General features: G+C 67.6%; 55 protein-coding genes and 3 pseudogenes (1 of these 58 running past the window's edge). 41 read left to right on the top strand and 17 right to left on the bottom strand.

Features of this window, described 5'->3' with window-relative positions; all coding sequences use genetic code 11:
* The 6 genes from ACFE7F_RS02210 to ACFE7F_RS02185 form a co-directional block, all read left to right on the top strand.
* On the top strand, positions 1-86 hold the 3' portion of the coding sequence (locus ACFE7F_RS02210) for a flagellar basal body P-ring protein FlgI (protein WP_375402204.1). 1,009 nt of this gene lie to the left of the window's left edge; only the last 86 of its 1,095 coding nucleotides appear in the window; its start codon lies beyond the left edge, outside the window; it ends in the stop codon at positions 84-86.
* On the top strand, positions 83-403 hold the full coding sequence (locus ACFE7F_RS02205; protein ID WP_375402203.1) for a rod-binding protein: 321 nt from the start codon (positions 83-85) through the stop codon (positions 401-403). Before ACFE7F_RS02210 ends, ACFE7F_RS02205 begins: the two co-directional genes overlap by 4 nt.
* Entirely contained in the window at positions 400-1,740 is a 1,341-nt protein-coding gene (gene flgK / locus ACFE7F_RS02200; protein ID WP_375402202.1) for a flagellar hook-associated protein FlgK, read from the top strand. The genes ACFE7F_RS02205 and flgK overlap by 4 nt, the downstream gene beginning before the upstream one ends.
* Before the next feature lie 7 nt (positions 1,741-1,747).
* Complete coding sequence (locus ACFE7F_RS02195) at positions 1,748-2,647, top strand: flagellin (protein WP_375402201.1); 900 nt, start codon at positions 1,748-1,750, stop codon at positions 2,645-2,647.
* Between the two features lie 230 nt (positions 2,648-2,877).
* Complete coding sequence (motA, locus tag ACFE7F_RS02190; RefSeq protein WP_375402200.1) at positions 2,878-3,741, top strand: flagellar motor stator protein MotA; 864 nt, start codon at positions 2,878-2,880, stop codon at positions 3,739-3,741.
* 282 nt (positions 3,742-4,023) lie between these two features.
* Complete coding sequence (locus tag ACFE7F_RS02185) at positions 4,024-4,929, top strand: flagellar motor protein MotB (protein ID WP_375402199.1); 906 nt, start codon at positions 4,024-4,026, stop codon at positions 4,927-4,929.
* A 33-nt stretch (positions 4,930-4,962) separates the two neighbouring features.
* Here ACFE7F_RS02185 and ACFE7F_RS02180 read toward each other — a convergent pair whose 3' ends face one another.
* Entirely contained in the window at positions 4,963-5,478 is a 516-nt protein-coding gene (locus tag ACFE7F_RS02180; RefSeq protein ID WP_375402198.1) for a MucR family transcriptional regulator, read from the bottom strand.
* A gap of 182 nt (positions 5,479-5,660) precedes the next feature.
* Between ACFE7F_RS02180 and cyoA the strand changes: the two genes are divergently transcribed.
* The 4 genes from cyoA to cyoD are packed head-to-tail and all read left to right on the top strand — an operon-like array spanning position 5,661 to position 9,653.
* Positions 5,661-6,551 carry a ubiquinol oxidase subunit II gene (cyoA, locus tag ACFE7F_RS02175; protein WP_375402197.1) on the top strand — a complete coding sequence of 297 codons (891 nt, stop codon included), beginning with the start codon at positions 5,661-5,663 and terminating at the stop codon, positions 6,549-6,551.
* Positions 6,548-8,587 carry a cytochrome o ubiquinol oxidase subunit I gene (cyoB, locus tag ACFE7F_RS02170; RefSeq protein WP_375402196.1) on the top strand — a complete coding sequence of 680 codons (2,040 nt, stop codon included), beginning with the start codon at positions 6,548-6,550 and terminating at the stop codon, positions 8,585-8,587. Before cyoA ends, cyoB begins: the two co-directional genes overlap by 4 nt.
* A complete protein-coding gene (gene cyoC, locus ACFE7F_RS02165) occupies positions 8,584-9,255 on the top strand; it encodes a cytochrome o ubiquinol oxidase subunit III (RefSeq protein ID WP_375402195.1) in 672 nt (223 codons plus the stop codon). Before cyoB ends, cyoC begins: the two co-directional genes overlap by 4 nt.
* A complete protein-coding gene (gene cyoD, locus ACFE7F_RS02160; protein WP_375402194.1) occupies positions 9,252-9,653 on the top strand; it encodes a cytochrome o ubiquinol oxidase subunit IV in 402 nt (133 codons plus the stop codon). Before cyoC ends, cyoD begins: the two co-directional genes overlap by 4 nt.
* Positions 9,654-9,811: 158 nt before the next feature.
* Here the strand turns inward: cyoD and ACFE7F_RS02155 are convergent, their stop codons facing one another.
* Entirely contained in the window at positions 9,812-10,636 is an 825-nt protein-coding gene (locus ACFE7F_RS02155) for a lysostaphin resistance A-like protein (RefSeq protein WP_375402193.1), read from the bottom strand.
* A 256-nt stretch (positions 10,637-10,892) separates the two neighbouring features.
* Between ACFE7F_RS02155 and ACFE7F_RS02150 the strand changes: the two genes are divergently transcribed.
* From ACFE7F_RS02150 to ACFE7F_RS02080, 15 genes and pseudogenes are all read left to right on the top strand, one after another.
* Positions 10,893-11,435, top strand: a complete 543-nt coding sequence (locus ACFE7F_RS02150; protein ID WP_375402192.1) for a TetR/AcrR family transcriptional regulator — start codon at positions 10,893-10,895, stop codon at positions 11,433-11,435.
* 246 nt (positions 11,436-11,681) lie between these two features.
* The gene (gene rpiA, locus ACFE7F_RS02145; RefSeq protein WP_375402191.1) at positions 11,682-12,371 is read left to right on the top strand and encodes a ribose-5-phosphate isomerase RpiA; all 690 of its coding nucleotides are present in this window, start codon (positions 11,682-11,684) and stop codon (positions 12,369-12,371) included.
* A 51-nt stretch (positions 12,372-12,422) separates the two neighbouring features.
* Entirely contained in the window at positions 12,423-14,513 is a 2,091-nt protein-coding gene (gene tkt, locus ACFE7F_RS02140; RefSeq protein ID WP_375402190.1) for a transketolase, read from the top strand.
* Positions 14,510-15,634 carry a transaldolase gene (tal, locus tag ACFE7F_RS02135; protein ID WP_375402189.1) on the top strand — a complete coding sequence of 375 codons (1,125 nt, stop codon included), beginning with the start codon at positions 14,510-14,512 and terminating at the stop codon, positions 15,632-15,634. The genes tkt and tal overlap by 4 nt, the downstream gene beginning before the upstream one ends.
* A 110-nt stretch (positions 15,635-15,744) precedes the next feature.
* Positions 15,745-16,731, top strand: coding sequence for a phosphogluconate dehydrogenase (NAD(+)-dependent, decarboxylating) (gene gnd / locus ACFE7F_RS02130; RefSeq protein WP_375402188.1), 987 nt, complete (start codon positions 15,745-15,747; stop codon positions 16,729-16,731).
* Positions 16,728-17,543, top strand: a complete 816-nt coding sequence (locus ACFE7F_RS02125; RefSeq protein ID WP_375402187.1) for a Cof-type HAD-IIB family hydrolase — start codon at positions 16,728-16,730, stop codon at positions 17,541-17,543. The genes gnd and ACFE7F_RS02125 overlap by 4 nt, the downstream gene beginning before the upstream one ends.
* A 96-nt stretch (positions 17,544-17,639) precedes the next feature.
* Positions 17,640-18,275 (top strand): L,D-transpeptidase family protein, encoded by a 636-nt coding sequence (locus ACFE7F_RS02120; protein WP_375402186.1) that lies wholly within the window; start codon positions 17,640-17,642, stop codon positions 18,273-18,275.
* A 478-nt stretch (positions 18,276-18,753) separates the two neighbouring features.
* Entirely contained in the window at positions 18,754-19,140 is a 387-nt protein-coding gene (locus ACFE7F_RS02115) for a curli assembly protein CsgF (protein WP_375402185.1), read from the top strand.
* Positions 19,140-20,126: a CsgG/HfaB family protein gene (locus tag ACFE7F_RS02110; protein WP_375402184.1), complete on the top strand. Its 987-nt coding sequence runs from the start codon at positions 19,140-19,142 to the stop codon at positions 20,124-20,126. Before ACFE7F_RS02115 ends, ACFE7F_RS02110 begins: the two co-directional genes overlap by 1 nt.
* Before the next feature lie 193 nt (positions 20,127-20,319).
* Complete coding sequence (locus ACFE7F_RS02105; protein WP_375402183.1) at positions 20,320-21,831, top strand: hypothetical protein; 1,512 nt, start codon at positions 20,320-20,322, stop codon at positions 21,829-21,831.
* A 332-nt stretch (positions 21,832-22,163) separates the two neighbouring features.
* Positions 22,164-22,493: a hypothetical protein gene (locus ACFE7F_RS02100; RefSeq protein WP_375402182.1), complete on the top strand. Its 330-nt coding sequence runs from the start codon at positions 22,164-22,166 to the stop codon at positions 22,491-22,493.
* Positions 22,490-23,263 (top strand): hypothetical protein, encoded by a 774-nt coding sequence (locus ACFE7F_RS02095; RefSeq protein ID WP_375402181.1) that lies wholly within the window; start codon positions 22,490-22,492, stop codon positions 23,261-23,263. The genes ACFE7F_RS02100 and ACFE7F_RS02095 overlap by 4 nt, the downstream gene beginning before the upstream one ends.
* Before the next feature lie 27 nt (positions 23,264-23,290).
* Complete coding sequence (gene csgH / locus ACFE7F_RS02090; RefSeq protein WP_375402180.1) at positions 23,291-23,653, top strand: curli-like amyloid fiber formation chaperone CsgH; 363 nt, start codon at positions 23,291-23,293, stop codon at positions 23,651-23,653.
* A 738-nt stretch (positions 23,654-24,391) separates the two neighbouring features.
* A pseudogene (locus ACFE7F_RS02085) lies at positions 24,392-25,040 on the top strand (recombinase family protein).
* Positions 25,031-25,453: pseudogene (locus ACFE7F_RS02080) on the top strand (integrase core domain-containing protein); the annotation flags it as partial. The pseudogenes ACFE7F_RS02085 and ACFE7F_RS02080, both read left to right, overlap by 10 nt.
* A 118-nt stretch (positions 25,454-25,571) precedes the next feature.
* On the opposite strand, the gene ACFE7F_RS02075 reads toward ACFE7F_RS02080, so the two are convergent.
* A complete protein-coding gene (locus ACFE7F_RS02075) occupies positions 25,572-25,871 on the bottom strand; it encodes an EthD domain-containing protein (protein ID WP_375402250.1) in 300 nt (99 codons plus the stop codon).
* Between ACFE7F_RS02075 and ACFE7F_RS02070 the strand changes: the two genes are divergently transcribed.
* Both ACFE7F_RS02070 and ACFE7F_RS02065 read left to right on the top strand, forming a co-directional pair.
* Positions 25,830-26,015: a hypothetical protein gene (locus ACFE7F_RS02070; RefSeq protein WP_375402255.1), complete on the top strand. Its 186-nt coding sequence runs from the start codon at positions 25,830-25,832 to the stop codon at positions 26,013-26,015. The genes ACFE7F_RS02075 and ACFE7F_RS02070 overlap by 42 nt on opposite strands.
* A gap of 108 nt (positions 26,016-26,123) precedes the next feature.
* Positions 26,124-27,110: an AraC family transcriptional regulator gene (locus tag ACFE7F_RS02065; RefSeq protein WP_375402179.1), complete on the top strand. Its 987-nt coding sequence runs from the start codon at positions 26,124-26,126 to the stop codon at positions 27,108-27,110.
* A gap of 265 nt (positions 27,111-27,375) precedes the next feature.
* On the opposite strand, the gene ACFE7F_RS02060 is transcribed toward ACFE7F_RS02065, so the two are convergent.
* The 4 genes from ACFE7F_RS02060 to ACFE7F_RS02045 are packed head-to-tail and all read right to left on the bottom strand — an operon-like array spanning position 27,376 to position 32,863.
* Positions 27,376-28,722, bottom strand: coding sequence for an MFS transporter (locus ACFE7F_RS02060; RefSeq protein WP_375402178.1), 1,347 nt, complete (start codon positions 28,720-28,722; stop codon positions 27,376-27,378).
* A complete protein-coding gene (locus ACFE7F_RS02055; protein ID WP_375402177.1) occupies positions 28,719-29,657 on the bottom strand; it encodes a VOC family protein in 939 nt (312 codons plus the stop codon). The genes ACFE7F_RS02060 and ACFE7F_RS02055 overlap by 4 nt, the downstream gene beginning before the upstream one ends.
* 26 nt (positions 29,658-29,683) lie before the next feature.
* A complete protein-coding gene (locus ACFE7F_RS02050) occupies positions 29,684-30,535 on the bottom strand; it encodes a fumarylacetoacetate hydrolase family protein (protein ID WP_375402176.1) in 852 nt (283 codons plus the stop codon).
* A 12-nt stretch (positions 30,536-30,547) separates the two neighbouring features.
* On the bottom strand, positions 30,548-32,863 hold the full coding sequence (locus tag ACFE7F_RS02045; protein WP_375402175.1) for a TonB-dependent receptor: 2,316 nt from the start codon (positions 32,861-32,863) through the stop codon (positions 30,548-30,550).
* A gap of 138 nt (positions 32,864-33,001) precedes the next feature.
* Between ACFE7F_RS02045 and ACFE7F_RS02040 the strand changes: the two genes are divergently transcribed.
* The 4 genes and pseudogenes from ACFE7F_RS02040 to ACFE7F_RS02025 all read left to right on the top strand — a co-directional run.
* On the top strand, positions 33,002-33,904 hold the full coding sequence (locus ACFE7F_RS02040; RefSeq protein WP_375402174.1) for a LysR substrate-binding domain-containing protein: 903 nt from the start codon (positions 33,002-33,004) through the stop codon (positions 33,902-33,904).
* Between the two features lie 136 nt (positions 33,905-34,040).
* Positions 34,041-35,705, top strand: a complete 1,665-nt coding sequence (locus ACFE7F_RS02035) for an FAD-dependent monooxygenase (protein WP_375402173.1) — start codon at positions 34,041-34,043, stop codon at positions 35,703-35,705.
* 127 nt (positions 35,706-35,832) lie between these two features.
* The gene (locus ACFE7F_RS02030) at positions 35,833-37,323 is read left to right on the top strand and encodes an amidohydrolase family protein (RefSeq protein WP_375402172.1); all 1,491 of its coding nucleotides are present in this window, start codon (positions 35,833-35,835) and stop codon (positions 37,321-37,323) included.
* Positions 37,304-37,534, top strand: a pseudogene (locus tag ACFE7F_RS02025) (CoA-transferase); the annotation flags it as partial. The gene ACFE7F_RS02030 and the pseudogene ACFE7F_RS02025, both read left to right, overlap by 20 nt.
* 346 nt (positions 37,535-37,880) lie before the next feature.
* Here ACFE7F_RS02025 and ACFE7F_RS02020 read toward each other — a convergent pair.
* The 10 genes from ACFE7F_RS02020 to ACFE7F_RS01975 form a co-directional block, all read right to left on the bottom strand.
* The gene (locus tag ACFE7F_RS02020; RefSeq protein WP_375402171.1) at positions 37,881-38,840 is read right to left on the bottom strand and encodes a hypothetical protein; all 960 of its coding nucleotides are present in this window, start codon (positions 38,838-38,840) and stop codon (positions 37,881-37,883) included.
* Between the two features lie 28 nt (positions 38,841-38,868).
* Positions 38,869-39,792: a hypothetical protein gene (locus ACFE7F_RS02015; RefSeq protein WP_375402170.1), complete on the bottom strand. Its 924-nt coding sequence runs from the start codon at positions 39,790-39,792 to the stop codon at positions 38,869-38,871.
* Positions 39,793-39,899: 107 nt separating this feature from the next.
* Positions 39,900-41,567: a pentapeptide repeat-containing protein gene (locus ACFE7F_RS02010; RefSeq protein WP_375402169.1), complete on the bottom strand. Its 1,668-nt coding sequence runs from the start codon at positions 41,565-41,567 to the stop codon at positions 39,900-39,902.
* A gap of 88 nt (positions 41,568-41,655) precedes the next feature.
* Positions 41,656-42,048, bottom strand: coding sequence for a LuxR C-terminal-related transcriptional regulator (locus ACFE7F_RS02005; protein WP_375402168.1), 393 nt, complete (start codon positions 42,046-42,048; stop codon positions 41,656-41,658).
* Positions 42,045-42,869, bottom strand: coding sequence for a type III secretion system export apparatus subunit SctT (gene sctT, locus ACFE7F_RS02000; RefSeq protein WP_375402167.1), 825 nt, complete (start codon positions 42,867-42,869; stop codon positions 42,045-42,047). The genes ACFE7F_RS02005 and sctT overlap by 4 nt, the downstream gene beginning before the upstream one ends.
* Entirely contained in the window at positions 42,866-43,132 is a 267-nt protein-coding gene (gene sctS, locus ACFE7F_RS01995; RefSeq protein ID WP_375402166.1) for a type III secretion system export apparatus subunit SctS, read from the bottom strand. The genes sctT and sctS overlap by 4 nt, the downstream gene beginning before the upstream one ends.
* Before the next feature lie 24 nt (positions 43,133-43,156).
* Complete coding sequence (gene sctR, locus ACFE7F_RS01990; protein WP_375402165.1) at positions 43,157-43,843, bottom strand: type III secretion system export apparatus subunit SctR; 687 nt, start codon at positions 43,841-43,843, stop codon at positions 43,157-43,159.
* The gene (locus ACFE7F_RS01985; protein ID WP_375402164.1) at positions 43,843-44,820 is read right to left on the bottom strand and encodes a FliM/FliN family flagellar motor switch protein; all 978 of its coding nucleotides are present in this window, start codon (positions 44,818-44,820) and stop codon (positions 43,843-43,845) included. Before ACFE7F_RS01985 ends, sctR begins: the two co-directional genes overlap by 1 nt.
* Positions 44,814-45,179, bottom strand: a complete 366-nt coding sequence (gene fliO, locus ACFE7F_RS01980) for a flagellar biosynthetic protein FliO (protein WP_375402163.1) — start codon at positions 45,177-45,179, stop codon at positions 44,814-44,816. The genes ACFE7F_RS01985 and fliO overlap by 7 nt, the downstream gene beginning before the upstream one ends.
* 1 nt (position 45,180) lies before the next feature.
* Positions 45,181-46,347 (bottom strand): flagellar biosynthesis protein FlhB, encoded by a 1,167-nt coding sequence (locus tag ACFE7F_RS01975; protein ID WP_375402162.1) that lies wholly within the window; start codon positions 46,345-46,347, stop codon positions 45,181-45,183.
* A gap of 443 nt (positions 46,348-46,790) precedes the next feature.
* Between ACFE7F_RS01975 and ACFE7F_RS01970 the strand changes: the two genes are divergently transcribed.
* From ACFE7F_RS01970 to ACFE7F_RS01925, 10 genes are read left to right on the top strand one after another with little or no spacing between them, the layout of a single operon-like run.
* Positions 46,791-47,753 (top strand): lytic transglycosylase domain-containing protein, encoded by a 963-nt coding sequence (locus ACFE7F_RS01970; RefSeq protein ID WP_375402161.1) that lies wholly within the window; start codon positions 46,791-46,793, stop codon positions 47,751-47,753.
* A gap of 2 nt (positions 47,754-47,755) precedes the next feature.
* On the top strand, positions 47,756-49,705 hold the full coding sequence (locus ACFE7F_RS01965) for an FHIPEP family type III secretion protein (protein ID WP_375402160.1): 1,950 nt from the start codon (positions 47,756-47,758) through the stop codon (positions 49,703-49,705).
* Positions 49,702-51,501 (top strand): type III secretion system outer membrane ring subunit SctC, encoded by a 1,800-nt coding sequence (gene sctC, locus ACFE7F_RS01960; RefSeq protein ID WP_375402159.1) that lies wholly within the window; start codon positions 49,702-49,704, stop codon positions 51,499-51,501. Before ACFE7F_RS01965 ends, sctC begins: the two co-directional genes overlap by 4 nt.
* Complete coding sequence (locus ACFE7F_RS01955; RefSeq protein WP_375402158.1) at positions 51,498-52,670, top strand: hypothetical protein; 1,173 nt, start codon at positions 51,498-51,500, stop codon at positions 52,668-52,670. The genes sctC and ACFE7F_RS01955 overlap by 4 nt, the downstream gene beginning before the upstream one ends.
* A 45-nt stretch (positions 52,671-52,715) precedes the next feature.
* The gene (locus ACFE7F_RS01950; RefSeq protein ID WP_375402157.1) at positions 52,716-53,018 is read left to right on the top strand and encodes a hypothetical protein; all 303 of its coding nucleotides are present in this window, start codon (positions 52,716-52,718) and stop codon (positions 53,016-53,018) included.
* 2 nt (positions 53,019-53,020) lie between these two features.
* Positions 53,021-53,431 carry a hypothetical protein gene (locus ACFE7F_RS01945; protein ID WP_375402156.1) on the top strand — a complete coding sequence of 137 codons (411 nt, stop codon included), beginning with the start codon at positions 53,021-53,023 and terminating at the stop codon, positions 53,429-53,431.
* A 4-nt stretch (positions 53,432-53,435) separates the two neighbouring features.
* Complete coding sequence (gene sctJ, locus ACFE7F_RS01940; protein ID WP_375402155.1) at positions 53,436-54,188, top strand: type III secretion system inner membrane ring lipoprotein SctJ; 753 nt, start codon at positions 53,436-53,438, stop codon at positions 54,186-54,188.
* Positions 54,185-54,643 (top strand): hypothetical protein, encoded by a 459-nt coding sequence (locus ACFE7F_RS01935; protein ID WP_375402154.1) that lies wholly within the window; start codon positions 54,185-54,187, stop codon positions 54,641-54,643. Before sctJ ends, ACFE7F_RS01935 begins: the two co-directional genes overlap by 4 nt.
* Positions 54,640-55,230: a hypothetical protein gene (locus ACFE7F_RS01930; protein ID WP_375402153.1), complete on the top strand. Its 591-nt coding sequence runs from the start codon at positions 54,640-54,642 to the stop codon at positions 55,228-55,230. Before ACFE7F_RS01935 ends, ACFE7F_RS01930 begins: the two co-directional genes overlap by 4 nt.
* Positions 55,227-56,552 (top strand): FliI/YscN family ATPase, encoded by a 1,326-nt coding sequence (locus ACFE7F_RS01925; RefSeq protein WP_375402152.1) that lies wholly within the window; start codon positions 55,227-55,229, stop codon positions 56,550-56,552. Before ACFE7F_RS01930 ends, ACFE7F_RS01925 begins: the two co-directional genes overlap by 4 nt.
* The last annotated feature ends 96 nt before the right edge of the window (positions 56,553-56,648 follow it).

The following is a 56,648-nucleotide window of genomic DNA, read 5'->3' as shown; positions in this document are numbered from 1 at the left end:
TCGGCGCGAGCCCGGCCGATCTGGTCGCGATCCTCGAAGCGTTGAAGCAGGCGGGCGCGCTCAAGGCCGAGTTGATCGTGCTATGAGCGGGATCGCCAAGGCCGGCGTCGCGGGCGTCCCGGCGGACACGTCCCGCCTCGCCTCCGCCGACAACCTGAAAAACGCGGGAGACAAGTTCGAGTCGGTGTTCACCGGCATGATGCTGGGAGCGATGCGCAAGGCCTCGCTCGCGGACACGCTGTTCGAGTCGAAGGCGCTCGACACCTTCCGCGACATGCAGGACCAGCGGATCGCCGAAAGCATGGCGACGCACTCGCCGATCGGCATCGGCAAGGCGATGACGGAGTTCCTGGGCCGGTCGCAACCCGATCTTAACGAGTCGCCGCCCACACCGGCGGAATGAGCGATCTCCTTTCCATCGGCGCGTCGGGCGTCCGCGCCTATCAGAGCGCGCTGACCACCGTTTCGGAGAACATCGCGAACACCGGCGTGGACGGGTATTCACGCCGGCAGGTGCGCTTGAGCGAGGTGCAGGTCACGGGCGGGCTGGCATCGGGCGCGCGCGCGAACGGCATGGGCGTCGCCGCGGCGGGCATCATGCGCGCGGGCGACGTGTATGCCGACGAGGCGGTCAGGTCGTCCACGTCCGACGTGTCGCGCACCGCGGGCGGGGCCGGGTGGCTGGACCGGATCGAGAGCGCGCTGACCGGTGACAAGCTGCCCGAGCGGCTGTCGGGCTTTTTCGGATCCAGCCGCGCGCTCGGCGCGGAGCCGACCTCGGCCGCGCTCAGGACGGGGATGCTGGGCGCGGCCGGAGGCGCCGCGATCGCGTTCGGCGCGACGGGGCGCGCCTTGGACCAGGTAGCGGCCGATCTCGATGCGAACGCGTCGCAGTCCGCGGAGGACCTGACGCAGCTGGCGGGCACGCTCGCCAAGATCAATCTGGGGCTGGGGCGCACGCAGGGCGGGACCGCCGCATCCGCGCAGCTCGCCGATCAGCGCGACGGGGTCCTCGGGCAGATGAGCGCGCTGATCGACCTGAACGTCAGTCTCGACGCTACCGGCCGCGCCACGGTGAAGCTCGGCGGACGGAGCGGCCCGGTGCTGGTCGACGCGGCAAGGTCGGGGCAGGTCAGCTATGCGCGCGCGGGCGGCGCGGTGGCGCTGACGCTGTCCTTCGCGGGCGAGGCGAGCACCGTGATCCCGCAGGGCGGCGAGCTGGCGGGCGTCGCCGACGCGGCCGCGCGGCTGAACGACACGCGCGGCCAGCTGAACGCGGTCGCGACGCGCTTCGCCGCCGCCGTCAACAAGGTGCAGGGCGAGGGCGAGGATCTGAACGGCGTAGGCGGCAAGCCGTTGTTCGCGGCCGGCGCGTCGCCCACCGACCTGACCGTCGCGATCACCGACCCGGCGGGCATCGCCGCGTCGCGCCCGGGCGGGGGTCCGCGCGACGGCGGCAATCTGGACGGGTTCGAGGCGCTCAGGACCGCGTCGGGTGCCGAAGGATCCGCGATCGCGCTCGTCACCGACAACGCCGCCACCCTTCGCCAGCGTCAGGCGATCGCCGAGGCGCAAGGCGCGATCCGCGACGGCGCGGTGACCGCGCGCGCGCAGAAGGCGGGGGTGGATCTGGACAATGAAGCGGTCGACCTGCTCCGCTTCCAGCAAGCCTATCAGGCGTCGAGCCGCGTGATCCAGGTCGCGCGCGAGACGTTCCAGTCGATCCTCGAGATCAGGTAGAACGATCATGCAGGTCCCGACCTCGTTATTCTACGACGGCTCGTCCAAGCGGATGAGTGCCCTGAACGCGCGCGCGGGCGTGCTGCAGGTGCAGATCGCCACGGGCAAGAAGCTGATGGCTCCGTCCGACGATGCGGTCGCCTCCCAGCAACTGGCCGAGTTCCGTCGCCGCGACGCCGACGCCAAGGTGTATGGCGGCAACATGAAGATAGCGGGCGCGCTGCTGAGCCAGGCGGACTCGACGCTGGACGCGATCGAGACGCAGATACAAGGCGCGATCGAGCTGACGACGCGCGCGGGCAACGGCACGATGTCGGTCGACAATCGCCGCGTGATCGGGGCCGAGCTTTCCGCGATCGTCGGCCAGCTCGTCGACCTTGGGAACACGAAGGACCTGCGCGGGCAACCGTTGTTCGGCAGCGCCGGCGGCGTCAAGGCGGTGCAGCGCGCGGCGGACGGAAGTTTCTCGTTCGCCTCGACCACCGTCTCGCCGATCCCCATCGCCGACGGCCAGACCATCCAGGCGACCGAAACCGCCGAACGCGTATTCGCGCCGAACGGGGCGGGGAACGACATATTCACCGTCCTGTCGACTCTCGCCGCCGCGCTGGAGGCGGGAACGGCTGACGGCGACGACGCATCGGACGCGCTGGACGCGCTCTACGCCGCCGGCGATCAGGTCGACCTGGTGCGTGCGTCGATGGGCGCGCGCGGGGCGCGGATCGAGCTCGCCCAGGCGATGCTCACGGAGACGAACACCAACCGCGAGGAGCTGCGCTCGTCGTTGGAGGATGTGGACGTGACCGCCGCGATCACCGAGCTGCAGAAGACCATGACGGTGCTGCAGGCGACCCAGGCGAGCTTCGCCAAACTGTCGAGCCTGTCGCTGTTCAGCTATCTTAGGTGAACAATAACCCTCTCCCGCTTTCGCGGGAGAGGGACAGGCGCGTGAGCGCCAGGGTGAGGGACGGACCTCGCCCGGACAGGTCCGGCCCTCACCCTCGCCGCGGCTACGCCACGTCTTTCCCTCTCCCGCAAAAGCGGGAGAGGGTTCGCCCCTGAAAATCCGCGCCCGGTAAGAACTTGGCCATCAATCGACGTTAACGATGGTCGCCAGTCCACGGGGAATTTCGTACCATGTTTCCGGCAATCGGCCTCGTCGTCCTCATCGCCATGGTGTTCGGCGGCTTCGCCATCACGGGCGGCGCGCTCGGCCCGGTGCTGCACGCGTTGCCGCACGAGATGCTCATCATCGGCGGGGCGGCGGCGGGCGCGCTCATCATCGGCAACTCCGGAGCCGAGCTGAAGGCGATGGCGGGCGGGTTGGGCAAGGTGTTCAAGGGCCCGCGCTGGAAGAAGCAGGATTTCCTGGACGTCATCTTCCTCGTCTCCAAGCTCATGAAGATGCTGCGCACCGAGGGCCCGATCGCGCTCGAGCCGCATGTCGAGGATCCCAAGTCCTCCGCTGTGTTTGCGGAGTACCCGCGGCTGCAGGCGGACGGCACGCTGGTCAACCTGATCGCCGATACGCTCCGGCTTGTGGTGGTGTCGTCGGGCACGCTCGACGTGCACGCGGTCGAGGATGTGATGGATAACGCCATCAAGACGCATCACCACGAGGTCGAAAGCCCGCACACTACCCTGTCCAGCCTGGCCGACGCATTGCCCGCGCTCGGCATCGTCGCGGCCGTGCTGGGCGTCGTGAAGACGATGGGGTCGATCGACCAGCCGCCCGCCGTGCTGGGCGGCATGATCGGGTCGGCGCTGGTCGGCACGTTCCTGGGCGTGCTGCTCGCCTATGGGATCGTGTCGCCGCTGGCGTCGCGGCTGAAGCAGGTGATCGATGCGGACGCCGCGATCTACGGCGTGGTCAAGCAGATCATCATCGCCTCGCTCCACGGCCATCCGCAACCGCTGGTGATCGAGGCCGCGCGGTCGGGCATCAAGCACAAGAACCAGCCGGGCTTCGCCGAAGTGTTCGACGGCTTGCGGGGGCGGTGACCTTGTTCATGCACGAGCTCGGGGTCGGGGGGAAGGATCTATTCACGCGAAGGCGCAAAGGCGCGAAGAAGGCCGGTTCGCGCGGAGGCGCAGAGGCGCGGAGGCTTGCGCGCGTTACCGACGGTCTTCACCGCGCAAGCGGTCTTCATCGTTCGATAAAGCCTGGAACGAAGGCCGCGTCGCGGCGAGGTGCCGCCTCCGCGTCTCCGCGCCTCCGTGCGAACCCTCTTCCTCTTTGCGCCTTCGCGCCTTCGCGTGAACCTTTAAAGGAAGGTCGCTGAGATGGCCGCGCGCGCGCCGCACGGCTCGAACCAGCCGCCCAAGATCATCTACAAGAAGGTCTATATCGAGGGTCACGGCGGCCATCATGGCGGCGCGTGGAAAGTGGCATACGCCGATTTCGTGACGGCGATGATGGCGTTCTTCCTGCTCATGTGGCTCCTCGGCGCCACCGACGAAAAGGCGCGCAAGGGAATCGCCGACTATTTCGCGCCCACGATCGTCTCGTCCAAGTCGCAGGGAATGGGCGGCGCAGGTCCGGCCGGGGGCGAATCGCTGACCAGCCAGAACACGATCGGCCCCAAGGCGGGCCAGTCGTTCATGCAGGCGATGGCGGTGCCCGCCAGCTCCAACGGCGATGGCGATAAGCAAGGTACGGGCGACAAGGGTTCGCTTCGCAATCCCAAGGTGGTGGCCGAGGACCAGCGCAATTTCGACACGATGCGCAAACAGGTCCGGGAGCAGATGCGCGAAAGCGGAACCTTGGCCAGGCTGGCCAAGAACATTCGCTTCGTCATGACGCAGCAGGGGATGCGGATCGACCTGATCGACGACGCCGACTATTCGATGTTCGATCTGGGGACGACCGCGCTTGAGGGCCGCGCGTCCGAGTTGATCGGCACCATCGCCGCCGCGATCCGCGGCACGGGCAACCCGGTGATGATCCGCGGGCATACGGACAGCGTGCCGTTCGGCGATCCGCGCCAGATGAACAATTGGACGCTGTCGTCGGGCCGCGCGGAGGCGACGCGTCGCCGCTTGGCGCTGGGCGGCATCCCCGAAGCGCGGTTCGAGCGGATCGAGGGTGTCGCGGACCGCGAGCCGATCATCCGCGAGACGCCCGGCGACCCACGCAACCGGCGCGTCGCGATCACGCTGCTCTACCGCAAGGGCGGGTTCGGGAGTTGAGGCGCCGCCCGGCCGGGCGACGCCTCGCCGGTCCTACTCGGCCGAAGCGGAGGCCTTGCGTCGGCCGCGCGTAGCGGGGGCAGGGGCCGGCGTCGGCTCGGGCGCGGCGTCCTCGGTCTTGGCGCGGGTCGACTTGCGGCCGAGCCCGATCTGCTTGGCCATGGCGCGGCGCGACTCCGAATATGCCTCGGCGACCATTGGATAGTCGGGCTTCAGGCCGAAACGCTCTCGGTACTGGTCGGGCGTCAGGCCGTGCGTCGCGAGGTGACGGCGCAAAGTCTTGTAGGACTTGCCGTCGATCATCGAAACGATGTGGTCGCGCGATGCGAGCGACTTCCGCGCGGTCACGGCGGGGGTATATTCGGTCTGCGGCTCGGGCGCGGGCGCTTCGGCGGGGCCGGCGGTGAGTTCGGACACGGTCTCGTGCATCCGGCGCAGGAACGAGGGAACCTCATCGGCCGAGATGCGCGTATTGGGATTGCCGAGCCAAGCGATCGTGAGTTCGGTGGCGAGTTCGAGCGCGCTGGTGTCGACGGCGTCGTCGGTCATGAAATACTCCTAGGGGTGAATAGGAGGCTCAATTAGTTGTCTTTTCTTGGCGGTCAACATGGATTAGCGGTTTGACACAATAATCGTTGTCTTGCGCATACTTCGATCAATTTTTCTCGGAAAGGCTTTGATTGCGGCAATCCCGGCCGGTAGAGGGGCCGCGGCCGCAGGGAGGACCGTGAATGCCCGGACTGGTCCGATCGAACATTGGAGCGCGGATAGCCGCCGCGAGCGTACCCTTACTGCTTGCGGGATGCGGCGAGATGGGATTGCTCGATCCTGCCGGGCCGGTCGCTCGGGGCGAGCGCGCGATGTTCTTCAACGCCGTCGTCATCATGGCGGCGATCATCGTGCCGATCATCGTGCTGACGTTGTATTTCGCCTGGCGGTACAGCGCGAAGAAACCGGTCGGTAAATATACCCCCGAATGGTCCTATTCGGGCCGGCTCGAGCTTCTCGTCTGGTCGGTCCCGGCGCTGGTCATCGTCTTCCTGGGCGGGATCGCCTGGATCGGCAGCCACGAGCTCGACCCGCCGCGGCCCCTCCGATCGAATGTCCGCGCGATCCCGGTGCAGGTGATCTCGCTCGATTGGAAATGGCTGTTCATCTATCCCGAACAGGGCGTGGCGAGCGTCAACCGCCTCGTTATCCCGGCGGGGACCCCCGTCGCGTTCCGCATCACCTCCGCTACCGTCATGAACAGCCTGATCGTGCCGCGGCTGGGTAGCCAGATGTACGCCATGGCGGGGATGGACGGGAAGCTGAACCTCCAGGCCGACCGGCCCGGGCGGTATCAGGGTCTGTCGGCGCATTACAGCGGCGAGGGCTTCTCGCAGATGATGTTCCACGCCGACGCGGTCACGCCGGCGCAGTTCGGATCGTGGGTGGAGCGGACGCGAGCGGCCGGACCGGTGCTCGACGCGCCGACCTATCTCGAGATGACGAGGCAGCAGAGCACGGCCAGGCACTATACGTTCCGCGCAGTGATGCCCGGGCTGTACGATGCGGCGCTCCGCCAGTCGGGCGTCAAAGCGAGCGAGCAAGCAAGCGGTGGCCGGGAGGATACGGAGTGAGCAAAGCCCCCAATGAGTGGAATCCGGTCACGGGTCTGCTCGGCCTGAACTCGATCCCGTGGGAAGAGCCGATCCCGCTGATCGCGGGCGCGGCGGTCGGCGGGATCGTGGTCGCGACGCTGGTCTATGTCTGGCGCCAGGGCTGGTTCCCGTATCTGTGGCGCGAGTGGATCACCTCGGTCGACCATAAGCGCATCGGCATCATGTACTGCATCTTCGCGATGGTGATGCTGCTGCGCGGCTTCTCCGACGCGATCCTGATGCGGACGCACCAGGATTTGATGTACAATAACGGCGGGTACCTGCCGCCCGAACATTACGACCAGGTGTTCACCGCGCACGGCGTGATCATGATCTTCTTCGTCGCGATGCCGTTCCTGACGGGGCTGATGAACTTCGCCATCCCGCTCCAGCTGGGCGTGCGCGACGTGGCGTTCCCGACGCTCAACAACGTCAGCTTCTGGCTGACCGCCAGCGGCGCGCTGCTCGTCAACATCTCGCTCGTGGTGGGCGAGTTCGCCAAGACGGGGTGGGTGGTCTATCCGCCGCTGTCGGAACTGCGCTTCTCGCCCGGGGTGGGCGTCGATTACTATCTGTGGGCGCTCCAGATCGCGGGGGTGGGAACCCTGCTGTCCGGGGTGAATCTCGTCACCACCATCCTCAAGATGCGATGCCCCGGCATGGGCCTCTTGCGGATGCCGATGTTCTGCTGGACGTCGCTGGCTGCCAACCTGCTGATCGTCGCGGCGTTCCCGATCCTGACGGCCACCATGGGCATGCTGCTGCTCGACCGGTATCTCGACTTCCACTTCTTCACCAACGACGGCGGCGGCAACGCCATGATGTTCGTCAACCTGGTGTGGGCCTGGGGGCATCCGGAGGTGTACATCCTGGTGCTGCCGGTGTTCGGCGTCTTTTCGGAGGTGGTGTCGACCTTCTCGTCCAAGCCGCTCTTCGGCTACCGGTCGATGGTCATCGCCACCATGGTCATCTGCGTGCTGAGCTTCACCGTCTGGCTGCACCATTTCTTCACGATGGGCGCGGGCGCGGACGTCAACGGGTTCTTCGGCGTCACGACGATGATCATCGCGGTGCCGACGGGGGTGAAGGTCTTCAACTGGCTGTTCACCATGTTCCGCGGGCGCATCCGCTTCACCGTGCCCATGCTTTATGCGATCGGGTTCATCGTCACCTTCGTGATCGGCGGCGCGAGCGGCGTGCTGCTCGCCATCCCGCCGGTCGATTTCGTGCTCCACAATTCGTTGTTCCTGGTCGCGCACTTCCACAACATCGTGATCCCGGCGGTGCTGTTCGGGCTGTTCGCGGGCTATACCTACTGGTTCCCCAAGGCGTTCGGCTTCACGTTGGACGAGGTGTGGGGCAAGCGCGCCTTCTGGTGCTGGATCGTCGGCTTCTACGTCGCCTTCATGCCGCTCTATGTGCTTGGGCTGATGGGGATGCAGCGGCGGATGAGCGCGCATTACGTCAAGGCGTGGGAGCCATGGATCATCGTCGCCTCGGTCGGCTCCGCGATCATCGCGCTCGGCATCCTGTTCCAGATCATCCAGCTCTACGTGTCGATCAAGACGCGCGACCGGCGCCGCGACGAGACCGGCGATCCATGGGACGGCCGCACGCTCGAATGGATGACCACCTCGCCCCCGCCGCTCTACAATTTCGCGGTTCTGCCCGACGTGTCGGACGAGGAGGCCTACTGGTCCCTGAAGGGCAAGGCGATCGAGGAGAAGCGCCTGAGCGCGCGGCCGGATAAGTACGAGCCGATCGAGATGCCGCGCAACTCGCCCACCGGCTTCATCACCGCCTTCTTCACCACCGTGCTCGGCTTCGCGGCCGTGTGGCACATCTGGTGGCTGGTGATCGTCGGGGTGCTCGGCGCCTGGGCGACCTTCACAATCTTTGCCTGGCGCGATCATCACGAATTCGAGGTGCCCGCTGACGAGGTCGAGCGATTGGACGACGAGCGCCGCGCGGCCAAGGCGAAATTCCTCGGCGTCGCGAACGAGGTGACGGCGTGAGCGCGGCGGCGACGGTCGCGGCGGTCGGCGGCGAGCGGGCCGCGCGGGGCGATCCGCACCGGCTAGGCCACGGGGACGAGCGTCCGATCGGCGAGCGCGGCCCCGCGCCCAAGCGGATCATCGTCGGCTACGGCTTCTGGATCTTCCTGTTGTCCGACTTCATCATGTTCGCCGCCTTCTTCGCGGCCTATGCGGTGCTGGTCGGCGAGCGTGCGGGCGGCCCGTCGGGGCGCGACCTGTTCGACCTGCCGTTCGTGCTGCGCGAGACGATGCTGCTGCTGGTGTCGTCCTTCACCTGCGGCATGGCAACGATCGCGGTCGCCAGGCGCGACGTGCTCTGGTTCCAGCTGACGATGGCCGCCACGGGCGTGCTGGGCGCGAGTTTCCTGGGAATGGAACTCTGGGAGTTCCAGCACCTGATCGGCGAGAACGCCGGTCCCGACCGCAGCGCGTTCCTCTCGGCCTTCTTCGCGCTGGTCGGCCTGCACGGCGTCCATGTGTTCGCCGGGCTGCTATGGCTCCTGACGATGATGGCGCAGGTCCTGGCCAAGGGGTTCCGCGAGGACGTCGAGCGCCGGATCATGTGCTGGGCGCTGTTCTGGCACGCGCTGGACATCATCTGGGTGGCCGTGTTCACCGTCGTCTATCTGTTCGGAGCCATATCATGAGCGAGCGCGAGGCGACCAAGCGGAGCGACGTCGACAACGCGCCGGGCGACGAGAGCGAGGCCGACGGCTTCGACGTCGCGAGCGGCATTCGAGGCTACGTGGTCGGGCTGATCGCCGCCGCCGCGCTGACGATCGCGTCCTTCTGGGCGATCCAGACCAGCGTGATCTACGTCCCCGGCGTGCCCGTGTTCCTGATCGCGCTGGCGATCGGGCAGATGGGCGTGCATCTAGTGTTCTTCCTCCATATCACGACGGGGCCGGACAACAGCAACAACGTGCTGGCGCTGGCGTTCGGAGTGCTGATCGTGGGGCTGGTGCTGATCGGGTCGATCTGGATCATGTCGCATCTCAATCACAACATGATGCCCATGGACATGATGAAGCAGATGCAGCGTTAGGACGGGGGGTGATCGGTCGGAATCGCGCGGGCCGCTTGCCGCTGTGACGAACGGCGACATGGCGTATGGTCGACCCGCCGACCTGTCGCGGTGCTGAGTAGGCGCCGCTGGTGTCACAACCGTTCGGTTTTGACACCTGCCGCGCTGCTATTCCGTTGTTAAACAAACGTCTGTTTCACCGACAGCCGCGGCGTGTTCTTGAGCGAACCCTTGTCGATCAGGGCAATAATCACGCAGACAATGGCGAGCGGAGGAATAGCGAGCAGGCCGGCGTAACTTACGAAGAACGGCGTCCCCATGCCTGCGAACCAGAGACGCGTGAGCGTTCCGCCCATCGCGTTCGTCGCGGAGTGGGCCAGGCTGTTGCACCAGATGCTGCCAGATCTCCGATAGAACCAGTCTAGGATGTAGGACATCAGCACGGCCAAAACCACGAGCAGCGCGCTGCCGAGCAGCGGATGATCCGGGTAGTTGTACCCGCGAAGGGTGAGCGGCCAATGCCACACCCCCCAGATCACGCCCGTCGCCATCGCCGACGCGACCGGCCGCTTAGGGTATAGCCGACGCTGGAGATAGCCGCGCCAGCCGAACTCCTCGCCAAACAGGACAGGGGTGAAGATCAGTGCGGCGAACATCGTTTGCGGGATGATGAGCAGGCCCATGCCTTGAACCGCGTCGATGCCCCGCTCTTTGGACTCGGCCGCGACGGCGGTGGCGAGGGTGAAATCCGGTGTCCCAAGGCCCACCGCGACCGCTTCCCCGCACATCATGGCGACGACCAGGAGCGGCAGCAGCCAGGCGGCGAGGTAGAGAGCCCAGCGGCCGGAGCGGAGCGAGAGCTTGAGGTCGCCGAAGCCTTCGCGCGTGACCCACTTCCGCACGACAAAGGTCGCCAGCGCCGGACAGAACGCGCCGGGCACCAGGAACAGCTGCATACGCCAGCTCAGCGGATCGACGCCGGACCTGATCGCGGCCTCCCACATGATCCATGCGGGTAGGAACGCGATACCGAGATACCATGCTAAACCTTTCACGAGCCGACTCCCTGCTAATGAGCGTACGCTCATTAGCAAAGCGAAGCGGGTTTGCAATGCGTGGAACGGGTTGCCTCGGCGATTGAAGGGATGCCGTCCCCCGGATCATCGCGTAAGCTCGCCAGCTATGGCGGTCGCACAACCAGCACCTAGCGAGAGACGACCTCGTCGGCGGGAAGACCCGGCCACCAGGCGGGCACAGATTATGCGTGCTGCCCGGACGTGCTTCGCCAATGCCGGATTCCAGGCGACCACGGTCGACCATATCGCGACCGAGGCGGAGGTTAGCGTGGGTCTGCTGTATCGTGTGTTCGGCTCCAAAATGGCGATCGTCGAAGCCATCATTCTTGAACAGGTAGAGGTCCAGAGCGAGCAAGCGTTCAGGATCATTACATCGAGCTTTCAATTTGGCATTGATCGCGAAATGGTTCTATCGTCTCTGATCACCGAAGAGTTGGACCTACAAACTTACGCACTGATGTTTGAGACGGCCGCCGAGGCGTGTCGCAATAGTCACTTACGACACTTCATTAGTGATCGCCGGGCGGAACTTCATGTGAAGCTAATTACCAGGCTCAAGGATGCCGGGTTTCAGCAGGAACGCGCTGAAAGGATGTTCATCGAGTTGGAGGCGATCGGCGCGGTTCTGTCCGGCGCTATTATCCAAAGCATAACTAGGTCCGGGAGCATGGTCGCCGAAGCGGTTGAAACGACATTCCGCGCGATCGGCTCGCACCCTAGCCCGTAGCCAATCCCGTGTTCAGTGAAGGTCAGTTTGTTAAACGGTGTCACAACCGGTCGGTTGTGACACCATCGATCAACAACCGCTTTCCGCAGCTTTCAGTGTGTCGGAAGCGCCAGTCACAATGCACTCACTTCCGACGATCTCTGGTCCAGCCTGCCTCGTCGGCCGCACTCCCGCGATTATAAGGGTACGGTTCTGCCGGGCTCTGCCTATAGGCGGTGCCCGGACCGATGGGGCGGGGGAGATCGCATGAGCGCGGACGATGACAAACGCTTCGCCGCCGAGGCCGCCGTCGCCGAGGTGCGGTCCGGCATGGTGGTCGGGCTGGGTACCGGCTCCACCGCCGCGCACATGATCCGGGCGCTCGGGCGCATGGTGGCCGAAGGGCTCGACATCGACACGGTGGCGACGAGCGTGGCGTCTGCGGAACTGGCGCGGAGTCTGGGCATTCGCGTCCACGACTTCGCGGACGTTCCCCGGGTCGACCTGACGATCGACGGCGCTGATGAGACCGACGACCGGCTGCTGGTGGTGAAGGGCGCGGGCGGGGCGATGTTGCGCGAGAAATGCGTGGCCGCCGCTTCGACACGAATGATCGTGATCGCCGACGGGGCCAAGCGCGTGCCCGCGATCGGCGCGGCGCGGGTGCCGGTGGAGGTGCTGCCCTTCGCGCGGGGCTTCGTGATGCGGATACTGGCGGAGCGGGCGGACCCCGCGCTGCGCATGGCGGGGGGCGAACCTTACCGGACCGACCAGGACATGCTCGTCGTCGATTGCCTGTTCGGCGACCTGTCGGACCCCCACGACGCGGCGGCTTGGCTGCAGGCGATCCCCGGCGTGCTCGGCCACGGGCTGTTCCTGACGGAGGTCGATGCCGCTTATCTGGCGACGGATGGTGTCGTGACGAAGCTGGAACGCGCCGTTGACCGAGATCAATAAGCAACCCTATCGAACGCCCCGCGTTCGACCCCTGAATTACATGAGGCAGCGATGACCGACTCAGCGACCACCGAGCGGCCGGCCGCCGATGCATACCGCGAGGATGGTTCCCCCGAACGTCTCGCGATCGACACCATCCGCACCCTGTCGATGGATGCCGTGCAGAAAGCCAACTCCGGCCACCCCGGCACGCCGATGGCGCTCGCACCCGTCGGGCACACGATTTGGACGAAGTTCCTGCGGTACGATCCGACGGAGCCGAGCTGGCCCAACCGCGACCGCTTCGTGTTGTCGGTCGGGCACGTGTCGATGCTGCTCTATGCGCTGATTCACCTCGCCGGGATCGAGGAGATCGACAAGGATCGCGAGAAGACGGGCCATCCCGCCATGTCGCTCGACGACATAAAGCAGTTCCGCCAGCTATCGAGCCGGACGCCGGGCCATCCCGAGTACCGGCACACCACCGGCGTCGAGACCACCACCGGGCCGCTGGGTGCCGGCTGCGGCAACTCGGTCGGCATGGCGATCGCTGAGCGTTGGCTGGCGGCGCATTTCAACCGTGAAGGCTTCACGCTGTTCGATCACGACGTCTATGTCGTGTGTGGCGACGGCGACATGATGGAGGGCGTGTCGGCCGAGGCGGCGAGCCTGGCCGGGCATCTGAAACTGTCGAACCTGTGCTGGGTGTACGACAGCAACCATATCTCGATCGAGGGTGGGACCGACCTGGCGTTCGATGAGGATGTCGGCGCGCGCTTCGAGGCTTATGGCTGGCGCGTCCTCCATGTCGACGACGCCAACGACACGGCCGCGCTGGCGGCGGCGTTAGACACCTTCAAGGCGACCGACGACCGGCCGACCTTCATCGTGGTGCATTCGGTGATCGGCTGGGGCAGCCCCAAGGCCGGTTCCGAAAAGGCGCATGGCGAGCCGCTGGGCGTCGACGCGATCCGCGAGACCAAGCGCGCCTATGGCTGGCCCGAGGATGCCGAGTTCCTGGTCCCCGACGGCGTGGCGGATGCGTTCAAGCAGTCGATGCTGGGTCGCGCGCGGCCGTTGCGCGAGGAGTGGGAGGCCACCGTCGCGCGCTACCGCGAGGCGCACCCCGAGCTGGCGCGCGAGTTGGACGCGATGCTCGCGGGCGAGCTGCCGGAAGGGTGGGACGCCGACATTCCCGTGTTCGAGGCGGACGCTAAGGGTGTCGCCAGCCGCGACTCGGGCGGCAAGGTGCTGAACGCCATGGCCGCGCGTGTGCCGTGGCTGGTCGGTGGATCGGCTGATCTCGCGCCCTCGACCAAGACGCTGATCAAGGACGGCGGATCGTTCGAAGCGGCCGATTACGGTAACCGCAACATGCATTACGGTGTGCGCGAGCACGGCATGGGCGCGGTGGTGAACGGAATGGCGCTGTCGTATCTGCGCGCCTATGGCTCTACCTTCCTGGTGTTCGCCGATTATATGCGCGCGCCGATCCGGCTGGCGGCGATCATGGAGATGGGATCGATCTTCATCTTCACGCACGACTCGATCGGGGTTGGCGAGGACGGGCCGACGCACCAGCCGATCGAGCATTTGGCCAGCCTGCGCGCCATCCCCGGGCTCGATGTCGTGCGGCCGGGCGACGCCAACGAGGTCGCGGCGGCGTGGCGGTCGCTGATGACCATGAACGACCGCCCGACCGCGATCGTGCTGTCACGCCAGGCGCTGCCGACGCTCGACCGGAACAAATACGCCGATGCCGACGGGGTTCGCCAGGGTGCGTACGTGCTGGCATCGGCCGACGATCCGCAGGTGATCCTGATCGCGACCGGCTCCGAGGTCTCGCTCGCGGTCGAGGCGTACGAACGTCTCACCGCCGAGGGCGTCCGCGCGCGCGTCGTGTCGATGCCGAGCTGGTACCGGTACGAGTTGCAGGACGAGGCCTACAAGGAGTCGGTGCTGCCCGGATCGGTGGCGTCGCGGCTCGCGATCGAGCAGGCGGGCGAGATGGGGTGGCATCGCTATGTCGGGCTGAAGGGACGCACCATCACCATGTCGACCTTCGGCGCGTCGGCTCCGCTCGCCAAGCTGCAGGACAAATACGGCTTCACGGTCGACAATGCCGTCAAGGTCGCGCGCGAGATGATGGAGAAGAACGCATGAGCAAGCTGGGCGACCTCAGTGCGGCGGGGACGGCGGTGTGGCTCGACTTCGTCGACCGCAAGTTCCTCCAGGCCAAGGGATTGGAAAAGCTGGTCGAGGCCGATGGGCTGACGGGGGTCACGTCAAACCCGTCGATTTTCGAAAAGGCGATGGGGCACGGCGACGCCTACGACGAAACGCTCGCCGATTATGACCGGGAACATCCGGACGCGGCGACGATCGATCGGTACGAGTTCCTGGCGGTCGGCGACATCATCGCCGCCGCCGACACGCTGCGCCCCGTGTACGACCGGCTCGAGGCGAAGGACGGTTATGTCAGCCTGGAAGTCTCGCCCTACATCTCCGACGACACCGACGCGACGATCGCCGAGGCCAAGAAGCTGTGGCGTGCGGTCGATCGGCCCAATCTGATGATCAAGATCCCCGGCACGCTCGCGGGGGGCCCGGCAATCGCGTCGACGATCGCGAGCGGGATCAACGTCAATGTGACGTTGCTATTCAGCCAAGACGCCTACGCCCGCGTCGCCGAGGCATATGCGATGGGGCTTGAGGAGCGGGTCCGGCAGGGACAGCCGATCGACCGGATCGCCAGCGTCGCGAGCTTCTTTGTCAGCCGCATCGACACCACGATCGATAAGGAGATCGACCGCCGTGTCGGCGAGGGCGATCCGGAGAGCGAGGCGCTGAAGGCGGTGCGCGGCAAGGCGGCGATCGCGAATGCCAAGCTCGCATATCGTTGGTACCAGGAATTCACCGCTTCCGACCGCTGGCGCGCGCTGGCGGAGAAGGGTGCGCAACCGCAACGGCTGCTATGGGCGTCGACGGGCGTGAAGGACCCCGCCTATCCGACGACCTTGTATGTCGACACGCTGATCGGGCCCGACACCGTCAACACCATGCCCGTCGCCACGATGGACGCGTTCCGCGACGGCGGCACGGTGGGAGAGACGCTGACGACCGGCGTCGACGAGGCGGAGCGCACGCTGGCCGAGATCGAGCGGCTCGGGCTCGATCTGGGCGGCGTCACCGACGGGCTGGTCCAGGCGGGCGTCGCGTCGTTCGTAAAGGCGTTCGACGACCTGCTCGGCGCGATCGCGGCCAAGCAACCGGTAGGGGCGTGAACTGATCTCCCTCTCCCTTCCGGGGAGAGGGCCGGGGAGAGGGGCCGGGAGAGAGTCGGGCGCTCCGCCCCTCTCTCCGGCCCTCTCCCTAAAGGAGAGTGGGAGAAGACATGAAACTAGGAATGATCGGCCTGGGCCGGATGGGGGCGAACATCGCCCGGCGCCTGATGCGCGACGGGCACGAGATCGTCGCCTACGATCGCGGTCCCGAAGCGGTGGCCAAGCTCGTCGCCGACGGAGCGCAGGGCGCGGACTCGCTCGACGACATGCGCGCCAAGCTGGGCCACCCCGCGATCTTCTGGGTCATGCTGCCGGCAGGCGAGCCCACGGAGAGTACGATCGGGGCGCTGTCGTCGGTCTGCGCGGCCGACACGATCATCATCGACGGCGGCAACACCTTCTACAAGGACGACATCCGCCGCGCAAAGATGCTGGCCGAAAAGGGCGTGCGGTATGTCGATGTCGGCACGTCGGGCGGCGTGTGGGGGCTGGAGCGCGGCTATTGCATGATGATTGGCGGCGACAAGGAGGTCGTCGACTCCCTCGACCCGATCTTCCGGACGCTGGCCCCCGGCCATGGCTCCATCCCGCGCACGCCTAACCGGATGGAGCAGGAGGGCGAGGACCCCCGCGCCGAGATGGGCTACATCCATGCCGGCCCGCCGGGGGCGGGGCACTTCGTCAAGATGGTCCATAACGGTATCGAATACGGGCTGATGCAGGCCTATGCCGAGGGCTTCGACATCCTGAAGGGCAAGAAGTCCGACAAGCTGGTCGAGGAGGAGCGGTTCGACCTCAACCTCACCGACATCGCCGAGGTATGGCGGCGTGGATCGGTGATCTCCTCCTGGCTGCTCGATCTGACCGCGTCGGCGCTGGCGAACGACCAGATGCTCGAGCAGTTCTCGGGCAAGGTGGCCGACTCGGGCGAGGGCCAGTGGACGATCGACGCGGCGATGGAGGAGGCCGTGCCCGCGCACGTCCTGACCGCCGCCCTGTTCGCGCGCTACCGCAGCCGGGTCGACCATACGTTCGGCGACAAGGTTCTGTCGGCGATGCGCTTCGGCTTCGGCGGACACGTCGAGTTGCCGCAATGAGCAGCGCGCCGCGCGACGTCCGGTTGGTGGTTTCCGACGTGGACGGGACGCTGGTCGATCACGACAAGAACCTGCGCCCCGCGACGATCGAGGCGGTCGCGCGGGTGCGCGCGGCGGGGATCGGCTTCACGGTGATCAGCGCGCGGCCGCCGTCGGGCGTGCTGCCGATCGCGGATGCGCTCGGGCTGGACGATCCGATCGGCGCATTCAACGGCGGCACCGTATTCAGGCGCGGCGGCGAGGTGATGGAAGCGCATCTCGTCCCGGAGCACGTCGCCCACGGCATGCTCGACCTTGCGAAGGGCTCCGGGGCAAGCGTCTGGCTGTTCGCGGACAGCCAGTGGCATGCCGATACGCTCGACAACCCGCACGTGCCGCGCGAGCGCATCTCCGCCGATCAGGAGCCCGCGATCGTGGGCGACTTCGCCCCGTTCGCAAGCCACGCGGGCAAGATCACCTTCGTCAGCGACGATTCGCCGGTGCTCGCCCGGCTGATCGAGCAAGGACGGGCGCGGTTCGGGGACGCGGCGACGATCGCGCTGTCGCAGACCTATTATCTCGACGTGACCGCGCTCGAGGCCAACAAGGGGAACGGCGTCGAGGCGTTGGCGCGGGCGGCCGGGGTCGATCTTGCGCAGGTGATGGTGATCGGCGATATGCCCAACGACCTGCCGATGCTGGAGCGCGCGGGGTTGCCGGTGGCGATGGGGCAGGCGCCGGATGAGGTGCGCGCGGCCGCCGATTGGATCACCGCGTCCAACGACGAGGACGGCGTCGCGCAGGCGCTGGATCGGCTGCTCGCCGAACGTTAACCCCGCGCGCGTACGTGCGGTGGCGCGACGACGGAAAACCGCCTCTGGCGCGGAAAACGGGTCCGAGGCACCGTCGCTCGCGAAAGGGCTCGGGCGATGCGGCGACTGACCGAGAACCGGACAAGGATGGCGGCGCTGCTGGTCCTGACGTTCGCCGCCCTGGGAATTGTCGCCGTGCTCACGGTCCGCGCCCCCGCCGGCCCGGTCCCGTCCGCCCCTGCGCGCGTCGCCCCGGCATATTCGATTCCTGTGCCCCCGCCCGCTCCGAGCCCCGAGCCCACGTTGGAGATCAAGCGCATCCTCGACGTGCCCGGCATCGTATTCGGCGAGTATGTGTGGGACGACAAGAACGTGCCGCCCGGCCGCGTCGTGATGACGGTCGACCTGAAGGCGCAGACCATGTCGGTGTTCCGCGGCGGGTACGAGATCGGCGCGGCGGCGATCCTGTACGGCGCGACCGACAAGCCGACCCCGCTCGGCCGGTTTCCCGTGCTGGAGAAGGACGCGGACCACGTGTCGAGCCTGTATGACGCGCCCATGCCCTACATGCTGCGCCTGACGGGCGACGGCGTCGCGATCCACGGCAGCAAGGTCGAATGGGGCCTGGCCACCCACGGCTGTATCGGCGTGCCGGTCGAGTTCGCCAGGCTGCTGTTCGGCGCGGTGAAGAAGGGCGATCTCGTGATCGTGACCAGCGGCGAGCTGCTGAAACTCGGCGACCGCGTCGCCTGACCCGCGTCGATGGCACGGCGAAGACGACTACGTCGGACCGAATTAACTCGCGATATCAGCGTTGCTGGTCTTGATCACGTCATTGGCGCCCCGCGGCAACTAAACCTGGATTGATCAACACCTGCCGTCGCGACCGCGCAAGTCGTTCCGGTCCGGTGACCACGCCCTGAACTTGCACGATTGCTCAATACGTTGGCTACATGCCGGCCGCGAGCTCATCAGAACATCCGAAATGCTCCTCTTTCTTTTATCTACATCAGACCGAATCGAATTAGTTCCCACAAACCCCGAAATCGAACTTTTTTTGTTTGCTTCGGTTCGAGCAAAAGATTAATAGCCCGTTCATACAAATCGCGTCGCAGTTCGAGCGTGCATCCTACGCTCCTTTTCTGGCACCCGCGATCGGCACAAGGGGAGGGATCGGCTTGGCTAAGGGCACCTGCATATCGGTTCGGTTCGGTGCGGGGCGATGCTGGCCATGTCGGTGCTCGCCGTTTCGGCGAACGCGCAGGACCTGACCTATCAACCGGTCAATCCGACCCTCGGCGGCAATCCCTTCAACTCCGCCCATCTGCTGGGACTCGCCAACGCGCAGAACAAGCAGACCGACCCTAACGCCGCGACGCCCAACAGCCAGACCGACATCTTCGCCCGGCAACTCCAGTCGCGACTGCTGTCGGCCCTGTCGTCGCAGATCGTGGACGCGGTGTTTGGCGAAAACCCGCAGGAGCGCGGCACCATCAGCTTCGGCGGCCAGACGATCACCTTCGTCCGCGGGCTGGAGAACGTCACGCTCACCATCACCAACGACGACACCGGCGAGGTCACCACCATCGTCGTGCCGACCTTCATCACCGTCCCATAATGACGCTGCGTTCGTTCTTGCTGCTGTGCGCGGCCGCGTCGCTCGCCGGTTGCGCCACCGCCGCCCGCGTCGCGGGGCTGCCCGAAATGCGCGCGGACGCCGTCTATCCGCAAAAGACGCGTACGCAGCGCGCGCTGGAGGCGCTGCCGCCGCCCGCCCGGCCCGTGGCGGTCGCGGTGTACGGTTTCACCGACCAGACGGGCATGTTCAAACCCAGCGAGGCCGGCCAGACGCTGTCGCGCGCCGTCAGCCAGGGCGGCGGATCGATCGTCGCCAAGGCCCTGCAGGATGCGGGACGGCGGCAGTGGTTCACGATCGTCGAGCGCGAATCGCTCCGCAACCTCCTGAACGAGCGCCAGATCATCCGCGAGATGCGCGAGCGCTACCTGGGCGAGAAGGACGTCAATGCGCAGGCGCTCCCCGCGCTGCTGTTCGCGGGCGTGTTGCTGGAGGGCGGGATCGTCGGCTACGACACCAACACGGTGACGGGCGGCGCGGGCGCGGGATTCCTGGGCATCAGCGCCCGCACCGAATATCGGCAGGACACCGTCACGGTCTATCTCCGCGCGGTATCGGTGCGGACCGGCGAGGTGCTGACCACCGTGACCGCGTCCAAGACGATCGCGTCGCGGTCGCTCGGCACCAACGCTTTCGCCTTTGTCGGCTTCAAGGAACTGCTCGAGGCCGAGCTGGGCGTGACGACCAACGAGCCCGATCAGGTCGCGCTCCAGCAAGCGATCGAAAAGGCGGTGTACGGACTGGTGCTGGAGGGCGTCGAGCTCAAGCTGTGGGACTTCGCCGACAAGGCCAAGGCGGCGGCGCTGCTGGACGGGTACCGGCGCGAGCGCGACGGGACGATCCCGGCCGCCGTGCTGATGGCCGCGATGCGCCGCGCCGACGCTGCCGCGCCCGAGAAGATCAGGCCGCGCGACGTGGCGACGCGCCCGTCGGCCGACGGCGGCGCCGGGCGGACCGGCGCGCAATAAGGTTTCGCGCCGGGGCGCAGTAGCGCGCCGGCGAGGATGAGTTGAACAGATCGGCGGACCCGCCTGGGGGTCCATGGAGCCGGCGAACACCAATCCCAGGCCGGTCGGACGCAGCGTTGCAGCGCCGCGACCTTCCGAGAAAAGATCCGCGCACCGGGTTGCAGCCCGATGCGCGGAGGTTCGGATAGTTGGCTTGCCGCCATGTCCGTCCCGGTTCGGGACGACATGGTTATCACTTCTCAAAGAAGGACTGACAACCATGAAACGCACTTTTCTCCTTTCAGTTTCCGCCGCGGCGCTTTTTGTTGCCGCGCCGGCGTTCGCGCAGTCGAACGAGTCGACGATCAACCAGAATGGCGGCGGCAACAATATCGCCGGTACGACTCAGACCGGGTCCAACAACGGTGCCGCGACCGTGAACCAGACAGGGTTCGACGGCGTTGCGGCCATCGTTCAGGGTGGTTCGGACAATCGCAGCAACATCACGCAGCGCGGCATCGCGGTCGTTCCGACTGGCCCCACCGGCCAGAGCGACAGCGCCAACCCGCCTGCGGATCGACTCGGTGCCAGCAACTTCGCCCGGACGACCCAAGACGGCTCCAACGGGCAGTCCGACATCGCGCAGGGCGGCAACAACTCGGCGGTCGTGACCCAGGCGGCCTCGACCGCGCGCAACCGGTCCAACGTCGACCAGGATAACGAGTTCGACACGGCCGGCACCGTCGCCGACCGCAGCACCGCCGGGGTGGCGCAGAACGGCGACGACGGCTTCTCGGGCGTGCTGCAGCGCGGGTCGGGCAACTCCGCTACCGTCACGCAGACCGAAGGCTCCAGCTTCGCGTCGTCGTCGATCGACACGGCCGGCCAGGGTAACACCGCCGAGGTGACGCAAAGCGGGAACAGCGCCAGCTCGTTCATCACGCAGCGGGGCGAGGGCAGCGATGCCGATGTCACCCAGACGGGTGACAGCTCCTCGTCGATCAATCAGAACAGCGACGACAATACCGCAAACGTCGAACAAAACGGCGACCTCAACCAGTCCGAGGTCAACCAGTTCACCTCGAACGAGGCGGACGTCGCTCAGACCGGCGGCGATAACCGGTCGCGCGTCGATCAGAACTCGTCGGGCGCACTGGTCGAGGTCGACCAGGTGCAGGTCGGCGGTACGTCGAATGGTAACTTTTCGAATAACTCGGAAGTTATTCAAAATGCCGCATCTTCCGCGCGCGTCCTCCAGATCGGCGACGTGAACTTCTCCCGCGTGGAGCAGAACGGTGCCGACCTGCGTAGCCGCGGTCCGCGTAGCGACGGCTTCGGAGCCGACGTGACGCAGCGCGGCACAGCGAACACGTCGCTCGTCTCGCAGAGCGGCTTCCAGAACTACGGCGTCATCGAGCAGGGCGACGGCAATCCGCAGGGCGGCATCAATGGTCCGGTGTCCGGGAACTTCTCGCAACTGACGCAGAACGGCACCCGTATGGAGGCCGAAGTTACTCAGGCGGCGGACAGGAACATCTCGGTCGTCAACCAGTCGGGGGACTATCAGCGCGCCTATATCGGGCAGTACACGACCGACAACACCGTGATGGTGACCCAGAGCGGTGAGTTCCACACCGCTAGCGTGACCCAGGCTTCGACCACAGGGAACACGGCTACCGTCAACCAGAACGGCGGATCGCAGAATACCGCCGTGATCAACCAGTAAGCCGACCCTCGGGACCGGCGTCGCGCGCGACGCCGGTCCCATCTTTTCATCCTCGCGGGCCGCCCCGCCGGAACTGCATCGCCATGCCGAAGTTCACGCTCCCCGCACTTTGCCTCGCAGTCGCGACGCCTGCTTGGGCCGACGACGGCCGCAGCGCCTACATTTCTCAGGTCGGGGATGGAAACAGCGCTTCAATCCGGCAAACGGCGGACCGGGCCTCCGCAGTAATTGCCCAGCAAGGTGATCGAAATGTCGCCGACATCGATCAGAGGGGCTTCGGCTCTCCCGTCGCCGCTCTAATTTAGACCGGCGACGCTAATCGCGGAGACTTGATGCAGGCTGGCATCGGCCCGACCACTATTTCCGCAATTCAGAACGGGGCCGGTAACGTCCTGCGCGCGTCTCAGACGACGCTCGGCGTGGTCGGCAACGGCGCGGGGGTCGTGCAAAGCGGGTCGGGCAATAGCCTGACCCTCTCGCAGTCCGGCGACGACAACCGCGCGGCCCTGGCGCAGAACGGCGACGGCAACGCGATGACGGCCCTCCAATACGGGGTAGGCAATCGCCTCGCCTGGGTTCAACAGGGCAGCGGCCTGTCCGACCTCGGCATTGTGCAGGATGGCGGGCAATCCATATCCGTGACCCAGACCGGCGGCCGATGACGGTCGCCCCGATCGGGAAGCCGGGCGGCCCCCGGCGGAAAGGCCCCAAGCCGATGCGTGCGGTGCTGCCCTGCCTGATCCTGGCCGCGACCGCCGTTCCCGCGACCGCGGCGGCGCAGGATACCGACACCGCGATCCAGCAGGCGCAACCGCCCGCCCGCGAGGATGTGGGCGTGTCCCAGCTCGTCGAGCCGTCGGGGGCGACGCGGTCGGTCCCGCAGGTCGGAACGCCCGAGCGCGGCGGCCCGGCCTCCGCCCAGCTGACCGCCGAACCCCGCTCCACGCGCGTCGGCGGCCAGCTGTCGACGGGCGCGGCGAGCGCGCGCGAGCCCACCGCCATCTCGCGGCCGATCGACGGACGTGTCGGCGGGGCGGGTACGGTGGCGCGCGTCGAGGGCGCGGACCGCTGCGCCCCCGATGCAACAGGCGATCGGCCGGACGTATGCGACAGCGTGATCGAGACTCGCTCGGCGCAGTTCGCTCGACCGGAGCGGCCGACCTTCTCGCCCGAGCAGCGACTGCTAGTCGACCAGCGCGTGCGCGAGGCTCCGCTACTGCGCGGCGCGCGCGACCGCCGCTTCGATCCGCGCGCGACCGACCCCGACCGCGCCGACGACCAAGCGATCGCCGCGATGGCGCTCGACCGCGCGGGCGCGGACGCGGCGTTGGCCGCCGCGGATCAGGCCGGCCGCGCGCCTGCAGTGCCCGAGGCGGCGGCCGCGCTGATCGAAGTCATCCTCAACAACGCCGGCGCCCAAGCGCCCCGGTAACAAAACCTCCAGACAAGGTGAGCCGACATGATCGAACCTGCCGCCATCATTCCCATGCTCCTCGCCGCCGTCGCCGGAGGCGCGGCCTCGCCCGATCCCACTGCGCCGGCTCCGATCTCGCTTTCGACGGAGACGGTGCCGGCCGGTGTCGTCCTACAGGTGATCGGCGAGTCGGCGACGCTCGTCGACGCGGCTTATTCGCTGGAGGTAACCAACGCCTCGGGCGGGAACCGTTCCACCCAGCGCGGCCGGGTCAGCTTGCGTCCGAACCAGCGCGCGGTGCTGCTGACGTCGCGCCTGGGCGGCGACGCGCAGGCCGGATGGCGCGCGGTGCTGGTCGTCACGCCGACCTTCGGCCAACCATATGAGATACGCCGCCAAGCCGATTAGGCGTGCGCCGTGGGGATGGGTACCGGCTCGGCGACACTAAATCACTGCGGGCGCACGTCGGCAGCGGTTCAGCTGGTGCCGGAAGAGAACTCATATGCGGCACCTAAGCGATTGGTATCCCACAATACTCGTCGGTGAGAACTTGCCGAAATCATCAATAGCACCATCAAAGCGACTGGGAAAGGCTATTTGTCAAGATTAAGTCACGCGAGAGCGCACATTCTGATGAGGTTTAATAAGTTACTATCATCCGAGTGTCGGCTATGGTTCCGGTTCCGAGCGTAGACGATTACTGCACAAGTCTGCGTCAGGGTAGTTCGAAGCTCTCCGTTTCCGCTATCTGGCGTCGATATTGTTCACTCTTTTGGCTGATCAGACGGCGAAGCCGAGTTTGCAGCTGCGTTTCTGACTGGCCGTTCAGCAAACGCCTGCGACCAGCTGTACCTGACCGAAGCTCGGTACAGCGTAGGCATGCTGGTTCATATCACTCGAAACAACTGCCTAAATTTTTGAAGCTCGCAATCTCCGAGCGCTCAATTTGGCTGAGCGTCCCGCTAGAAGTTAATCGCCTCGCCGATTCTTAAGACGGCCGAAAGAAGAGGGCCATTTCGAGCTCTGTTGTAAAGCTAGCCCAAATGGATCCACTCTATAACCTTGATAGCCAGCGCTACCAAGCAGGTCATGATCGGTGTACCCGAAGGAGCTAAGACCAAGACGAATGATAGTGACAGGCAGGACGTGCGGGGTGCCCGCGTTTACCTGCGGGTTTCGACCGATGAGCAGGATCTGGAACGGCAGGAGCGCATCGTCGCCGACGCCCACGCCGCCGGCTATTACGTCGCGGCCGTCTACCCGGAGAAAGCGTCGGGTGCGCGAGCGGACCGGCGTGAGCTTCTGCGCATGGTTGACGATCTCCAGGCTGACGAGGTGGTCGTGGCCGAGAAGATCGATCGGATCAGTCGCCTGCCGCTGGCGGAGGCCGAACGCCTGGTCGTCGCGATTAGGGCCAAGGGCGCCAGGCTGGCTGTACCCGGCATCATCGCATGTCGGAATTGGTGGCTGGCAGCGCGGGTGTGGCGCGCATCGTACTCGAGGCGGTTCAAGAAATGCTGCTCCGCGTCGCGCTCCAGACCGCGCGCGGCGACTACGAGGACCGTGGCGAGCGCAGCGTCAAGGCATCCAGATCGCGAAGCGCGAAGGGCGGTATACCGGCCGCAAGGCAGACCATGCGCAGCACCGCCGGATCCTGGCCCTCCGTGAGGCGGGCATGAGCATCGCGAAGACCGCCGAGCTCACGCCGTGCAGCCCTGCGCAGATCAAGCGCGTCATGGCGGCGAACCGCATGAGGTCTGCGCCGCTAACAACGGTGACGGAGGCCGGGGAGTGACCGTCGGGTTCACCCGCGAGGCGCTGGCGATCGACGTCGATCAGGGTATCGAGGGCGAACAGGTGGTGGCCGCGATGACGCGGATCGCGTCGTGACACGGGACGCCCAAGACTATCCGCGTGGATAACGGGCCGGAGTTAATCTCTAAGGCGCTCGACCGCTGGGCGTACGAGAACGGCGGCATGCTCGACTTCAGCCGGCGGGGCAAACCAACCGACAATGCGTTTGTGGAGTCGTTCAATGGCCGCCTGCGCGACGAGTGCCTGAACGCGCACTGGTTCCTGTCGCTAGCGGACGCCAGGGCCAAGTTCTGGGCCTGGCAGCGGAACTATAACGAGAGCCGTCCTCGCACATCGCTTGGCTGGTTGACGCCGGTCGAATATGCCGCCGCCGCCAAGATCGCCGCTGAATGACTGCCGGATGCTCACTCTCAGCCTGGATGAAAAACCGGGAGACCCTCTTCCTTGGTCCTGACCATCGAAGTCGATGGATCACTCATAATAGGGCAGCTCAGCGAGGGGCAGCGGATCGCTAGCCGATCACCACTTCCTCGTGGGTGACGACCCTGCCGTAGGACGACAGATCCATGAAGTTCACGTGATCGGGATCGACCTTCTTGAGGAAATTCTCCGAAAAGTAGAGGGCGTTCATGTCCTCCATGCTGTCGAACCACCCCTCGACCACCGAGTCATAGTCCGGACCGGAATAGTCGGGTGCGGTGATCGGATAGGAGACGACGAAGCGTCGTATGTACCGCCTGGCCTCCGGGATCGCCATGAGGAGTGGTCTGTGGACGTCACGCTGGTATCGGACGAACTCGTCATGGCTCATGCCTTGGCGGCGCTTGATCGTGATGATCATCTTTATCATTGGCTTGGTCTTCCTTGGTGCTGCGCCGATAGCGGTTCGGGAGAGCGCAGGGGCGGCGGCGATCGCACCGACGACGGCGAGGCTCGCGACGACGAGGCGACGTGAAGGATCGTTGCTATCGTTCATAAGGCCTCCGGGTGGTACACATCACTAGGCGGCGGGCCTTGGATGATCTATGCGCCAGCGTCCCTGATACCGTCGCGATCGTCCTAGATGCCCGTAGACCCCCTCTCAGACGTGCTCTCGCTGCTGAAGCCGCACACCTACATCGCAGGCGGCTTCGACTTATGCGGCCCCTGGTCGATCGGGTTCGATCCCCACACCGGGATCAAGTGCTACGCGCTTTTATCCGGCGCCTGCTGGCTGGCGCTTGAAGGCCTGCCGGAGGCGGTGCCGCTGGAGGCGGGCGACTGTGTTCTCCTGCCCAACGGGCGGCGGTTCTGCCTGACTAGCGACCTGGCGCTTGCGCCTACCCCGTTCGAGCGGCTGCAGCCCGTGGCATGGCGCGGCGGGATCGCCACCCTGAACGGCGGCGGCGACACGATGATCCTGGGCGGTCACTTCGCGTTCGCGGGAGCACATGCCGACATGCTGCTGGGAGCCATGCCGCCGGTCGCGCATCTGCGTGACGACCGGGACAAGATGAACCTGCGCTGGGCCCTGGAGCAGATGCGGCGCGAGTTGGCCGAAGAACAGCCAGGCGGGATATTGGTCGCTCAGCACCTCGCTCACATGATGTTGGTGCAGGCCCTGCGGCTTTACCTCACCGGCTCGGCGGGAAGGCATGTCGGCTGGCTGTTCGCGCTCGCCGATACGAAGCTCGCCGCCGCGATCGGCGCCATGCACGCGGAGCCGGGCGCCCGCTGGACCTTGCCCGTCTTGGCGGCGAAAGCGGGCATGTCGCGATCGAGCTTTGCCCGAGCGTTCAAGGCGACGGTCGGGACCTCGCCTCTCGACTACCTGACCCGCTGGCGCATGCTGCTCGCGGGCACCCGCCTGACCAACGGCAAGCAGCCGTTGTCATCGATCGCCACCTCGCTCGGCTATGACTCGGAGAGCGCCTTCAGCACCGCGTTCAAGCGCACAATGGGATGCTCGCCCAGAGAGTATGCGCGCTCCGGGCCGCCGATGAGCTCACGCCATCCATGGGCGACGACCGCCATAGCTCGTATCACCGATGGCGAGCAGGCACGGGAATAGGGGCTTGCATCGTGTTGATTGCCAGAGTGTCAAAACCGAACGAGACTGCTGACAAACTGACGAATGCCCGTCAACCACGGTCCTGTCCGGGAACTTTGGTCGACAATGCCAAAGCGGACAAGTTGGATGCCGGACATAAAAAACCGACAGATCGGCTGCTCGTTGGTGCTGATCGGTTACGCTGCTGCCTTGGGCGCTGCCATGGACGAGGATAACAGCCGGACCGCTCTCGCCTCAGCGGTTGACGTGGATGTACGCCAACGGACTACGCTGTTCGCGCGGCAATGCCGGGGTCGGATTCCGACGTCAACGTCCGGCCGAGCGCCAGCAGCAGGCCTGCCACGACGGCGAGCGCGCCGAACGCAATCGAAACCGTCCCCCGCTCGAAACCGCCCGCGAATAACAGGCCGGCGAGCGCGGGAGCGACCGCGCTGCCGATCCGCCCCACGCCGATGACGAAACCGGCTCCCGACGCCCGGGCGTCGACGGCATAGCTCCCGGCGAGCGTCGCGTAAATTCCCGCGATCCCGCCAAAGAGGAAGAAGCCGCATATGCCAGCGGTCATTATCAGCAAGGGCAGGGAAGGGGGCGTCAGCCCGAACGCGGCCGTGGCGAAGCCCAGCCCCGCCATCATGGTCGCTGCGATGCGTCGGAGACCGACGCGGCGCGCTAGCGCGCCGAGCGTCAGCCCGCCGACGATGCCGCACAGGTTCGCCACGGCGGCGACCAGGCTTGCGGACGCGGGCGCGAACCCGGCGTCGGTGACCATCTGCGGTAGCCAGCTCAGCACGTAATAGACGACCATCACGAACAGTAGGTTGGCGGCAGTGACGCGTGCGGTGATGGAGAGCTGCCCCGGCGTAAAGATCGCGCGGTAGCCGCCGCTCTTGGCGCGTGCGGACGCGGGCATGGCCGACACCTCCGGCTGGCGGCATCGTCGGAGCAGACCGTTAACGCGGGCGAGCCCGTCGCCCTTCGGCCTGGCGAGCAGAAACGCCAGGGGCTCGGGGAGGAAGCGGAGCACGAACGGCGTCAGCAGGACCGCGAACACGACGCCGGCCGCGAACACGGCGCGCCAACCAAAAATGCTAAGCAGTACCGACGCGAGCAGCCCGCCTAGAAGACCGCCGGCCGGGTAGCCGACCGCCATGAGCGCCAGGGCCATCGGGCGGCGCTTGGCGTTCGCGAACTCGGCCGCGACCGGGTTGATGACAGCGACCATCGCGCCGATCCCGAGGCCGGTCAGTACGCGCCATGCCGCCAGCTGGCCGAGCGTGCCGGCCGTTGCGGACAGCGCCATGCCCGTCGCCATGAGCGCGAGCGCGACGAGCATCAGCCTTCGGCGGCCGACCCGATCAGCGAGGGGGGCCAGGACAAGCGACCCCAGCGCCATGCCGACCAGCCCCGCCGACAGCACCGCGCCCAGCGCGGCCCGCCCCAGGTTCCAGTCCCGCCCGATCGCGGGCGCGGCGAAGGTGACCGACAGCACATCGTAGCCGTCGAGCGCCGAGAGCGCGACGGTTACCGCGATCGCCGCCACCTGCGCCGGGCTCATCGGGGCCGCGTCGAAGCGGCGTCGGATCTCGTCCGCCGTCACGCCGGCCGACGTCACGCGTCCTCGCGGACGGGATCGACCTCGTAATTGTGGACGAAGTCGTGCGGGACCTCCGGCCCCCAATTCGCCAGGCTGTCTGACATCTCGTAGTTGGTTGGCGTCCAGAGCGAATAGTCGTCGATGTGGTCCATGTCCGAATAGTATTCGAACCACGAGCCCCAGGGGTCCTGGATGTAGTGGAAGAAGTTGGACCCGATGGTGTGCCGCCCGAAGCCCCAGTCGCCCTTGCCGGCCTTGGCATGGAGCGCCCGGCCCCCGCGGCCGACGGCATCGGGGTCGGCAAGCTGGAAGCTGGCATGGTGAAAGCCGACCCCGGGCGATTTGGCGAACGCAACGACATGGTGGTCGCTGTCCTTTCGGGCGCAGCAGAAGGCGATGATGTCCTGCGCCCGGTCCGCCAGACCCATGCCTAGCGCCTCGGTCACGAACTTGACGCTCGCGAGCACGTCCGGGCTGAATACTAGGATGTGCCCGAGCCTGAGCGGTCGGGCCGGCGCATAGGAAGCGCCGGGCAGCATCGCCGAACGCCTAGTTCGTATCAGCCGCCCAGGCGCATTAATCTCATAGGCTGGAGCTTCGGCAAGCTCAGGGTCAGCCACGCGCTCCGACAGGTGGATCAGCATCCCGTGCGGATCCTCGATCCACAGACCGTTGTCCTCGAAGGCATCGGGTGCCGCGACGACCCTGCCGCCGTGTCCGGCGACGCCCGCCGCGATACCGTCCAGGTCGTCGGCCCGAAGCGAGATGTGGTGAAGACGCTTCTTAGCGCGGCCGCCTAGCAGGACGATCGAGTCGCGGTCCTGCCCCTCGCAGCGCAGTCGCGCGACGTCGCCCTCGATCGCGGCAAGGAGCCCCGCGTCCGTGTAGAACTTCACGCCGGTTTCGACGTCCGGCACCTCCAGCGTCATCGACAACGCGCCTAAAACGGCCATTTTGCTCTCCTCTATCCCGCTTCCCGTCAGCCAGCGATCCGGTTCTCGATCGCGCCAATACCCTCAACTTCGCATCGAACGACGTCACCGGCTTGCAGGAAGCGCTGCGGCTCTATTCCGACGCCGACGCCCTCGGGCGTGCCCGTGGCGATCAGGTCGCCGGGCTCGAGCGTGAAGGCAGTAGAGAGATAGGCGATCTGCTTCCACAAATTATGGATCATCTGGCTCGTGTTGTTGTCCTGACGAAGCTCCCCGTTCACCCAGGCCCGTAGCCGAAGCGCATGAGGGTCTCGCACCTCGTCCGCCGTAACGATCCACGGCCCGATCGGGCCGTGCGTGTCGAACGACTTGCCCATAGTAAAGGTCGGCGTGTGGAACTGCCAGTCACGCGCCGACACATCGTTGGCGACGAAGTAGCCGAACACGTAGGCCGGCGCGTCCGCTTCCGACACGCCCTTCGCGCGACGACCGACCACGGCGCCCAGCTCGACCTCATAGTCGAGCTTCTCGGTTACACCGGGATAGATGTCGTCGTACGGCCCGGAAATGCAGGTCACCTGCTTGTTGAACCAGGTCTGGTGCTGCGACCGCTTGACGCCGAGCTTGTCGGCCTCCTCGAGATGCTTGGCGTAGTTCATGCCGATGGCAAGGTACTTACCGGGCCGTTCGATCGGAGCGAGCAAGCGCAGCCCGCCTAGCGCACGCTGAGGCTCCGTCCGTTCGACGATCTCGCGCACCTCGTCCAGCACCGCTGCGCCACCGTCAACAACTTCGCGGATCGTCGTCCAGCGACTGCCCGACGTGACCAAGTCGACAATGCCCTTGCCCTTAACAGCGCCGATCCGCGCGCCGTCCTCCTCGAATCTGACAAACCGCATTTGTCGCTCCAATCAAAAGTTCACGCGGGCAGTAAGTCCGTATTCGCGCGGACGGCCCAAATCATAGCGCGCGGCACCCACATTCGAGTAATAGTTCACGCCGCCGATATCATACCGCTCATTGGTGATGTTGGTGACATAGCCCGCGATACTGAGTCGCTTAGCGGCGGGGGTGAACTCGATACGGCCGTTTAGCAGCCCATAGGCGCGCAGGCGCAACGCGTCGGCATCGGTCGGGGTACTCTGCTGATCGTCCTGGAAGCTGTAGTTCAGCGTGCTGACGACCCGCGCCCCCGAGCCGAACTCGAGCGTGTGAGCGGCGCCGAGCGCGAACGTCAGCTCGGGTGCACGCTGGAACTCGCTGTTGAGCGTGATCGCCGTCGCGGTGCCGACGTCCGTGTATTTGATGTTGAGGTAGGCGACGTTGCCGAACACCCGGAACTGGTCGGTGATCGCGGCGGAATATTCCACCTCGAAGCCATAGCTGCGCGCCTTGCCGGCGTTCTCCAAGATCAGGTCGACATTGCCCGTTGCCGCGTTCGGCCGCGCGCTCTGGACTTGGATCGCGTTGTAGTCGACGTAGAACACGGTCGGATTGAGCGTGATCCGCCGATCGAGGAACTGCAGGCGCGCGCCGATCTCGTAGCTCGTTGCCTTTTCCGGTTCGAACGGCTGAAGCTGGGGGTTGCGCGTCGCGACATAGGGGTTGAAACCGCCGCCACGGAACCCGGTGGAGACATTGGCGTAGGTCATCACGTCCGGCGTCCATTGCTGCTGCAGACCGGCGCGGAACGTTCTGCTGTTGAACGTCCGTTCCGCGCTGGCGAGCAGCGCGCCCGCGGCGTTCCGGGCGGTCACCTGCTTGTCGTCCTCGCTGTAGCGGAAGCCGCCGAGCACGCTCAGCGTGTCGGTGAGCTTGAACGAGCCGTCGATGAAGCCGGCATAGGATTTAAGGTTGCGGTCGGTCGGCACCGGGGAGGTAGGCGCTGCCAGAACGAAATTCAGCCGCTCGGGCAGTCTGCCCGGAGAGCGCTCGTTGTAGTAGAAAATACCGGTCACGAAGTTCAGCCGCTTGTCGAACAGCGAGCCGTTGAGTTGCACCTCCTGCGAGAAGGCACGCGTCGCCGAGACGAGGATACCGCCGTTGAAGATCGGGATTGGCGATCCATCCAAGTCGCTGCTGAGGCGAGAGTCCACCTCCTGCCAGCCGGTCAGCGACTTCAGCGTCAGCCCCGGCGTGATCGTCCAGCCGACGGTCGCCAGCGCGTTCTTGTACTCCGTCTCGCTGAACTCGGGAAATAGCGTATCGTATTGCGTGTAGTAGCCCGAGCTTCGGAACGCCTCGTTGTATAGCGGTAGGCCGCGGGCGGGCGCGATGCGGGTATTGTAGATGAATGGCAGCGTCGGCGAACTACCCGGTCGAGGCGGTACCGGCGTGATCGGCCCGCGTGTATTATAGTTAAAGCCGTCAAGCTCGAACTTACTGTATTGGCCGGACAAGTCGACGTAGATGTTGGCGGTCGGCTCGATGCGCGCCTGTAGCCGGATTAGATCGGTCTTGGTGTCGCCGACCCTGCGTCCCGACGGCTGTGCCCGGACGAAGCCCGCCTGCTCGACATGCCCACCGGTCAACCGCAACGCGGCGAAGTCACCGATCGGCACGTTCAGCCCGCCGGAGATGTCGTATCGGTCAAAGTTGCCGATCGCGCCCGAAACATGGCCCGAAAAGTCGTTCAGTTCAGCCGCACGCGTAGTGTAGCGGATCGCGCCGGCGATCGTGTTGCGGCCGAACAGCGTACCCTGTGGTCCGCGTAGCACCTCGATCGACGCAAGGTCAACGACCTCGAAGATCGTGCCCTGGAGCGAGGGATAATAGAAGTCGTCAACATAGATGCCGACCGCCGGTTCCGACCCGTTGCCCGCACGCTGCTGCCCGAAACCGCGCAAGAAGAACGTGGCGGATCCGCCGCTGTCGCCACCTGACTGGGTGCTGACCTGAAGGCTTGGCACCACCGTCATTAGGTCGCGCGTGTCCGCGACGTTGAGCTGGTCCAGCGCGCCTTCGGATAGCGCGGTCACCGCGACCGGCGCTTCCTGCAGCCGCTGCTCGCGGCGCTGGGCGGTGACGACGACGTCGCCGGCCGTCGTATCACCGACCGGCGAGCTGCTCGCCTCTTCGTCATTGCCGGCGGGCTTGGCTGTTTGCGACCGATCCGCTGCACCAGTTGTCGGTGAAGCCGCGATCTGTGCCTGCGCCGCGGTTGCGGCGAGGCTAAGGGCGATCATCGAAGTCGCCAGCGCCAGCTTAGTCTTGGTCGGTCCGCTCACAGCCCTCTCCTTTTGTTGTCACCAGCGGGATGGCTCCCGCTGAGGCGTCTTTGCGCCCTGTTGCTATATCGGTTAAACGAGGGCAGGCGATAAGAAACGATGGAAAATTTATGACGGTGTTGCTAGAACGGCATCACCGTGAAGCTTACCCAGCTACGCCATCTTATTGCGGTCGCCGAACTCGGCGGCCTGCGTCGTGCGGCTCGCCATCTCGGCTTGGCGCAGCCGGCCATTACGCGCAGCATTCGTGATCTCGAGCACGAACTGGGCGCGACGTTGTTCGAGCGCAGCGCCAGCGGGATGATGCTTACGCCTATCGGCAAGGCATTCGTGCGACGGAGCGCGGCGGTGCAGGTGGAGCTTGAGCGCGCGCGGGACGAGGTGCAGCAGTTAAAGGGGCTCAGCACCGGCACCGTCTCGATCGGCTTATCTACCGCGCCCCATGTCCTTATGTTGCCCAAGGTGCTTGATCCGTTCCGTCGGCGTTACCCTGACGTTCGGTTGCGGATCGCCGAAGGCCTCTTCCCCGCGCTGGAAGCGGAAGTCCGCGACGGCTCGATCGACTTCTACGTCGGCCCATTGTCGGAGGATCGCCTCGCGGGCGAGTACGTCGTCGAGAAGCTCTTCGACAACCACCGTGTCGTCCTCTGCCGTCGCGGTCACCCTCTCGCGGGAGTGACGACGCTCGGTGAGCTGGCCGAGGCCCGCTGGGTCACCACGTCCGTTACCACCAATAGCGAAGCCGAGCTCTTCCCGCTCTTCGAGCGGCATGGGCTGCCCAACCCGGTAATCGCGGTGCAGGCGCAAAGCGCGCTTTCGATGATAACGGTGGTGGCATCATCCGACATCCTGGCTATGCTACCGCGACAGTGGCTCGATTTCACGAGGACTGGTCGATTGCTTACCCATATTTCGGTGAGGGAGGAGCTGGCAGCACCCGCGATCTGCATCGTAACGCGTACGAGCCTGCCCCTCACCCCGGTTGCGGGGGATCTGTGCGACCTCTTTCGCAGATCGGCGCTGAACCAAGCTGATACCTGAGCAGCAACACCGCCCGTCTTTTGCCATCATTTTATATCGCCCATTATCCTTTATCGCGCTGATTATCCACGGCGCGGCAGACGCCGAGGCCAGGAGACGATGGTCGTCGCTCCTGCTTGGCGAGGTTGGAGCGAGGATGGTCATGGGAACGGTGGAGCACCATTCGGTCGTCATCGTCGGGTCAGGTCCGAGCGGGCTGGCGCTAACCATCGAGCTGGGCTCGCGTGGGATCGACTGCCTGTTGGTCGAGCGGAATGACCGGGTCGGCTACGCGCCGCGCGCCAAGACTACCAACGTCCGCACGCGCACGCACTTGCGGCGCTGGGGCATCGCCGACCGACTCGCAGCGGCCTCGCCGTTCGGCGTGGACTATCCCTCGACCGTGAACTTCGTGACGCGGTTGAGTGGTTTCGGTCTGGCGCGGGTTGAGAATGCCTCCAACTGCAATCCCGCCCGCAGCGATCTCTATCCGGAGCACGGGCAGTGGGTTCCACAATACAAGCTGGAGCAGGTGTTGCGCGAGCACGCCGAGAGCCTGCCGAGCGTGTCTATGCGCTTCTCGACCGAATTTGTTTCGGCTGGGCAGGACGACGATGACGTCACGCTAGTGCTTCACGACCTCATCGCCGACGAGGAGCTCACCGTTCACTGCGCGTACGTCGTGGGGGCCGATGGAGCGCGCAGCCTGCTGCGCGATCACATTGGGGCAAAGATGGAGGGCACGTACGGGCTGTCGCGCAACTCGAACGTCGTCTTCCGCGCGCCCGGGCTTGCCGAGGCGCATGCACACGGTCCTGCGACCATGTACTGGCAGGTCGATCCAGTCGCCCCCAGCCTGATTGGGCCTATGGACGAGGGCGACATCTGGTTCTTCATGCCGACGCGGCTGCCCGAGGGGTTTACGATCACGCCGGAGAACGCGGCCGATTTGATCCGAAGCTCAACCGGCATCGACCTGCCGTACGAGATTCTGAGCAGCGACGAGTGGGTCGCGAGCAGCCTCCTTGCTGATAGATATCGCGACCGCCGCATCTTCCTGATTGGCGACGCGTGTCACCTGCACCCGCCGTTCGGTGGTTTCGGGATGAACATGGGTGTCGCCGACGGTGTGGATCTGGGATGGAAACTTGCCGCCAGGCTCGCCGGCTGGGGCGGCCCGGCGCTGCTCGATAGTTACGAGGTCGAGCGCCGCGCGATTCACAAGGAGGTGATCGCCGAGGCGGAAGGCAACCATGCTGTCCTATCAAACGACTTCTGGTCCGACGGGCTCGACGCGGCGAGCGAGCGCGGGGCGCAGCTTCGCACCGCGATAGGTCATGAGATCGTAACGATAAAAGCTCGCGAGTTCCACACACTCGGCACCGTGCTGGGCGGTTGCTATCGCCGTTCGCCGGTGATCGCGACCGAAACGGGCGCGGGACCCCGTTCGGATGCGGCCGAATACGTCCCGTCCAACAGTCCCGGCTGCCTTGCGCCGCATGTCTGGCGTGCCGACGGCCGCTCGATCTACGACCTGTTTGGCCCGGGCTTCGCCCTGATCCATCGTCCGGATGCCGATCCCGCCGACCTCGCGCGCGCCTGCGCTGAAGCTTCCCGGCGCGGCGAACCTCTGACGCTCGTGCCGCTGCAGGCGGACGAAGCCGTCGACCTATACGGGACAACACTCACTCTGGTCCGACCTGACCAGTACGTTGCGTGGCGGGGCGACGACTGGAACGACGACGTCGTCGACCGGACCTCGGGATGGACCGACCACACCTCCATCGCCGCCGTCGGGGCTCACAGCATGGCCGCGGCGTAGGATCGCCCCAAAATCATCAGCGGCGTTTCGGCCGCGTCTACATCGAGGAGCCACGATGCATCTGACTAACTGGATCACGGGCGGCCTGCTACGCCCTGCGGCGGCGTTGCTCGCCGGAAGCGCGGCGGTGGCGCTCGGCCTGCCGATTAGGGCTGACGCCCGATCGACCTCGCCCGTGACCAGTGGCGTAATCTTGAGCGGTGTGACGATCGTCGACACGAGTTCGGGCAAGCTCACCCCGAACATGGCGGTTGTGGTGGAAGGAAACCGGATCGTGCGGATTGCGCGCACCGGCTCGGTGCGAACACGCGGGCGGGCTAGGGTCGTGGACGCGCGAGGCAAGTTCGTGATGCCGGGCTTTCTCGACATGCACGCACATCCTCTCGACTCCCCCGATCCGGTCGGCTCGTTGACTCTGATGTTGGCAAACGGTGTCACAGGATTTCGGCAGATGTCTGGGTCGGCTGCGCTGCTGCAGGCGCGGCGCGACGGCGCATTACCCCTGTCGGACACGACTCCCGCTCTGCTGATAATGCCCGGCGCGGTCCTGACGCCGGGCAACGCCGCCACCCCGGCCGCGATCATTGCCGAGATCGGACGGCAGAAAGCACAGGGTGCAGATTTCATCAAAGTCGTCGCTGCCACGCCCCCGACCTTCCTGGCCGGACTGTCGGAGGCGAAGCGCCAGGGGCTGCCGTTCGTCGGGCACCTGCCGCCGAGCACATCGGTGGTCACCGCCTCGCAAGGCGGGATGCGCGCGATCGAGCATGAAGGTCCTACGGAGTCTATTCTCCTAAGCTGCTCCAGTGATGAGGTAGCGTTACGCCGCGACTTAGTACCTCCGCAGATGCCGGGTCCGCCGTCTGGCATGCCGCAGGGGAGCGGAACCGCCCCGACGCGACCGCCCGGTCCACCAATGACGCTCAGGTCGCTCGTCAATCCGATGGCTATGACCACGGCGGCCGGCTTCGCGCACATTGAGCGCACGGTCGCGAGCTATGATGAGACCCGGTGCCGCAGCGTTGCCCGGACTCTGGCGGCAAACGGAACTTGGCAGGTTCCGACGCTGCTTCGGGTTCGCACGATGGAGTTTAGCGACGACGCGCGTTACCGGATCGATCCTAACCTGCGCTACGTGCCGGCGGCGGGCCGCCGGCTCTGGTCGGAGGTGGCGGGAGAATTCGCTGCGAGGCAGACGCCTGAGTCGCGCGCGACGGTCGAGCGGCTGTTCGCACGCCAGCTCCGACTGGCCAAGCTGTTCGAGGAGGCGGGCGTGCCGATGCTTGCGGGCACCGATTTCGGTGGGGGCTGGGTGATCGCCGGGTTCGGTTTGCACCAGGAATTCGACCTGCTCGCGAAGGCGGGGCTGTCGCCGCTGACAGTCTTACAAATGACTACGCTTAACGGTGCCCGGTTTCTGGGACGCGAGGCCACAATGGGAAGTGTCGCGGTCGGCAAGGAAGCGAACCTCGTGCTCCTCGATGCAAACCCCGTCGAGAGCGTCCAGGCGTTGCATCGGATCGCCGGCGTGATCCGCGCCGGACGCTACTACGCACCCGCCGACCTCGATCAGATGAAGAAGTCTGTGGCGACGCGGTATGAACAAGCTCTACCCTGACGCGGCTGCTGCGCTCGACGGGCTTCTCCGTGACGGCATGATGATCTGCGCGGGCGGTTTCGGCTTGTGCGGGATCCCCGAACGGCTGATCGACGCGATCGGGGCGTCGGGGGTAACCGGCCTGACGATCGCCTCCAACAATGCGGGGGTCGACGGCGAGGGTTTGGGCAAGCTGCTCCGCACGCGCCAGGTCAGGAAGATGATCTCCTCTGCGGCTCGGATCATTCAGGTCGTTGTGCGCGCCCTGCCAAGCCGACATCTGCCATGTCGCGGAGGACCGGAGCAAGCCGTTCGGCGCTACTTCGGCAACCGACACGGCGACGTCGTTCGTCCAGCGCGGGAAGTTTATGAAGGTGCACCCGTCTCGCTCACCGCGACGCCGGTCACTTGCTCGCGACCAGCTACGGTCGTCCGCCGTGCTGCGCCGTGGCGGGGAGCGCAAGGGCGAGCGCCGCTGCGAAATTTGAGCCGCACAGTGGGTTCTCCCTGTCGCTTGCTGGATGAACAAAGTGCCAGGCGCGCGCGCGACTCTCGGATCGATTGATTGGACCGATCGGTCAGGGCCTGATGGTACCGTCCTGCCCGTAATCCCGCGCGCGCTGACGCAGCATCGCCATCGTGGCGGGCGGAACCACCATGCCCGCCTCGCGCATCGCGGCCGTCGGCCACTCGCCCGCCAGTACCTTGACCAACACCTCGTTCGGGGGCGGGGGCGGCCAGGGTAGCCCGGGACGCCGCGCCTTTGCCCGCATCCGCTCGAAGATCGCGTCCTCCGCCGGGTCGGCGAGAACACGCTGCCTGAACAGCGCATGGACGGGCATGAAGCCGCCCATCGACACCCGCCACAACGGCGCGCCCGCCCGAACCAGTTCCTCCGCGATCGCGAACGACTCCATGTTGGTCGCGGTCTCGAGGTGCCCGCTCCCGAACTGGTCGACCCATTGAAGGTCCAGCCCGTGCCGCACCAGCATCATCGCTCCGCCGAGCTGCCCGGTGGCAGTGACATCGCGGAAAACGTCGAGGCCCCCGGACTTCTGCGGGTCGGGCGACGCCCCGGCGCGCAGCAGCAGCTCCGCCATATCCGGCTCGTCGGCGAGCAACGCCCAACTCAGCGCGCGGCCGCGCTCGACCCCTTGCGGCGATACGCCCGCGCGCAGCAGGGCGGCCAGCATCTCGCCGTCGCAGTTGGTCACCGCCAGCGTCAGCAGGTCGCCATCCTGCCCGGCGGGCCGATTGCCCCGGCGATCATAATTCACCGTGAGCTCGATGAGGCGCAGGTCGGCGGCCAGCATGGCCGCCACCGCCGCGCGATCGCCGTCCATTAGCGCGTCGTACAGCCGCCGCCCCGCCTCGCCATGCGTCAGGTTAGGCCGAACCAGCTCGGGCTTGGGAAACAGATAGCCGGGACGTCCGGAAAAGCATTTCGGCGGCATCGCGCAGCCCTGTGTTGAGGCACCGACGGCCAGTCCGGCCAGAAGGACGGGAACGATGCGCCTGATCGACATTCGATCCTTCATGCCCCGACCCAGGGCCGACGGCCAGTCTCTATCGCGCCCGCAAACCCGACAGGACCCACTCCATGCCGTGCTTGTCGAGCGGGTTGTCGTTCCAGAACCGCTTGCCCGACGGCAGGACCGCGTCGAGCTGGATGCGCGTGCCATAAGCTTCGGGCGCATCCGCGCGGCTGCCCAGATAACCGCCGATCAGCCCCCCGACGACCCGATCGCCGCCGTCCTGCAACGCGGACAGGATCTCGCCCCGGACGAAATAGGCGCGGATGTCGGGCGTGGTGCGTCCCGACGCGTTCCGGATCGCGTTCGCTTGGTTGATCGTGGCGTCGCTCAGGCCCGCCGCGTTGAAGGTCACCGTCCGCGAGCCCGCAGCCAGCCCGGCCGCCGAAGCAAGGCCGCCGCCCAGCGAATGACCGGTGAAGGTGACGTTCGTCGCGCCCGATTGGGCGACCTGACGCCCGACCTCCAGGGCCCGCTTGTAGTGGTCCGTGTTCAAGCCGACGGCCTGGCGCACGTTGGCGACCCAATCGCCGCGCTCGACGCTGCCGCGAAACGCGATCACGACCTGGGTGGTCTTGCCCGTGCCGTTGATATAAGCACGCGCCGAATAGCCGTCCGCTTGTTGGGCCAGGAACGCAGGATTGACACCGATCCGCGCCAGTTCGGCGTTCGTCGCGACGCGATAACCGGCGGGCGGCGCGGCGGCGTCCAGGTAAACGTCTTGCGCCAGCTTCGCGAGCGCGACCGGGTCCGCCGCCGTCTGGGCCGGCCCGCGCGCGGACGCGGACGAAGCGGCCGCCAGGGTCGCGGGCAGCGGCGCGGCGGCGGGGGCCCAGGCGAACCGCTCGCGCCCGGCGACCGACGCCTGCGCCGCCGTCAGATCGGACCCGGGATCACCGAACGCGCCAACCAAGCGCGCGGTCGTCGATGCGACGGGGTCGAGTCGGTTGATCTGCATCGGGCGCTCCAAATTGAGAGGTCCGTCGTAAACCGAACGCAACCCCCCTGTCCCTCCGCGAAACGCTTAGATCGGTCGCTTTTTCCTCCGCGTTTCGCGGAGGCCGCTCACGACTCCGCCCACAGATTGGCGAGCGCCGCCTGCGGCAGGTCGACGCGCGTCATCGGCACGAAGCTTCCGTTCGGGCCGCACTGGGCGAAGGGTGCGCCCGTCGCGATCACGCGCAACTCGTCGCCCGCCGCCTGGAGCACGGGAACAGCGGGCACCACGGGCCGGGGCGCGGCCATCGGTACGAAGCGCCAACGCCCGCGCCACCAAACCCGCCTGAAACGCGGCTTGGCGGGCTGGGGAGAGACGGTGGGCGCGCCGCTCGCGCCGAGGACTAGCGTGGCGGGATCGTAGGTCAGCCCGGTCGCGCGCAGTCGGCAATCGCCGAGCGCCGCGCCCTTGGCCTCGATTCGCCCGGTCGCGTCGACGCGCAGCAACATCCGCGCCTGCGCCGAGTCGAGCACCACCGGACCGATCCGCTGGAACAGCTCCGACCGGATGAATTCGGGGGTCAGCGGCGCGTCCGACGAGATGAACAGCGCCAGGCTATCCGGTCGCACCCATCCCGGCGCGCCCGCGGCGCGCGCTAACGCATCGCGCCGGCCGCGATAGGCGGGCAGGAGACAGGGCGCGATCTCGTCTTCCTCCTTTAAGCCACAGGCGTCGCGTTCCGCCATCCAGGCGCCACGCGCGGCGGTGTCGGCGGCCGCGCGTCGGACCGCGCCGCGACGCGTCGGAACCGCGCCCGGAAGCGCCGCCCCCGCCTCCAACTGCGCGACCGCGCGGTCCAGGCGGCGCAACTCGCTCGACGGCGCGGTACAGATCGCGCGCTGCACGGGTGTCCGCGCGGCGGCGCAGTTGAACGACGCCCCTCCGGCCGCCGCCCCGCTCAGAAACGCGCGCTGCATCCGCGCCAGCTCGGCCGGCAGGAAGATCGCGGCATTATGACGGCTGCGCACGACTAGCGGCCCCGTCACTTTGGCGCCCTTCATTCGACCCAGATGCTCCAATCCCACCTCGGTCTGGTCGAGCACCGCTCCGCTCGCGTCGACATCGGGGAAGTAGAACGGCCAGAAGCTCGCCTTGGTCAGGTCCGCGCCCTTCAGCGACATGTCCTGCCGGTCGAGCGGACACCCGTCGACCGCGGTCAACCCGCACTCGACGCGGAACCCAGTCAGCACCGCCTCGTCGAGCTTCAGCCCGCGCATCGATCCTTTCCAGCCGCCATCGAGTCGCGAGCGGCTGAGGTCCACGCCCGTCGCATCGACCCGCGCCAGCGTCGAGTCGCGCAGGAGCGACCATGGCAGTTTCGCGCCCGCGAACTTCGCCCCCGTCAGATCGCTATCGATGAAGCCGAGTCCCGTGCCCGCGAACTTCGACCAGTCGGTCAGTCCGAGCTTGGCGCTAATGAAGCAGATGTCGTGGAGCTTACGCTGGTCAAATTTCTGACCGGAAAAGTTCGCCCCCTTCACAAACATCACGCCGACGGCCTTCCGTCGCAAGCGCTCCAGATCGCGCGGCGACTTCAGGGTCCGTCCGTCGATCACCCCCGCCGGAAGCGTTGTCGAACCCAGCGCGGGCGCGTTGGCCAGGCAGGAGGTGGGCGGCGGGGCCGGTGTCGGGAACAGATCGCCCCCGAGCGGAGCGGCGGCGGCGGGGGGCGGAGCCGGAGCGGCCGCCGGCTGAAGCTGAACCGCGAGAAGCGCCATGGCGAGGAGGTGCGGCAAGGATCGTCTCCGAGGATCGAGTAGGGGTAACTGTTCCGGGCCGCCCCGCGACCGTCAAGCGGGCCGCCGTCCCCGGACGGGACGGCGTTCAGTCGAGCGGATGAAATAGAAGGCCAGCGACGCCGCCGAGTTGGCGCATTCCGTCTACGCCCAGTCGGACGACCGCGCTGTTCAGATGCGAGCGCACGGTGGTCTCGTTGATGCCCAGCAGCGTGCCGATGTCTGCGTTCGACCGTCCCCAGCCCAGCAGCCGCATCGACGCCGCCTCCGTGCGCGTCAACGTCCTGAGTCCGGCGACCAGCGACAAGGGCACGCGGCCCGCATCGACCAGGAACTCGCCCACGCGCACGTCAGGTCGCCGCTGGTCGACCTGCTCCGTGCGGCGCAGCAGGTCGATCAGCCGGATCAGCTCGTTGGGATCGGAGACGCCCTCGCCCGGGCGCGGCGCGGGGGCCGGCGACGGAGCGAAGCCTTGCGTCACCGCGGCGCCTCCGGCCGGCCAACCCGGCGGAGCACCGTGTCGCTCACAGATTGCCGGCTCGACAGGTCGTGCAGCACCGCGTCGGCCATAAGCGGCAGCAGCATGGCCAAAATCGCGACGGCGGCCGCCGCCTTGATCGGCATCGACAGCGCGAACACGTTGAATGACTGCGCGAAGCGGTTGAGCAGCCCCATCCCCGCATCGATCACATACAGGATCAGGATCACCGGCGACGAGAAGATGAAAGCGAGCGTGAATAGCCGCCCGAACTCGCCTTCGAAAAGGCGCACCGCCTCCGGATCGAAGCGCAGCGGACCCGGGCCGAGCGGCCAGATCGTGTAGCTGAGCATCACCGTGCCGACGAGGAGCGTGATCCCGCCCGCCGACACGAACAGCACCTGCGCGAACCGGCTCAGCAGCGTGGCCGTGATCGATTCCTGCGTTCCCGTGAGCGGGTCGATCAGCTGGCCGACGGTCGCGCCGACTTTGGTGTCGATGATCTCGCCCGCCGCCGCCATCGCCCAGATCACCGTGCCGAAGAAGAAGCCGATCGTGATCCCGGCCGCTGCCTCCTTGGCGTATAACCAAAGCCAGTCGACCGCGCGGAGCCCTGTAGGACTGAAGCCGAGCGGCATCGACAGCGCGATCAGCCCGAACGCGATGATAATTGAATTGCGCACTGTCGCCGGGATCACCTGGGGCGAGAAGATCGGCACCATCACGAACGCGAAGCCGAACCGCGCGGCGGCAACCCCGACGGTCAGCGCCTGCTCGGTCCACGGCGCGATTGCGGCCAAGGCGGGCGCGGCGCTGGCCGTCACCGCACCATCCCGGAGAAGCCCGAAAAGATGTTGTCGCCGAATTGGAGCAGGCTGCCCGCGACCAGCGAGGCGGTGAGGAAGATGGTGAGCACGATCGCGAAGAACTTGAGCGTGTATTGCAGCGTCTGTTCCTGGAGCTGCGTCGCCGCCTGGATTACGGCGACAAGCAGCCCGACGACCGATGCCGCGATGATCGGCGGGGCGGACAGCAGCAGCACCAGCCACAGCGCCTGGATCGTGATGGAGACGACGTCGCCCGTCACGCGCCGAACTCGAAGGCGGGGGGCTCACGCATAGGACAGGACGAGCCCGTGGCTGAGCTTCACCCAGCCGTCGATTAACACGAACAGCAGGATCTTAAACGGCAGCGATATCGTCACGGGGGACAGCATCATCATGCCCATGGCGAGCAGGATGTTCGAGATCACCATGTCGATCACCAGGAACGGCAGGAAGATTAAAAACCCGATCTGGAACGCGATCCGCAGTTCCTTCACGACGAAGGCGGGAATGATCACGATGAAGTCGCGGTCGGTCACGTCGCTCACGCGGTTCGGTCCGCCGATCCGCCGCTGCGTGCCGAGGAAGAAGGCGCGCTCGCGGGAGTCGCTATGCTTCAGCAGGAAGGCGCGCAGCGGCTCCTTGGCGCGGTCGGCGGTGGCGAAGATCGCGTCGGTGCCCTCCAACGACTGCACCGGTTGCTCGTCGCCGGGCATGGTCGCCGAGCGGGTAACCCCGGCGGCGGCGGACATGTCGGTCATGGTGGGGTACATGACGTACAAGGTGAGGATCAGCGCGAGGCCGTTCAGCACGACGTTGGGCGGCACCTGCTGCAACCCGAGCGCGTTCCTGAGCAGGCTCAACACCACGACGATTTTGGTGAAGGACGTGACCATCACCGCGAAGAACGGCGCGAGCGCGAGCAGGATGACGGTGACGAGCGCCGAGCCCGGCGTGAAGGATGACATGTCCATCAGCCGTTCTCCACCGGAAGGGTGGGTGGGGCAGCGGGCGACATATCGGCCGCGCGGTCGATCAGCACGGCGTACCGGTCACCCAGCCGCACGAGTTCGCCGGTCGCGAGCGCCCGCCCGCCGACCGACAGCTCGACCGCGAGCCCGGCGGTGAGCGCCCCGAGCGCGAACGTGCCGCCCTCGCGGAGCGCCGCCAGCTGCTCGAGCGTGGCGAACACGCCGGGCAGCTTGATCTCCACGGGTACCCGGAACGCACGCAGTTGGTCCAGTCCAGGGGGGTCGCCGTCACTCAACGCGGTATTCCTATCCGATAGCCGTAAAGTCAGCGCCCCCGTGTCGGGGTGGAACGCCGCCGTGAAATCGCCCGCCGCTTCGACCGACAGTGTCGCCGGCCAAGGCGCGGAGCCGAGCAGCACGAGGTCGCCCGGGCCGAGCGCCCCCGCATCTTCGACGGACAACTGCACGGCGGCCACGTCTAAGCGGCAGGGCAGGGGAACCCGCGCCAGCCGCCCGCCCGCCGCTCGGCCGTTCGCCTCGATCGCCGCCGCGAGCGTGGGCGGGACCGCGAGCGCGAAGTGCGCCGCCGGTTCGCCACCCCGGGTCGCGTCGACCGCGATCACCAGCGCGTCTGGGGAGGGCGCCGGTCCGGTCGACTCGGGTTCGATCACCCAGCCGGTGCGCGCCTCGATAAGATCGAGCAGCGGCTCCAGCCGGTCGAGCGCGTTCACCAGCGCGTCGACGCGGTCGGGATGGACCGCGATTCGTTCGCCGCCGATCGCGTCGATCCTGAGCGACGGCCCACCCGCGCCGTGAAGCCAGTGTCCCGGCCCGGCGACCTGTTCGATCCGCGTGTGGAAGCGCGTCATATCGTCGCCGACCGCCGCAATCAGCGCGGCTAGATTTCCGAGCATCGCCTGACGGTCGGGATCGAGGGTCGGAAGCGGTGGCGGGCCGATCGTCGCGTCGGCGCTCACCATGACGGACCTCCGGACTGACCCGGCGGCGGAACAGTTGGCGCGCGGGCGACCGGCAGCGCGATGTCGACCGCCGCGCCGCTAGCGTCCCAGCGCGACAGCAGCGTCACGCCGCCAGCGCCTATGCCGAGCAGCATCGTCTCTGCGCCCACCTCGATCAGCACCACCCGCTCGCGTTGGCCGAGGGGGAGGGCGCGGATGAAGCGGAGCGTGCGGTCGTTCGCCGCTCCCGCCTCGTGCGCGCCCAGCGACCGGTCCTGCCACTTGCGGAGCGCGAAGATCGCTGCCCAGGCGAGCCCGAGCACCAGCGCGAGCGACAGCACCAGCGCGACGATCGACGAGACGACGGTGCCAACACCCATCCTAGCGTACTCCCGCCGCAACGGGAGTACGCGGCGCGGCGTCCAGGTCCTGGGTCATCGGCGCCTGGCCGTCGCGCGCGCGCTTGGCCCACAGGATCACCTCGGCGACCGCGTCGAACATGTCTTCGGGCACGATCGCGCCCACCTCGCCGCGCGCCCACAGAGCGCGCGCGGCGGCGATGTTGCGGATGACGGGCACCCGCGCCTCCTCGGCGGCCGCGCGCATCGCCGCGGCGAGCGGCCCCTGGCCCTTGGCGGCGACCACCGGCACGGGGCAGTTGTCGGCGTCGTAATCGAGCGCGATGGCGATGTGCGTTGGGTTCACCAGCAGCGCCGACGCGCCGCGCGCCGACTGGACGCCGTCGCCGCTCGCCCATTCGCGGTGGAGCTCGCGCCGGTTCGCCTTCACGTGCGGGTCGCCCTCGTCGTTCTTGTGCTCCTGCTTGATGTCGCGGTGGCTCATCTTCATCTTCTTGATGAAGCTGTGCTTGGACCAGATCCGGTCGACCACCGCGACCATCAGGAATGCCGCCACCGTCCAGCCGAGCAGGCGCACCGTCACCGACATCGTCAGCGCGAGGCTTTGCTCGGCCGCCGCCGGTCCCATCCCGCCGCCGTCCATCGTGGTCCAGCCCGCGGTGGTGAGGAGCCCGCCCAATTCGGGCAGCATCGCGACGATGGCCGCCCAAGTCACCGCCACCAGGATCGCCGCCTTGGCAAGCGACTTCGCGAGTTCGACCAGGCCGTCCATCCCGAACATGCGCTTCAGGCCCTCGACGGGGTTCATCTTGTCGAGCGACGGCTTGAGCTTCTCGCCCGTCAGCACCGGGCCGATCTGCAGGCTGTCGGCCAGCAGGCCGATCGCCGCCACGGGCGCCAGCAGCATCCCGGTCGCGACGAGCAGCAGCTCGGTCGCGCGCCAGCCCAGATCGAGCGCGGCCGTACCGAAATCGACGGTGGTCGCGGCGGTCACGGTGAGATTGGTGAATTCGGCGAAGCGGCGGCCGAGACCGCCGGCGCAGAATAGCAGCAGGAGCAGCCAGGCGAGCGCCACGACCGCCGCGCCAAGCTCCTTGGAGCGCGCCACGTCGCCCTTGTTCCGCGCGTCGCGCAGCTTTTTAGGCGTAGGCAGCTCGGTCTTGTCGCCGCCGTCCTTGCCGTTGCTCAAGCGCCCATTCCCATCGTCGCGCCGTCCTTCCGGCCCACGCGCGGAGCGCGCGGGCCGAAGAACGACGACGCTTTGGCGATGCGGAGGGATCCGCGCCGCGATGGTTCGCCGAAGGGCATTCCGACGATCCGGATAACAGGAGGCAGGTCGGCCAGAACCCTCGAATCCGACCGCCTCGATACGCGGCGACCTGATCATCCGGGGCGGCGAACCATGTCAATATCGTGGCGCGACCAAACGTTTGTAAAGCGCGTCAAAACGAGACAGTCATACGATTGCAACAAGATGCCGTGTAAAAACAATAAGTTGATTTGTATGAACAGGGTTGCTTCGCGGACCCATGGCGGTATTCTTAACGGAAGCTAAACGGTCGGGCATGGCCGAATAGCGGCAGAACCCGATGAACGTTCCCGCGATCTGGGAGCGACGCGGGAGAATGATCGATGCGTTCGTTGAGGGGTGACGACCGAGGCGGTGGCCGATCGGGTGCGATCTTCGTGCTCATGGTTCTGGCGACTCCCGGCGTCGCCTGGGCGAAGGACCGCCCGCCGCTGCCTTTTCCCCTGGCGTGCCCGATCGACGCGCCCGTGCGCGTGGCGAGCGACTCGACGCTCAGCCGGTACACCGCGCTCGACGATTGTCCGCTCGACCGCGTCATCGCAGCCTCGTACGAGGGACCCGCCCCGGTCCGCCGCCCTGTCGAGATCACCCCCGCCGCAGACATGTCGCCGCGCATGGTGCGCGCCGAGCGGCGCAAGAAGGGCCGGATCGGCGATACCTCTGTCGAGTCGGCTATATTGGCCGGATCGGGGACGCGCGTCGTCCGGATCATTCCGGTGCTACCCGATCCGCTGCCCGAGCCCGCGCCGCTGGTAGTGCAGCCCTCGATTGTCACGGCCGGACTGTCCGGGCCTGTGGGGGACTACGCGCCGGTCGCCGCGACCGGCGGCGACGTGATGGTCCTGGGCCTGCGTCCGGCGACCGCGACGACCTTCGATGGGATGATCGCGAACGCCGCGGTCCGGCACCGAGTCGATCCGCTGATGCTGCATTCGGTCATCCGCCAGGAATCGGGCTACCGCCCGCAAGCGGTCAGCCATGCTGGCGCGCGCGGGCTGATGCAGATCATGCCCGCGACCGGCGTCGGGCTGGGCGTCACCAACTCGGCTTATCTGATGGACCCGGCGACCAACATCGACGCGGGCGCGCGGCTGCTCAGGCGGTTGTGGGACAAGTTCGGCGGCCGGTTCGAGCTGGTGCTCGCCGCGTACAATGCGGGCGAAGGCGCGGTCCGCCGATTCGGCATGACGGTTCCGCCCTTCGCCGAAACGCGCAACTACGTGGCTCGCGTCCAAAGCATCTACCACGGCCTGGCGGTCGGTGCCGGCGCGATGGCGGCGCGCTGAGGATGGTTTCGGCCGCACCCAAGATCACCGGCCGCCTGCGCGTGGCCGACGCGCTGCTGATCGGCATCGTCGCGTCGGTCATCGCGCTGTTCATCCTGCCGATCCCGCCGATCGTCCTCGACATGCTGATCGCGGTGAACATGATCCTGGGGTTGCTGCTGCTGTTGAGCGTCCTTTACGTCGCGACGCCGCTCGACTTCTCGACGTTCCCCAGCGTCCTGCTGCTGACCACGCTGTTCCGGCTGGGGATCAGCGTCGCCACGACCAAGATGATCCTGCTGACCGCGAACGGCGGCCACATCGTCGGCCAATTCGGCGAGATGGTCGCGGGCGGCAACCTGGTGGTCGGGCTGGTGGTGTTCCTGATCATCACGGTGGTCCAGTTCATCGTCGTGTCCAAGGGCGCGGAGCGCGTGGCGGAGGTCGCCGCGCGGTTCAGCCTGGACGCGATGCCGGGCAAGCAGCTGTCGATCGACTCCGACCTGCGCTCGGGACTGCTCGGCAAGGACGAGGCGCGGCAGAAGCGGCGGATGGTCGAGCAGGAGAGCCGTCTGTACGGCAGCCTCGACGGCGCGATGAAATTCGTGAAGGGCGACGCGATCGCCTCGATCGTAATCGTCATCATCAACCTGCTCGGCGGGTTCGCGGTGGGCGTGTTCTGGCACGGCATGACGATGGGGGAGGCGGTAACGACCTTCTCCGTGCTCACCATCGGCGACGGGCTTGTGGCGCAGATCCCCGCCTTCTTCTGCGCGCTGGCGGCCGGGTTGCTCGTCACGCGCACCACCGACGACGAGACCGAAAAGGAGCTCGCCCCCGCCATCGCGCGCCAGCTGTCGGGCAAGCCGCACGTGCTGCTGATCGCGGGCGCGATGGCGGGGCTGCTGGCGCTGGTGCCGGGATTTCCCACGCTCGTGTTCCTCGCCATCGCCGCATTGCTGGTCGGGGCTGGTGCCTGGACGCACCCGCGCTGGGGCGCGATGATCCGCGACCGGATGGGCCGCGGCGAGCCGCAGGTCGAGGAGGGCGACGACGTGTCGGTCACGGTCGGCGCGCTCGTCCCCACCGATCCGCTCCAGCTGCGCGTTGCCGAGGGCCGTTCGCCCGCCGAGCTCGCCGCGCTCAGCGCGGGCGTGCGCGCCAGACTGGCGGCGCTACAGGACGCGAGCGGCATTACGCTGCCGACGCTTCGCGTGCTGGTGGACCGCACGGGCAAGCTGCCGTCGAACGGCTGGGCGCTGGTCGCCTACGACGCGCCGCTGGGCGCGGGCGTGATGGAGGGGGACGACGAGCGCCTGACCTTGCTCACCGCCGAGCTGCTCCGCCGCAACTTGTCGATGTTCCTGGGGTTGCAGGAGGTGACCGACCTTTTGAATTGGCTGGGCGAGGCCTATCCGGAGGTGGTGAAGGAGGCCGTGCGCGCGGTGCCGACCTCGACGATCGCCGACGTGCTGCGCCTGCTCGCCGAGGAAATGGTCCCGCTTCGCAACCTGCGCGACGCGGTGGAGGCGATCGCGGCGGCCGGCCAGACCGAGCGCGATCCGCGCACCATAGCCGAGCGGGTGCGCGTCGCGCTCCGCCGCAACATCGTCGCCCCGATGACGGTCGACGGCCGCCTGCGCGTGCTGATGATCGGCAGCGTCGTCGAGGAGGCGATCCGCGACACCGTCACCACCATCGACGGCCAGCCCCGGCTCGCCATCGCGCCGTACCAGATGCGGGCGCTGATCGACCTGCTCCGCCGCGAGGTCGAGGCGTCGGGCGCGCGGGCGATCCTGACCGCGCAGGACCTGCGCCGCGCGCTCCGGCTCGTGACCGCCGCCGACCTGTTCGACACGCCCGTGCTGTCCTTCAACGAACTCAATCCCGCGATCCCGCTCGACGTGGTCGCCGAACTCAACCATGCGACGGAGCTGCTCGGCTTCGACGCTCCGCTCGAGGCCGCCGAATGACCCTGCGCTTTCGTACCGCCTTCGCCGCCTTGGTTTTATCGGCGGGCACTCCCGCCGTCGCCGCACTGCCGCCGTTCGGGGCCAAGCCGGTGTCGATCAACGCGCGCGGCCAGGACGTGCGCGTGTTCCTGGCCGACCTGTTCGGGCAGGGCGGCGTCAAGGTGAAGGTCTCGACCGCCGTCACCGGCAAGATCAACGGCGTGTTCGTCGACCAGCCCGGCCGCGTGTGGGAGCAGGTGGCGCGCGCCTACGGCCTGGTCGGCTATTACGACGGCGGCGTGATGCGGGTCTACGCCCAGTCGGAGATCGCCACGCGCTCGGTCGCGAGCGCGCAGGCCGCGCGCGTCGTCGGCGAGATCAAGCGGATGGGGCTGGCCGACGGCGTCAACGACGCGCGCGCGTCGGCCGACCTGGTGATCGCCACGGGCGTCCCCGCCTTCATCCAGCGCGTCGAGGATCTGGCGGGCAGCGCGCGGATGACGCCGGTCGCCGTGGCCGCTGCGCCCGCCGTCGCGACCACGCCCGCCGCCTACGGCGCGGTTGCCTCGCCGCTGCTGCGCATGCCCGCGCGCGGCATGGTGAAGTCGGTGGTGCAGCTCGCGGCCGGGCAGATGAGCCCGTTCGAGGTGCGCATGTTCTTCCTGAAATACCGCGACGCCGCCGACAAGGAGCTGACCAGTTCCGACCGCATCACGCTGGTGCCGGGCGTCGCTAGCCTCTTGCGCGAGCAGATGGGCGACGGGCGTTCGGTCTCGTCGGCCTCGTCCAACTCGAACCAGTACCGCCTGTCCGACTTCGACCGGTCCCAGGAGCGCGGGTTCGGCACCGATCCGCTCGTCTCCACCGAGGGCGACCGCGGGGGGCCGCAGCCCGGCACCGAGGCGGCGCTGATCGATCCCAACGGCGCGCGGATCAGCGCGGACCCGACCAACAACGCGGTCATCGTCCGCGACCGGCCCGAGCGGATGGGCGTGTACGAACAGCTGATCGCCAATCTCGACACCGAACCGCTGATGATCGAGATCGAGGCGACGATCATCGAGGTCAGCACCAGCGCGCTGCGCGAGCTGGGCGTCGACTGGAACCTGGGCATCGGCGCCCTGCGGCTGGTGTTCGGGGGCGAGGTCGCAGGGAGCACCGGCCCCGCCAACATCGGCGCGAGCTATCTGTCGGGAAACGGCGACAATTTCGCGGTACGCATCCGCGCGCTCCAACAGAACGGGGCACTGCGCGTCGTCGCCCGGCCGGTGCTGAGCACCCCGACGAACCAAGTCGCTGTGTTCGACGATACCACCCAGCAGTTCGCGCGGATCACCGGCGAGCGCGAGGTGGCGCTCAAGACCATCACCTACGGCCTATCGATGCGCGTCCAGCCCTCGGCGATCGAGGATGGCGGGCAGATGCGCATCCGCATGGCCGTCGAGATCGCCGACACCAGGCTGAACGGCATGGTCGTGGACGGAATCCCGTTATTCTCGGGCCCACGCATTTCGACCCAATCGATCGTGCGCCACGGCGAGGCGGTGCTGATCGCGGGCATGACCACGTCGACGCAATACGATTACAAGAGCAAGACGCCGTTCCTGGGCGACATTCCGATCGCGGGGCAGGCGTTCCGCAAGCGCAACAAGGGCGAGCAGCGGATGGAGCGGCTGTTCCTGATCACACCGCGCATCACCTCGCTCGCCACGCCGGGCCGTCCCGCCGCGCCCGCGATCGTGCCGCTGTCGCTCGACGAGCTACGCACCGGCAGGCGGGGCGCGGGCGCGCGAAAGGCGGGCGGGCGGCGCCGGTGACCGATACCATGCTCCAATCCGCCCCGGCCGCGGAAATGACCGCCGGAGCGCCGGCCGTGCCCGCGCGCCTGCGCGTGCTGAGCGGGCGGCTGGCGGGGGCCGAGCACCGGCTGCCGGCGGGGCGGAGCGTCACGCTGGGGCATAGTTTCGAGAATGACGTGGTCCTGCGCGGCGCGGGGACGGCCGGGCTGTCGGCGGAGCTGCATCTAGGCGACGACGCGACGATGCTGCGCGTGCTGACCGGCTCACTCGTCGCGCTTGGCCGCGAGCTCGCGGCGGGCGAGGAGTTGCTGCTGCCCGCCTACCTGCCTGTGCGGTTGGGCGAGTTCGCGTGGGCAGTCGGCGGCGACGACGTCGCGCGCTGGAACGAGGCGGCCGAGCTGGCGGGGAGCGTGGCGAGGCCGATCGCCGCCGACCGCGCCCGCCCGCGCCCGGCGATGCGCGACCGCGTCGGCGCGCGCGCGGGCCGCTGGGCGCGGATGGGGCGGCGGCGGGTCCGGACGCTGGCGGTCGGCGGCGGCGCGCTGCTGACGACGTTGCTCGCAATACCGGCGGCGGATCATTGGCGCGACGCGCAGGCGCGCGACCCGGCGGCGGTCAAGCGCAAGCTCGCCGCGGCGGGCTTCGGCGGGCTGGTCGTGGCGCGCGATCCCGGCGGATCGGGGGTGCTGATCACCGGCGGCGTCACCGACGACGCGCAGGCCGAGCGGCTCCAGGCCTTCGCCGCGGCCGAGCTGCCCGGCTCGCTCGTCGAGGTGGAGAGCGCCGCCGCGATGGCCGCTGCCGCGAGCGACATGCTGCGCGTCGCGGGGGTCGAGGCGACGGCGGCCCCGGTGCGCCCCGGCGTGATCGCGGTGACGGGCGACTATCTGCCCGGCGACAAGCAGGTCGAGCTGACCGCGCTGCTCCGCCGCGACATCCCCGCGCTGAGCGTGGTCGAGTACCGTACCGAACCCGGCCGCGGATCGGACGAGCTTCGCCATTTCTTCAACTCGCCCCGGTTCGGTGCGGCGAGCTTCGTCGACGGCGACCCCGGCTTCATCGTCACGGGCGACGGGTCGCGCTGGTTCGCGGGTGCGACGCTACCGACCGGCCACCGCGTCGTCACGATCGGCCGCGGCCAAGTCACGCTGGAGCGCGCCGGCCGCACCGAGGTCCTTTCCATGTAGCGTACCCCGACCCGTAACACCCACCTCAACCAAGGAGCCTACCCCATGTCCGACCCTATCAGCCCGATGAACGCCAACCTCTCGATGGCCGCAGCCTCCAACACCGGCCGCCCGCGCGGCTCCAACTGGTTCGAGGCGTTCGCCAACGCCTGGGGCTCCGCGCTCGACGGCCAGGCGACCAAGATCGAGGCGCAGGCGGGCAAGATCACCGTCGACGGCAACGACCGTCCGTCCGAGATCACCAAGCTGACCGCCGAGTCGATGCGGATGAGCTTCATGGCCAACAGCTCGCACACATCGCTCGACAGCGTTTCCAAGGCGCTCGAGACGATGGCGCGGAAGGGCTGAGCATGATGATCGAAGCGGCCGCTGCGGCGGCGGGCAGCGCCGCGGGCGGCGTGGGAGGCGCGGCCCGCGTCACCGAACTGGGGGCGCCCGGCGGCTCCCAGGCGGATGGGCCGACCGCCGCGCGCTTCCAGGCGGCGGTGGACCGGGCGGATGTCGGCGCGGTAGGAGGCGGGGGCGACCTGCCCCCCGCCGTCCAGGGACTGTTCCGCTCGCTGGACGCGATCAACGTCCAAGCCAAGGACGTGGCGGATTATGCCCGCACCGCCGAGGCGAGCGGCGGGCAGCTGACGCCCGGCGAGATGGTCCAGCTGACGATGCGGTGCCAGCAGTTCATGTTCGAATGCCAGCTGACGTCCAATATCGCCAACCGGAGTTCGGACGGCGTCCAGCAGCTCTTCAAGCAGCAGGGGTGATCCGGTGAGGAACTCCGGCACGTGGCGCGCGGGCGCGGCGGCGCTCGCGCTCCTGCTCGCCGCGTGCGGGGGGCAGGACATCCATAGCGGCCTGACTGAGCAGGAGGCCAACGAGGTCGTCGCCGCGCTGGGCGTCGCCGGCATCTCGGCCACCAAGGCGGCGGGCGAGAAGGAGACATGGAGCGTGGGCGTCGGCGACGGCGACTTCGCCCGCGCGGTGGAGGTGCTGCGCGCCAACGGCCTGCCGCGCGAGGAGTTCGAGTCGCTGGGCGCGGTGTTCAAGAAGGAGGGCTTCACCTCCTCCCCGCTCGCCGAGCGGGCGCGGCTCATGTACGGGCTCAGCCAGGAGCTTAGCCGCACCATCTCCGGGATCGACGGCGTGGTGCAGGCGCGCGTCCACCTGACGATGCCCGAGGCCGATCCGCTGAGCCACCAGGCCCCGCCTTCGTCGGCGTCTGTGTTCGTCAAATACCGCCCGGGCTTCGACCTGCGCAACCAGACGGGCGCGATCAAGTCGCTCGTCACCAACGCGATCGAGGGGCTGACCTACGAACGGGTGAGCGTCGTGATGGTCGCCGCGCGGCCTTCGCCAGCGCCCGCAGGCACCGGGCTGGGCGGCGTGGTCGGTACGATCGCGACGGTGCTGGCCGTCGTCGCGGCGCTAATCGCGGCGGCGCTGCTGGCGCTGGCCGGGCCGGGCTGGCTCAAGCGGCGGCGCGCGGGCGGTAAAGCTGTGGTCCCGTCGGAGGGTCGGTGAGCGAACGCCGCGTTCTCCATCGCCGGCTGCGGCGCGAGGCGCTGGAAACGCGTCCGGGGGCGGGCAGGGGCGAGCGGCTTCGCCTCCGGCTTGCCGGCCAGGCACCGCCGAGCTTCGACGCGCTCGCGCGCGTGCCGATGTGGCGGCTCCATCCCGCGCCCGGCCTGCCGCGCGTCGCGCTGGCGGCGGGGCTGCTCCATTACCGCGCGCAGATCGACGGCGAGCTGAGCGGCGCGCGGTTGAAGCCGTTGATGGAGGCGTGCGGCGAGGAGCTGTTCGACCGGGCCTGCGCCACCGCCCCGCCGCCGCCCGACCAATGCGCGCCGGAGGGCGCGGCGATCCCGCTTCCCGAAGAGCTGATGCTCGTAGGCCTGACATTGCTGGAGAGCGTCGGCGATCCCTCCGCTCGCGCGTTGACGGCGCGCGCACTGACGCTCGTGGAGGAGGCGGCGTGAGCTTCCAGCTCCTGATCGGCGACGGCGCGGCGATCCTGGGCGGCGGCAGCGCGCGCATCCCCGCCGGAGAGCGCGAGGCCTTCGCCGACGCGCACGCGCTCCTGGCCCGCGCCGCCGCCGAGGCCGCGTCGGTCGCCGATCGTGCGGAGGCGGCGACCGCGCGGGGCCTGGAGGAGGGTGCGCGCGAGGCATCGGCACGCGCGGAGGCGGAGGTCGCCGCGCGCGTGGCCGAACTGGCGGCTTCGCTCGCTATCGAGGCAACCGCCCGTCGCGCGGAGATCGCGACGGCGGCGCTGGCGGGGGCGGAGGCGATCATCGGCGCTCTCCCCCGGGAAGAAGCGGGCGTGCGCCTTGCACTTCAGGCGGTCGCGCGGCTTCCCGATGACGAGCGGATCGCCATCCTCTGTTCCTCGGCCGTCGCGCCCCGCCTCCAGGCCGCGCTCGCCGGGCGCGAGGGGGTGACGGTTGAGGCTCGCGACGGCTTTAGCGATCTCCAGCTCGAACTCGCGACGGGCGCGGGGCGGATCGTGGCGTCGCTCGACGTCCAGATCGCCGCGCTCGCCGAACGTTGGGGCGTGTCGGCGTGAAGTTGGAGGAGCAACCCGGCTCGCTCCTGTCGGCGCTTGCGGGCGCGCCCTTGTTCGAGCAGCGCGGGCGGCTGGTGGGCGCGGTCGGCACCACCATCCGCGCGCGTGGGCTACGCGCGCGGATCGGCGAGACGGTCGAGATCGTCGACGCCGAGCGCGGCGGCCGATCGCTGATGGCCGAAGTCGTCGGACTGGCCGACGGCGAGCTCCTCCTCACCCCGCTCGGCGACCTGCGCGGCCTGTCGCTTTCCGCCGAGGTGATCCTGCGCGCGGCGCACGCGCAGGTGCCTTGCGGCCCGGCGCTGCTCGGCCGGGTGATCGACGCGCAGTGCCGCCCGCTCGATGGCGGCCCGCCCATACCCCGCGACCGGGTGCGGCCGCTCGACGCGCCCGCGCCGAACCCGATGACGCGCGCGCCGATCGACCGGCCGATGGAGACGGGCGTGCGCGCGATCGACGGGCTGCTGACGCTCGGCCGCGGCCAGCGCGTGGGCGTGTTCGCCGCGGCGGGCGGCGGCAAGTCGACGCTGCTGGCCACGCTCGCCCGGCAGACCCGCGCCGACGCGGTCGTGATCGCGCTGATCGGCGAGCGCGGGCGCGAGGTGCGCGAGTTCGTCGAGGAGGTGCTCGGCGCGCAAGGCCTGGCGCGATCGGTCGTCGTCGTCGCCACTTCCGATCGGCCCGCGATGGAGCGCGTCCGGGCGGCGCAGGTCGCGACCGCGATCGCCGAGGGGATGCGCGACGAAGGGCAGGACGTGCTGCTCCTGATGGACAGCGTCACCCGCTACGCCCGCGCGCTCCGCGAGATCGGGCTTGCGGCGGGCGAGCCGGCGGTCCGGCGCGGCTTTCCCCCGTCGGTCTTCGCCGAGCTGCCGCGCCTGTTCGAGCGCGCGGGCAATGCGGCCGTCGGCGGCATCACCGGCATCTACACCGTGCTGCTGGAGGAGGAGGATGCGAGCGACCCGGTGGGCGAGGAAGTCCGCTCGCTGCTCGACGGGCACATCCACCTGTCGCGCGCGCTCGGGGCCAAGGGTCATTATCCCGCGATCGACGTGGGGGCGAGCCTGTCGCGGCTGTTCTCCAAGCTCGCCGCCGCCCCCCAGGCGCAGGCCGCCCGGCGGGTGCGCGCGATGCTCGCCAAGCTCGCCGACATCGAACTGCTGGTGCAGATCGGCGAATACCGCCCCGGCCACGACCGCCTGGCCGACACGGCGCTGGGCAGCCGCGACGCGATCGACGCCTTCCTGCGCCAGGGCGAGGACGAGCCCTCCAGCTACGCCACCACGGTAGCCATGCTCCGGGGTCTCGATCCCGATGGGTGATCCCGTGCTCCTCGCCAAGCTGGCGCGCGTGGCGACGGTGCGGCGCGACCGCGGCGCGGCGGCGCTGGCCGAGGCGGCGCGCGCGACCGCCGCGCG

This window comes from uncultured Sphingomonas sp., assembly GCF_964235535.1.
GTDB lineage: Bacteria > Pseudomonadota > Alphaproteobacteria > Sphingomonadales > Sphingomonadaceae > Sphingomonas.
Note: the sequence above shows the minus strand (reverse complement) of the source record. Positions and strands in the feature narration are given on the sequence as shown.

Excerpts from the sequence above, each read along its gene's own strand:
- ACFE7F_RS02205 (WP_375402203.1), top strand. The coding sequence starts at position 83 with ATGAGCGGGATCGCCAAGGCCGGCGTCGCGGGCGTCCCGGCGGACACG.
- flgK (WP_375402202.1), top strand. The coding sequence starts at position 400 with ATGAGCGATCTCCTTTCCATCGGCGCGTCGGGCGTCCGCGCCTATCAG.
- ACFE7F_RS02195 (WP_375402201.1), top strand. The coding sequence starts at position 1,748 with ATGCAGGTCCCGACCTCGTTATTCTACGACGGCTCGTCCAAGCGGATG.
- motA (WP_375402200.1), top strand. The coding sequence starts at position 2,878 with ATGTTTCCGGCAATCGGCCTCGTCGTCCTCATCGCCATGGTGTTCGGC.
- ACFE7F_RS02185 (WP_375402199.1), top strand. The coding sequence starts at position 4,024 with ATGGCCGCGCGCGCGCCGCACGGCTCGAACCAGCCGCCCAAGATCATC.
- ACFE7F_RS02180 (WP_375402198.1), bottom strand. The coding sequence starts at position 5,478 with ATGACCGACGACGCCGTCGACACCAGCGCGCTCGAACTCGCCACCGAA.
- cyoA (WP_375402197.1), top strand. The coding sequence starts at position 5,661 with ATGCCCGGACTGGTCCGATCGAACATTGGAGCGCGGATAGCCGCCGCG.
- cyoD (WP_375402194.1), top strand. The coding sequence starts at position 9,252 with ATGAGCGAGCGCGAGGCGACCAAGCGGAGCGACGTCGACAACGCGCCG.
- ACFE7F_RS02155 (WP_375402193.1), bottom strand. The coding sequence starts at position 10,636 with ATGTGGGAGGCCGCGATCAGGTCCGGCGTCGATCCGCTGAGCTGGCGT.
- ACFE7F_RS02150 (WP_375402192.1), top strand. The coding sequence starts at position 10,893 with ATGCGTGCTGCCCGGACGTGCTTCGCCAATGCCGGATTCCAGGCGACC.
- rpiA (WP_375402191.1), top strand. The coding sequence starts at position 11,682 with ATGAGCGCGGACGATGACAAACGCTTCGCCGCCGAGGCCGCCGTCGCC.
- tkt (WP_375402190.1), top strand. The coding sequence starts at position 12,423 with ATGACCGACTCAGCGACCACCGAGCGGCCGGCCGCCGATGCATACCGC.
- tal (WP_375402189.1), top strand. The coding sequence starts at position 14,510 with ATGAGCAAGCTGGGCGACCTCAGTGCGGCGGGGACGGCGGTGTGGCTC.
- gnd (WP_375402188.1), top strand. The coding sequence starts at position 15,745 with ATGAAACTAGGAATGATCGGCCTGGGCCGGATGGGGGCGAACATCGCC.
- ACFE7F_RS02125 (WP_375402187.1), top strand. The coding sequence starts at position 16,728 with ATGAGCAGCGCGCCGCGCGACGTCCGGTTGGTGGTTTCCGACGTGGAC.
- ACFE7F_RS02120 (WP_375402186.1), top strand. The coding sequence starts at position 17,640 with ATGCGGCGACTGACCGAGAACCGGACAAGGATGGCGGCGCTGCTGGTC.
- ACFE7F_RS02115 (WP_375402185.1), top strand. The coding sequence starts at position 18,754 with ATGTCGGTGCTCGCCGTTTCGGCGAACGCGCAGGACCTGACCTATCAA.
- ACFE7F_RS02110 (WP_375402184.1), top strand. The coding sequence starts at position 19,140 with ATGACGCTGCGTTCGTTCTTGCTGCTGTGCGCGGCCGCGTCGCTCGCC.
- ACFE7F_RS02100 (WP_375402182.1), top strand. The coding sequence starts at position 22,164 with ATGCAGGCTGGCATCGGCCCGACCACTATTTCCGCAATTCAGAACGGG.
- ACFE7F_RS02095 (WP_375402181.1), top strand. The coding sequence starts at position 22,490 with ATGACGGTCGCCCCGATCGGGAAGCCGGGCGGCCCCCGGCGGAAAGGC.
- csgH (WP_375402180.1), top strand. The coding sequence starts at position 23,291 with ATGATCGAACCTGCCGCCATCATTCCCATGCTCCTCGCCGCCGTCGCC.
- ACFE7F_RS02075 (WP_375402250.1), bottom strand. The coding sequence starts at position 25,871 with ATGAGCCATGACGAGTTCGTCCGATACCAGCGTGACGTCCACAGACCA.
- ACFE7F_RS02065 (WP_375402179.1), top strand. The coding sequence starts at position 26,124 with ATGCCCGTAGACCCCCTCTCAGACGTGCTCTCGCTGCTGAAGCCGCAC.
- ACFE7F_RS02055 (WP_375402177.1), bottom strand. The coding sequence starts at position 29,657 with ATGGCCGTTTTAGGCGCGTTGTCGATGACGCTGGAGGTGCCGGACGTC.
- ACFE7F_RS02050 (WP_375402176.1), bottom strand. The coding sequence starts at position 30,535 with ATGCGGTTTGTCAGATTCGAGGAGGACGGCGCGCGGATCGGCGCTGTT.
- ACFE7F_RS02035 (WP_375402173.1), top strand. The coding sequence starts at position 34,041 with ATGGTCATGGGAACGGTGGAGCACCATTCGGTCGTCATCGTCGGGTCA.
- ACFE7F_RS02020 (WP_375402171.1), bottom strand. The coding sequence starts at position 38,840 with ATGAAGGATCGAATGTCGATCAGGCGCATCGTTCCCGTCCTTCTGGCC.
- ACFE7F_RS02015 (WP_375402170.1), bottom strand. The coding sequence starts at position 39,792 with ATGCAGATCAACCGACTCGACCCCGTCGCATCGACGACCGCGCGCTTG.
- sctR (WP_375402165.1), bottom strand. The coding sequence starts at position 43,843 with ATGGACATGTCATCCTTCACGCCGGGCTCGGCGCTCGTCACCGTCATC.
- ACFE7F_RS01985 (WP_375402164.1), bottom strand. The coding sequence starts at position 44,820 with ATGGTGAGCGCCGACGCGACGATCGGCCCGCCACCGCTTCCGACCCTC.
- fliO (WP_375402163.1), bottom strand. The coding sequence starts at position 45,179 with ATGGGTGTTGGCACCGTCGTCTCGTCGATCGTCGCGCTGGTGCTGTCG.
- ACFE7F_RS01970 (WP_375402161.1), top strand. The coding sequence starts at position 46,791 with ATGCGTTCGTTGAGGGGTGACGACCGAGGCGGTGGCCGATCGGGTGCG.
- ACFE7F_RS01965 (WP_375402160.1), top strand. The coding sequence starts at position 47,756 with ATGGTTTCGGCCGCACCCAAGATCACCGGCCGCCTGCGCGTGGCCGAC.
- sctC (WP_375402159.1), top strand. The coding sequence starts at position 49,702 with ATGACCCTGCGCTTTCGTACCGCCTTCGCCGCCTTGGTTTTATCGGCG.
- ACFE7F_RS01950 (WP_375402157.1), top strand. The coding sequence starts at position 52,716 with ATGTCCGACCCTATCAGCCCGATGAACGCCAACCTCTCGATGGCCGCA.
- ACFE7F_RS01945 (WP_375402156.1), top strand. The coding sequence starts at position 53,021 with ATGATGATCGAAGCGGCCGCTGCGGCGGCGGGCAGCGCCGCGGGCGGC.